33 protein-coding genes and 2 pseudogenes are annotated in these 44,687 nt (G+C 63.2%); 18 read left to right on the plus strand and 17 right to left on the minus strand.

The annotated features are described in order from the left end of the window. Positions 1 to 728 precede the first annotated feature (728 nt). The 3 genes from MUW49_RS10745 (at position 729) to MUW49_RS10755 (ending at position 4,687) form a co-directional block, all read left to right on the plus strand. Positions 729 to 2,270, plus strand: a complete 1,542-nt coding sequence (locus MUW49_RS10745; protein WP_010675110.1) for a transporter associated domain-containing protein — start codon at positions 729 to 731, stop codon at positions 2,268 to 2,270. 176 nt (positions 2,271 to 2,446) lie between these two features. Beyond that, complete coding sequence (locus tag MUW49_RS10750) at positions 2,447 to 3,556, plus strand: alkene reductase (protein WP_010675112.1); 1,110 nt, start codon at positions 2,447 to 2,449, stop codon at positions 3,554 to 3,556. A 144-nt stretch (positions 3,557 to 3,700) separates the two neighbouring features. Continuing rightward, a complete protein-coding gene (locus tag MUW49_RS10755; RefSeq protein ID WP_010675113.1) occupies positions 3,701 to 4,687 on the plus strand; it encodes a zinc-binding dehydrogenase in 987 nt (328 codons plus the stop codon). A gap of 74 nt (positions 4,688 to 4,761) precedes the next feature. Here the strand turns inward: MUW49_RS10755 and MUW49_RS10760 are convergent, their stop codons facing one another. Then, entirely contained in the window at positions 4,762 to 5,781 is a 1,020-nt protein-coding gene (locus tag MUW49_RS10760; RefSeq protein WP_010675114.1) for an adenosine deaminase, read from the minus strand. 201 nt (positions 5,782 to 5,982) lie between these two features. On the opposite strand from MUW49_RS10760, the gene MUW49_RS10765 reads away from it, so the two are divergent. The 5 genes from MUW49_RS10765 to MUW49_RS10785 all read left to right on the plus strand — a co-directional run bounded on the left by MUW49_RS10765 (position 5,983) and on the right by MUW49_RS10785 (position 10,532). Then, on the plus strand, positions 5,983 to 6,732 hold the full coding sequence (locus tag MUW49_RS10765; protein WP_010675115.1) for an HAD-IIA family hydrolase: 750 nt from the start codon (positions 5,983 to 5,985) through the stop codon (positions 6,730 to 6,732). Positions 6,733 to 6,873: 141 nt separating this feature from the next. Continuing rightward, positions 6,874 to 7,242, plus strand: coding sequence for a cupin domain-containing protein (locus tag MUW49_RS10770; RefSeq protein ID WP_010675116.1), 369 nt, complete (start codon positions 6,874 to 6,876; stop codon positions 7,240 to 7,242). A 205-nt stretch (positions 7,243 to 7,447) separates the two neighbouring features. Continuing rightward, positions 7,448 to 9,112 carry an asparagine synthase B gene (asnB, locus tag MUW49_RS10775; RefSeq protein WP_010675117.1) on the plus strand — a complete coding sequence of 555 codons (1,665 nt, stop codon included), beginning with the start codon at positions 7,448 to 7,450 and terminating at the stop codon, positions 9,110 to 9,112. A 167-nt stretch (positions 9,113 to 9,279) separates the two neighbouring features. Further along, a complete protein-coding gene (locus tag MUW49_RS10780; protein ID WP_010675118.1) occupies positions 9,280 to 9,780 on the plus strand; it encodes a thioredoxin family protein in 501 nt (166 codons plus the stop codon). A gap of 128 nt (positions 9,781 to 9,908) precedes the next feature. Then, on the plus strand, positions 9,909 to 10,532 hold the full coding sequence (locus tag MUW49_RS10785; RefSeq protein WP_010675119.1) for a glutathione S-transferase: 624 nt from the start codon (positions 9,909 to 9,911) through the stop codon (positions 10,530 to 10,532). 72 nt (positions 10,533 to 10,604) lie between these two features. On the opposite strand, the gene maiA is transcribed toward MUW49_RS10785, so the two are convergent. The 6 genes from maiA to MUW49_RS10815 form a co-directional block, all read right to left on the minus strand. Continuing rightward, positions 10,605 to 11,243 (minus strand): maleylacetoacetate isomerase, encoded by a 639-nt coding sequence (maiA, locus tag MUW49_RS10790; protein WP_181824809.1) that lies wholly within the window; start codon positions 11,241 to 11,243, stop codon positions 10,605 to 10,607. Between the two features lie 69 nt (positions 11,244 to 11,312). Further along, positions 11,313 to 12,311 (minus strand): fumarylacetoacetate hydrolase family protein, encoded by a 999-nt coding sequence (locus tag MUW49_RS10795; protein ID WP_114522757.1) that lies wholly within the window; start codon positions 12,309 to 12,311, stop codon positions 11,313 to 11,315. A 10-nt stretch (positions 12,312 to 12,321) separates the two neighbouring features. Next, a complete protein-coding gene (locus MUW49_RS10800) occupies positions 12,322 to 13,470 on the minus strand; it encodes a homogentisate 1,2-dioxygenase (RefSeq protein WP_114522756.1) in 1,149 nt (382 codons plus the stop codon). Continuing rightward, the gene (gene hppD, locus MUW49_RS10805) at positions 13,463 to 14,617 is read right to left on the minus strand and encodes a 4-hydroxyphenylpyruvate dioxygenase (protein WP_041213056.1); all 1,155 of its coding nucleotides are present in this window, start codon (positions 14,615 to 14,617) and stop codon (positions 13,463 to 13,465) included. Before hppD ends, MUW49_RS10800 begins: the two co-directional genes overlap by 8 nt. 239 nt (positions 14,618 to 14,856) lie before the next feature. Further along, positions 14,857 to 15,510: an HAD family hydrolase gene (locus tag MUW49_RS10810; protein ID WP_010675124.1), complete on the minus strand. Its 654-nt coding sequence runs from the start codon at positions 15,508 to 15,510 to the stop codon at positions 14,857 to 14,859. Beyond that, the gene (locus tag MUW49_RS10815; protein WP_029314720.1) at positions 15,507 to 16,151 is read right to left on the minus strand and encodes a TIGR01621 family pseudouridine synthase; all 645 of its coding nucleotides are present in this window, start codon (positions 16,149 to 16,151) and stop codon (positions 15,507 to 15,509) included. Before MUW49_RS10815 ends, MUW49_RS10810 begins: the two co-directional genes overlap by 4 nt. Before the next feature lie 88 nt (positions 16,152 to 16,239). Between MUW49_RS10815 and MUW49_RS10820 the strand changes: the two genes are divergently transcribed. After that, a complete protein-coding gene (locus MUW49_RS10820) occupies positions 16,240 to 17,832 on the plus strand; it encodes a GGDEF domain-containing protein (protein ID WP_244812737.1) in 1,593 nt (530 codons plus the stop codon). A 268-nt stretch (positions 17,833 to 18,100) separates the two neighbouring features. Here MUW49_RS10820 and MUW49_RS10825 read toward each other — a convergent pair. Next, a pseudogene (locus MUW49_RS10825) lies at positions 18,101 to 19,488 on the minus strand (methyl-accepting chemotaxis protein); the annotation flags it as partial. A gap of 382 nt (positions 19,489 to 19,870) precedes the next feature. Between MUW49_RS10825 and prpB the strand changes: the two are divergent. From prpB to prpF, 4 genes are all read left to right on the plus strand, one after another. Next, complete coding sequence (gene prpB / locus MUW49_RS10830; protein WP_244812738.1) at positions 19,871 to 20,770, plus strand: methylisocitrate lyase; 900 nt, start codon at positions 19,871 to 19,873, stop codon at positions 20,768 to 20,770. A gap of 64 nt (positions 20,771 to 20,834) precedes the next feature. Then, the gene (gene prpC / locus MUW49_RS10835) at positions 20,835 to 21,992 is read left to right on the plus strand and encodes a 2-methylcitrate synthase (protein ID WP_244812740.1); all 1,158 of its coding nucleotides are present in this window, start codon (positions 20,835 to 20,837) and stop codon (positions 21,990 to 21,992) included. Then, complete coding sequence (gene acnD / locus MUW49_RS10840; protein WP_244812741.1) at positions 21,992 to 24,610, plus strand: Fe/S-dependent 2-methylisocitrate dehydratase AcnD; 2,619 nt, start codon at positions 21,992 to 21,994, stop codon at positions 24,608 to 24,610. Before prpC ends, acnD begins: the two co-directional genes overlap by 1 nt. Positions 24,611 to 24,762: 152 nt before the next feature. Beyond that, on the plus strand, positions 24,763 to 25,962 hold the full coding sequence (gene prpF, locus MUW49_RS10845; protein WP_244812743.1) for a 2-methylaconitate cis-trans isomerase PrpF: 1,200 nt from the start codon (positions 24,763 to 24,765) through the stop codon (positions 25,960 to 25,962). A gap of 501 nt (positions 25,963 to 26,463) precedes the next feature. Here the strand turns inward: prpF and MUW49_RS10850 are convergent. Together MUW49_RS10850 and MUW49_RS10855 are read right to left on the minus strand one after the other, a co-directional pair. Beyond that, positions 26,464 to 27,510, minus strand: coding sequence for an alpha/beta hydrolase-fold protein (locus tag MUW49_RS10850; protein WP_113977531.1), 1,047 nt, complete (start codon positions 27,508 to 27,510; stop codon positions 26,464 to 26,466). Between the two features lie 96 nt (positions 27,511 to 27,606). Further along, a complete protein-coding gene (locus MUW49_RS10855) occupies positions 27,607 to 29,763 on the minus strand; it encodes a TonB-dependent siderophore receptor (RefSeq protein WP_244812745.1) in 2,157 nt (718 codons plus the stop codon). Positions 29,764 to 29,893: 130 nt separating this feature from the next. Here MUW49_RS10855 and MUW49_RS10860 point away from each other — a divergent pair, with 130 nt between their 5' ends. The 4 genes from MUW49_RS10860 to MUW49_RS10875 all read left to right on the plus strand — a co-directional run bounded on the left by MUW49_RS10860 (position 29,894) and on the right by MUW49_RS10875 (position 34,525). Next, positions 29,894 to 30,832 carry an AraC family transcriptional regulator gene (locus MUW49_RS10860; protein ID WP_244812747.1) on the plus strand — a complete coding sequence of 313 codons (939 nt, stop codon included), beginning with the start codon at positions 29,894 to 29,896 and terminating at the stop codon, positions 30,830 to 30,832. 163 nt (positions 30,833 to 30,995) lie between these two features. Continuing rightward, positions 30,996 to 31,652, plus strand: a complete 657-nt coding sequence (locus MUW49_RS10865) for a Bax inhibitor-1/YccA family protein (protein ID WP_010675134.1) — start codon at positions 30,996 to 30,998, stop codon at positions 31,650 to 31,652. A 264-nt stretch (positions 31,653 to 31,916) separates the two neighbouring features. Continuing rightward, complete coding sequence (gene yccS / locus MUW49_RS10870; RefSeq protein ID WP_244812748.1) at positions 31,917 to 34,058, plus strand: YccS family putative transporter; 2,142 nt, start codon at positions 31,917 to 31,919, stop codon at positions 34,056 to 34,058. A gap of 122 nt (positions 34,059 to 34,180) precedes the next feature. Beyond that, positions 34,181 to 34,525, plus strand: a complete 345-nt coding sequence (locus MUW49_RS10875; RefSeq protein WP_052814563.1) for a TusE/DsrC/DsvC family sulfur relay protein — start codon at positions 34,181 to 34,183, stop codon at positions 34,523 to 34,525. Positions 34,526 to 34,630: 105 nt separating this feature from the next. Here the strand turns inward: MUW49_RS10875 and dedD are convergent, their stop codons facing one another. The 7 genes from dedD to MUW49_RS10910 all read right to left on the minus strand — a co-directional run bounded on the left by dedD (position 34,631) and on the right by MUW49_RS10910 (position 43,542). Next, positions 34,631 to 35,437, minus strand: a complete 807-nt coding sequence (dedD, locus tag MUW49_RS10880) for a cell division protein DedD (RefSeq protein WP_161469633.1) — start codon at positions 35,435 to 35,437, stop codon at positions 34,631 to 34,633. Between the two features lie 179 nt (positions 35,438 to 35,616). Continuing rightward, positions 35,617 to 36,876, minus strand: coding sequence for a bifunctional tetrahydrofolate synthase/dihydrofolate synthase (folC, locus tag MUW49_RS10885; RefSeq protein ID WP_161469632.1), 1,260 nt, complete (start codon positions 36,874 to 36,876; stop codon positions 35,617 to 35,619). 2 nt (positions 36,877 to 36,878) lie between these two features. Further along, the gene (accD, locus tag MUW49_RS10890; RefSeq protein ID WP_010675139.1) at positions 36,879 to 37,742 is read right to left on the minus strand and encodes an acetyl-CoA carboxylase, carboxyltransferase subunit beta; all 864 of its coding nucleotides are present in this window, start codon (positions 37,740 to 37,742) and stop codon (positions 36,879 to 36,881) included. 119 nt (positions 37,743 to 37,861) lie between these two features. Beyond that, entirely contained in the window at positions 37,862 to 38,671 is an 810-nt protein-coding gene (gene truA, locus MUW49_RS10895; protein WP_244812750.1) for a tRNA pseudouridine(38-40) synthase TruA, read from the minus strand. Positions 38,672 to 38,837: 166 nt separating this feature from the next. Next, positions 38,838 to 40,964, minus strand: a complete 2,127-nt coding sequence (locus tag MUW49_RS10900; protein ID WP_244812752.1) for a FimV/HubP family polar landmark protein — start codon at positions 40,962 to 40,964, stop codon at positions 38,838 to 38,840. Positions 40,965 to 41,257: 293 nt separating this feature from the next. Then, positions 41,258 to 42,274 carry an aspartate-semialdehyde dehydrogenase gene (locus MUW49_RS10905; RefSeq protein ID WP_041214974.1) on the minus strand — a complete coding sequence of 339 codons (1,017 nt, stop codon included), beginning with the start codon at positions 42,272 to 42,274 and terminating at the stop codon, positions 41,258 to 41,260. A gap of 146 nt (positions 42,275 to 42,420) precedes the next feature. Next, positions 42,421 to 43,542 carry a 4-phosphoerythronate dehydrogenase gene (locus MUW49_RS10910; protein WP_244812754.1) on the minus strand — a complete coding sequence of 374 codons (1,122 nt, stop codon included), beginning with the start codon at positions 43,540 to 43,542 and terminating at the stop codon, positions 42,421 to 42,423. A gap of 250 nt (positions 43,543 to 43,792) precedes the next feature. On the opposite strand from MUW49_RS10910, the pseudogene MUW49_RS10915 reads away from it, so the two are divergent. Further along, positions 43,793 to 44,514 (plus strand): annotated as a pseudogene (locus MUW49_RS10915) (phosphatase PAP2 family protein). Positions 44,515 to 44,687: the final 173 nt, after the last annotated feature.

Below are 44,687 nucleotides of genomic sequence, written 5' to 3' on the forward strand. Positions count from 1 at the left end.
GGGTCTTCAAGTTCGGAGAAGAATTGGGTAAATGCCGCTTGATGGTTCATGACGAAACTCCCGTAAAAGAGAGTATAAGATCACACCCTGTTCGGTCGGTCAAATCCTCATGCCCTGCTTAAAAAACGTTCGCGATCTTGCCCTGGCCTGGGCCTCCTTGCTTTTTATACGCTGAATATATGATTAATGTGAATTAGTTGGTGGCGAACAAGTTAAATTTAGAATAATAACTCCATATCAAACACCATAACCCCCTCTATTCCTTCTTTCTCCCATGACACAGCCGCAATATTTCCCCCTGAAACAAATTATTACAAAAATAATGGATATATATGAGCCTGATGAATCCGGTTGTTGGTATCAGATCGTTTATTTTCCTTGTTCAGCACCTATATTTGTGATCGTGTCAATGTGTCGCTCTTTTATCTCCAGTCAAACTTGGCTGCGCATCAATGCCCCTTTCCCTTGCCTCCCCCGTCGGCAATCCCTTCGTCGCGTCCCCCCTGACAGCCCCCTTGCCAAATGGCGGCGAGTCGTTATCATCAGGGCTCACTTTTGACCCGAGGTTTTATTGCCCATCATGGACAATCCCCGAAGTAGCCCTTCGTCTTTTCCCATCAAAGCCTATCTGTACCTGCTCAACCAACGCCTCTGAAGCGATCGTCTCCGTCACCACGGCCACGCCGTGACCACGATTCACTGCATCTGTCTTCATTGAGGTCAATCACATGGAATTCTTGCTGGACCCGTCAATCTGGGTCGGTCTGCTTACCCTGATCATCCTGGAAATCGTTCTCGGGATAGACAACCTGGTCTTCATCGCCATCCTGGTGAAAAAACTGCCCCCCGCCCAGCGGGACAAGGCGCGCATCATCGGTCTCTCCCTGGCCCTGCTGATGCGCCTGGGACTGCTCACCATCATGTCATGGCTGGTCACCCTCACGGCTCCTCTGCTGCACATCTGGGATCACCCCTTCTCCGGTCGGGATCTCATCCTGATGGGAGGCGGCCTCTTCCTGCTGTTCAAGGCCACCTCCGAGCTGCATGAGCGACTCGAGGCCAAGCCCGAGGAGCAAGGCGGCACCGGCGTCTATGCCGGGTTCGGGGTGGTGATCGCCCAGATCCTGGTGCTGGATGCGGTCTTCTCCCTGGACTCCATCATCACCGCCGTCGGCATGGTGGATCACCTCGGCGTCATGATGGCGGCCGTGACCATCGCCATGGTAGTGATGGTGCTCGCCTCCAAGCCCCTGACCCGCTTCGTCAACGCCCACCCCACTGTGGTGGTGCTCTGCCTGAGCTTCCTCTTGATGATCGGCTTCAGCCTGGTGGCGGAGGGCTTCGGCTTCCACATTCCGAAGGGCTACCTCTACGCGGCCATCGGCTTCTCGGTGCTCATCGAGTTCTTCAACCAGCTCGCCCAGCGCAGTGCCCTGCTCCATGAGGCTCGCCAGCCCCTGCGCGAGCGCACCACCGCCGCCATCTTCAAGCTGATGGGGGGGAACAAGCGCTCAGCCCACCCGCAGGAGGACGAAGAAGAGGTGCAGGCTCAGCCCCTGCCCCCCGGTTTCGGTGAAGAGGAGCGTTACATGGTGAGCGGCGTGCTGTCGCTGGCCGAGCGTTCCATTCGCACCATCATGACCCCGCGCTCCGAGATGGAGTGGATCGACGTGAGCGACAGCGAGGACGAGATCCGCGCCCTGCTGCAACGGGCCCCCCACAGCCTGTTCCCGGTCTGTGACGGGAAGCTGGACGAGATCATCGGGGTGGTCAAGGCACGGGATCTGCTGTTTGCCCTCAACGAGGGGCAGTCCCTGGCAGCACTTGCCAGACAGAACGAGCCCGTCATCGTGCCCCAGACCATCAACGTGATCCGGCTGCTGGCGGAGCTGCGCCAGGCCAGGGGCAGCCTCATCCTAGTGGCGGACGAGTTTGGCGTCATCCAGGGACTGGTCACCAACCACGATCTGCTGGAGGCCATCGTCGGCGAACTGCCGGACGAGGACGAGACCCCCGATGTGGTGCGCGAGGGCGAGCACTGGCTCATCCACGGCACCACCAACATCCATCAGGTGGAGCAGGCCCTGAACTGCGACGGTCTGGTGAGCGAGAGCGACGAGTACGTGACCCTGGCGGGCATGTTGCTCTCCCACTTCGGCAGCCTGCCAGACGTCGGTCAGCAGTTGCACCTCGGCCAGTTCCGCTTCGAGGTCATGGCCGTGAGCGAGCGGCGCATCGAGCGAGTACGGGTTACCCCACTCTCCCCTTGATCATCGGCGGCAATCACAGCAAGAGAGGGCCCTTGGCCCTCTTTTTTCTGGCGCGAACCAGGCCCCTCCCGGGCCATTGCTGCGATAACGGCAATTCTCTTCTGCAATACCCCCTCTTTTTCACAATAACAATCCCCTCTAGAGTCACCTCACTCCCAAAGATTGAGGAATCCATCATGCACCACGATCCCCTGTTCTGCCCCCTTCGCCTCGGCCAGCTGCACCTTGCCAACCGCATCGTCATGCCCCCCATGACCCGCTCCCGCGCCAGCCAGCCCGGGGACGTGGCCAACGCCATGATGGCGACCTACTACGCCCAGCGTGCCGGGGCCGGCCTCATCATCAGCGAAGGCACCCAGATAGATCCCCTGGGCAAGGGCTACGCCTGGACGCCGGGCATCCACAGCGCCGAGCAGGTGGCAGGCTGGAAGCAGGTAACCAATGCCGTCCACGCCGAGGGGGGCATCATGTTCGCCCAGCTCTGGCACGTGGGCCGGGTCACCCATCCTGACAACATCGGCGGCGCCCAGCCCCTCTCCTCCTCCGCCATCCAGGCCAAGGGAGTGAAGGTATTCGTCGACAACGGCAGCGATGCCCCGGGGTTTGTGGAGACCGTCACCCCGCGCGCCATGACCCAGGCCGACATCGACGCCGTGGTGGGGCAGTTTCGCCAGGCTGCCCGCAACGCCATGGAGGCGGGCTTTGACGGCATCGAGTTGCACGCCGCCAACGGCTACCTCATCAACCAGTTCCTCGACTCCGAGTCCAATACCCGCACCGACGGCTATGGCGGTTCGCTCGAAAACCGGCTGCGCTTCCTGAAAGAGGTGACCGAGGCGGTCTGTGACGAGATCGGTCCCGACCGGGTCGGGGTACGCCTTGCGCCACTCACCACCCTCAACGGCACCGTGGATGCCAACCCCCAGGAGACCTATCTGGCCGCCGCGCGCTTGCTGGGCCAGCTCGGCGTGGTCTATCTGCACGTCGCCGAAGCGGACTGGGACGACGCCCCCCTGATGGCGGAGAGCTTCAAGCAGGGGCTGCGCGACGCCTTCCCCAACACCCTCATCTACGCCGGCAAATACGATGGGGAGCGCGCCCGCGCCGCCATCGAGGCGGGCTGGGCCGACATGATTGGCTTCGGTCGCCCCTTCGTGGCCAACCCCGACTTGCCGAACCGCCTGCGCCACGGCCATCCGTTCGCCCCCCATGATCCCGCCACCCTGTTTGGCGGCGGCGAGAAAGGGCTGACGGACTACCCCGTCTATGGGGCAGAGCGGGCATAAGGCGGCTGGCGCCGAACCTCTTCCCGGGCGGGCCCTCCAACAGGGGGCTCGCCTTGTTGTCTTGCCAGTGCAACAGCAGTTCAAGGCATTGTTACGCCATGTGAGTCAATCAAGGCACCCACCCCTCTCATCCAAGGAGTCACCATGACCCATACCCAGGCCTGGTGCTGGCACGCCCCCGGCGAACCGGACCAGCTCACCCTCACCCGGCAAGCGCTCCCCACCCCCGGGCCCGACGAGGTCCTCATAGCCAACCGGATCATCGCCTTCAATCCGGTGGACTGGAAACTCATCGAACAGGGTCATCCCCACTGGCAGCCAGGCCATGTGCCTGGCGTCGATGGCATGGGCACCCTGGTGGCACTGGGGGCCAATGTCACCCACCTGCGCCCCGGCACCCGGGTCGCCTATCACACCGACCTGCGCCACGGCGGCAGCTTTGCCCGCCACACCCTGGTGCCGGCTCGCGCCCTGATGCCGGTGCCCGATGCCCTGAGCGACGAGGCGGCCGCCGCGCTCCCCTGCCCCGGCCTCACCGCCTGGCAGGCACTGGCCAAGCTGCCTCACCTGCACGGGGAGGCCCTGCTCATCACTGGGGCTGGCAGCAGTGTCGGCCGCTTCGCGGTGCAACTTGCCCTCCAGAAGGGGGCCCGCGTCTTTGCCAGCGCCAGCCCGCGCCATCACCAGTGGCTCAAACAGCTAGGCGTGCAGGGGGTGGCGGACTATCGGGATCCCGACTGGCTGGCCCAGTTGCAGGCCGCCAACGGCGGTGAACCCTTCGAGGGGATCATCGATCTGGTCTCCAGCCAGCAGGCAGAAGCCTTGCTGCCTGCCCTTGGCTATTACGGCCACATGGTGACTGTGCTCGGGCGCATCGCGCGCAACCCGCTGCCCGCCTTTAGCCATTGCCACTCATTGCACGAGATTGCCCTCGGCGCCCAGCACGCCTTTGGCTCGGACAAACAGTGGAGCCGTCTGGTGGCGGCCGGTGTCGCCATGATGGCGCAGATGGCGAGCGGCGAGCTGACCCTGCCGCCGCTGGTGGTGGGCGACTTCGACGCCCTGCCCTCCCTTCTCACTCGCGTCAAGCAGGAGGGACAAGGGGAAAAGTATCTGGTGAGAGTGGATTGATACCCGCCCAACGATGGCACAAAGAGGCCCGCCATGGCGGGCCTCCTCCATTCAAGGTGTGCAAGGCGGCCTGCTCAGTGCAGGCTCACCCCGTGCAGGGCGGCATGGAGGCGAATGTCCCGGGTCAGACGCACCTTGTCCGCGAGGCTCAGCCAGCTCGCCTCCACGGCATTGAGACTGAGGCGGCACAGCTGCTCCTGGCTGGCGCCAAGCCCGTCGGCCAGGGCCTGGAAGTTGGCCCCCAGGTATCCCCCGAAATAGGCGGGATCGTCGGAGTTCACGGTGACGCAGAGCCCCTGCTCCAGCAGCCTCAGCACATTGTGCTGGGCCATCTGGTCAAACACCCTGAGCCGCACGTTGGAGAGGGGGCAGACGGTGAGGGGCAGCCGGGTGTCGGCAAGATAGCTCAGCAGCGCGGGATCCTCGACGCAGCGCACCCCGTGATCGATGCGTTGCACTCCGAGCTCCCGGATCGCCTGCCAGATGTAGTCAGCCGGCCCCTCCTCCCCCGCGTGGGCCACCACCGGCAGCCCCAGCTCGCGGCAGCGAGCGAAGACCCGGGCGAACTTGCTGGGCGGGTTGCCCTGCTCCCCCGAATCGAGGCCGACCCCGTGCAGGCGCGCCAGGTGCGGCGTGGCCTCTGCCAGGGTGGCGAATGCCGCCTCTTCACTCAGGTGGCGCAGGAAGCTCATGATGAGCCGCCAGCTGATGCCAAAGGCTGCTTCCCCAGCCTGCAACGCCCGCTCGATGCCCCCCAACACGGTGGCAAAGGGCACGCCGCGGGCGGTGTGGGTCTGGGGGTCGAAGAAGATCTCCACGTGCACCACGTGATCGGCAACGCAGCGCTCGAGATAGGCCCAGGTGAGGTCGAAGAAATCCTGTTCGTGGATGAGCACGCTGGCGCCGAGGTAGTAGAGATCGAGGAAGGATTGCAGGCCGTCGAACTCATAGGCGGCGCGCAGGCTGTCGACATCGGGCCAGGGCAGCGCCACCCCGTTGCGCTGACCGAGGGCGAACATCAGCTCGGGTTCGAGGGTCCCCTCGATATGCAGGTGCAGTTCCAGCTTGGGCAAGTCGGCAATAAAGTGCTCCATGATGACGGCTCCATCGTCAGACTCCGTGCGGGCACCACCGGGGCGGCGCCCTCCCTTCGCCTTCATTGTGCACCCATCTGGCCCACCGAGGGAGACTTGTCATCAAAGGGCCTTATAATGGCGGCACAAAAACCATAACCGATTGAAGAGACAAACAGAGGGATGCCCTGTCCCCGCTCTTGCGCCCTACAAGGAGATTTCATGAAGAAAAACGTCATCTGTGACATTGACGGCGTCATCCTGCACAACAACGATCTCATTCCCGGCGCCGACCGCTTCGTCCACCGCCTGCTGGAGCAGGGCAGCAAGCTCCTGTTCCTCACCAACTACCCGGCCCAGACCCAGAAAGATCTGCAAAACCGCTTCCGCTCCGCCGGAATAGAGGTGCCCGAGGAGTGCTTCTACACCTCCGCCATGGGCACCGCCGACTTTCTCAAGCGCCAGGATGGTAAGAAGGCCTATGTGATTGGCGAAGGGGCCCTGACCCACGAGCTCTACAAGGCCGGCTTCACCATCACCGATATCGACCCGGACTTCGTGGTGGTGGGGGAGACCCGCAACTACAACTGGACCATGATGCAGCAGGGCGCCAAGTTCGTGGATCAGGGGGCCCGCTTCATCGCCACCAACCCCGACACCCACGGCCCCCTGATGTACCCGGCCTGCGGCGCCCTGTGCGCCCCCATCGAGCGGATGACCGGCAAGAAGCCCTTCTATGTCGGCAAGCCGAGCGCCTGGATCATTCGCGCGGCCCTCAACCGGATGGAGGCCCACTCCGACGACACCATCATCATCGGCGACAACCTGCGCACCGACATCCTGGCAGGCTTCCAGGCCGGTCTCGAGACGGTGCTGGTGCTCTCCGGGGTGAGCAAGGTGGCGGACATCGACCGCATGCCGTTTCGACCGAACCACATCTTTGACTCCGTGGTGGACATCGACATCGTCTGATCCCGGGTGCCGCCCTTCCGGTAGCCTTCAGCCTGCACGGGCCCCCTTGGCAAAGGGGGCCCGTTTCGTTTAACGTAAGCGCAAAATCGTTAAACAAACTAAACGGGAGCAGGATGCTCCTTCGCCACTCAAGGACGCACCATGAAGAGCCTGAACGACTGGATCCTGCTGGACAAACACACTGTCTCCCCCACCCCGCTGATGCCGGCCCCCGAGCGCATCAGGGCCGGGACGCCGAGCCAGACGGCATGGAACCACTACTCCGACCCGAGCCAGCAGTTTCACGTGGGCTTCTGGGCTTGCGAGCCGGGCTGCTGGGCCGTTCACTATACCGAACACGAATACTGCCAGATGCTGGAAGGGGAGGCGGTGATCCACGACGAGCAGGGCGGCCGGCTGCACCTCAAACCGGGGGTTCAGTTCGTCATTCCCGCCGGTTTTGTCGGGCAGTGGGAGACCCTCACCCCTTGTCGCAAGCTCTATGTGATCTTCGAACCCGACGCGAGTTGACGCGCACGTCAACCCTGACCCTCTCTCTTCAGGCGGCCGGACGGCCGCCATCCCCTGCGCAACTTGACGCTTACGGCATGATTTTCTGCGGTTTTCCCGCTTGCAAAAGGGTTTTCCGCTAGGCATTGTGATTGGCGAGGAATGTAAATGGAATTTCGAGCCCAAACGTGGGGGGCTCATATAAAAATCAAGAGGATTACCGCCAATGTGTTCTATTTTCGGCATTCTGGACATCAAGACCGACGCCACTGCCCTGCGCAAATCGGCCCTGGAGATGTCCAAGCGACTGCGTCACCGCGGGCCTGACTGGTCCGGCGTCTACAGCTCCGACAAGGCCATCCTGGTGCACGAGCGCCTGGCCATCGTCGATCCGGGCAACGGCGCACAGCCTCTCTACAATCCCGAGCGCACGCACGTATTGGCCGTCAACGGCGAGATCTACAACCACAAGGAGCTGGAGAAGAACCTCAAGGTCGACTTCCAGTTCCAGACCCACTCCGACTGTGAAGTGCTGCTGGCCCTCTACAAGGAGAAGGGCCCGGCGTTCCTGGACGATCTGAACGGCATCTTCGCCTTCATCCTCTATGACGCCGAGCAGGATGCCTACCTGATTGGTCGCGACCACATGGGGATCATCCCCCTCTATACCGGCCGCGACGAACACGGCAACTTCTATGTCGCCTCCGAGATGAAGGCCCTGGTGCCGGTCTGCAAGAGCGTCGAGACCTTCCCGCCGGGACACTACCTGTGGAGCAAGGATGGCGAGCTTAAACAGTGGTATAAACGGGACTGGATGGAGTACGCGCCGGTCGAGCACAACGTCAGCGACAAGGCCGAGCTCAAAGCGGCCCTGGAAGCGGCGGTCAAGCGCCAGCTGATGTGCGACGTGCCCTACGGCGTGCTGCTCTCCGGTGGTCTGGATTCGTCCGTCATCTCCGCCATCACCAAGCTCTATGCCGCCCGCCGGGTGGAAGACGATGGCAAGAGCGAAGCCTGGTGGCCCCAGCTGCACTCCTTCGCCGTCGGCCTGGAAGGGTCGCCGGATCTCGCTGCCGCCCGCAAGGTGGCCGATCACCTCGGCACCATCCACCACCAGATCCACTTCACCGTGCAGGAAGGGCTGGATGCCCTGCGGGACGTCATCTATCACCTCGAGACCTATGACGTCACCACCATCCGCGCCTCCACGCCCATGTATCTGATGGCCCGCTACATCAAGGCGATGGGGATCAAGATGGTGCTCTCCGGCGAAGGCTCCGACGAGCTGTTCGGCGGCTACCTCTACTTCCACAAGGCCCCCAACGCCCGCGAGTTCCACGAAGAGAACGTGCGCAAGCTCGCCTCCCTGCACCTCTATGACTGCCTGCGGGCCAACAAGTCCATGGCCGCCTGGGGCGTGGAAGGCCGCGTGCCCTTCCTCGACAAGGAGTTCATGGACGTGGCGATGCGCCTCAATCCCGCCGACAAGATGTGCGGCAAGGGCAAGATCGAGAAGCACATCCTGCGGGAAGCCTTCGAGGATCTGCTCCCCCACGAAGTGGCGTGGCGCCAGAAGGAGCAGTTCTCCGACGGCGTAGGCTACTCCTGGATTGACAGCCTGAAAGCCATGGTCGAGGAAGAGGTGACGGATCAGATGTTCGAGGCGGCCGCCTTCCGCTTCCCCGTCAACACCCCGCTCACCAAGGAGGCGTACTACTACCGCGCCATCTTCGACGAGCACTTCCCGCTGGAGTCCGCCGCCCGCACCGTGCCCTACGGCAAGTCGGTCGCCTGCTCCACCCCGACCGCGCTCGAATGGGATGCCAAGTTCAAGGAGATGGCCGATCCCTCCGGTCGCGCCGTGATGGACGTCCACCAGCAGGGTTACTGATCGCCCCTGACCTGAATACAAAGCCCCTCTCGAGGGGCTTTGTTGTTTTCTGCCATTCCATTGCCGCTTTTTGCCTTCCCCTTCCCTGTTTGCGGCTTGGCGCAGGAAACGCCTCGTGTCACATTGTCTGCGCCTGGAAGCAAAGATAACGACACAAGGAAGAGACCATGAAACGACTGTTACTGCCCCTGATACTGGGCACCCTCCTTTTCAATGGCGCCGCCTGCGCGGGCGACCACCTCTGGAGTCAGAGCCTGCCCGATTACAGCCAGGGTTATGACGAGACGCGGGATCCGGCCCGCGATCTCGCCGCCGCTACCGCCAAGGCCAGTGCCGAGGGCAAGAAAGTCCTGTTGCTGGTGGGGGGCGAATGGTGCAGTTGGTGCCAGGAGATGAACCGCTTTCTGGACCGGGAACCCGATCTCGCCGGCCAGCTCAACCGCACCTTCGTGGTGGTCAAGGTGAACGTCAGCGAGCAGAACAAGAATGAATCCTTCCTGAAAGACTATCCCGAGTATCTGGGGGTCCCCCACTTCTACGTGCTGGATGCCAAAGGCAGGCTGCTCGAGTCCTTCAACACCGGGCTGCTGGAGAAGGGGAAGAGTTACGACGGGGAGAAACTCGGCAAATTTATCGCCTATTTCCAGCCCAGGACCACCCACGGCTGACTCGCCAGTCAATCAAACAGGGCCCCGCACGGTCAGTGACAGTACAGGGCCTTGATGGAAGCGCAAACAGGGAAGTGGCATGTCTGCGACAAACAGGCCATCCATCACCCCGGACAAGGACGAAAAAGATGTTGCGAATACTGGGCAAGGCGTCGTCAATCAATGTGCGCAAGGTACTGTGGACCTGTGCTGAGCTGACCCTCCCGTTCGAGCTGGAGGAGTGGGGATCCGGCTTCAAACCCACGGACACCCCGGCGTTTCTGGCGCTCAACCCCAATGCCATGGTGCCCGTCATTCAGGATGAGGATTTTACGCTGTGGGAGTCGAACACCATCATCCGCTACCTGGCGACGCGCCATGGTGCCAATGCACTCTATCCCGCCGAGGCGAGAGCCAGGGCTCGGGTCGATCAATGGATTGACTGGCAGGCATCGGACTTGAACAGCGCCTGGCGCTACGCCTTCCTGTCGCTGGTGAGGCGCTCCCCCCAGCATCAAGACCATCAGGCCCTTCACGCAGCTTGCCTGCAGTGGTCTCACTGCATGGAGATCCTGGAGAGACAGCTTCAAACAACCGGAGGATATGTGGCCGGTCCGCACTTCTCGCTGGCAGACATTCCCATCGGGCTGTCAGTCAACCGCTGGCTGGAGACGCCCTATGATCGCCCGTCGCTACCCGCCGTGGACGACTACTACCAGCGACTGAAAGAGCGGCCGGGGTTTCGACGCTACGGGGCCAATGGCACGCCCTGAGGCGAGCAAGATAACCCGGATAAGGAAAGAGACGGCAGACCGGGCCAACGCGCTGGCCCGGTCTGCACAGCTTCAGGGCTGGGCATCCGGCTGATTGGCGGGGGCGGCCTTGATAAAGGCCTGCAACTGCTCGCAGTTGGCGACGATGCGCGCAATGGTGGGGTAGTCATCCAGGGTCATGTCGAAGCGGCGGGCGTTGTAGACCTGGGGCACCAGCATGCAGTCCGCCAGGGTGACCTCGTTGCCCACGCAATAGATGCCGGCGGTGGTCATGAGAAGCTGCTCCAGCGCGGTGAAGGTCTCGTCTATCCAGTGGCGATACCAGGCATCCCGCGCCATCTTGCTCTGCCCCAGCTCCTGCTCCAGGTAGTGCAGCACGCGCAGGTTGTTGAGGGGGTGGGTGTCACAGGCGATCATGTTGACTATCTGGCGCACCCGGGCGCGCTCGATGGGGACGGAGGGCATCAGGGGGTAGGCGGGATAGGTCTCGTCGAGGTACTCCATGATGGCCACCGACTGACCCAGATGCACGTCATCGTCCACGAGAAACGGCACCAGCCCCTGGGGATTGACCCGGCGGTAGGCCTTCTCCTTCTGCTCACCCTGCCGCAAGTTGACCGGGTGCTGCTCATAATCGAGCCCCTTGAGTTGCAGTACCAAACGCACGCGAAAGCTGGCCGATGAGCGCCAATATCCAAACAACTGCAGCATAGTGTGTCCCTGTGGTGGCAGGTGTCTGCCACCTGCCGTGTCGCCCGCCCCTCCAGGGGTCGGGCTCTCCTAGCTCGCCCGCTCGGCCGTTGCTTGCGTGACCCGCTGCAAAATGGTGCCAAACAGACTCATCCCGTTGCGATCCTGCATCGCGATGGACACTGTATCACCAAAGCGCAGAAAGGGTGTAGTGGCTTGACCTGACTCGATAATTTCCAGCATCCGCCGCTCGGCAAGGCAGGAGGATCCCCGGCTTCTGTCGTAGTTGGAGACGGTGCCCGAGCCGATGATGCAACCCGCCCCGAGCGGCCTTGTCTTGGCGGCATGGGCAATCAGCTCATCAAAGTTGAAGGTCATGTCCACCCCGGCGTCGGGCTGCCCGAACAGGGCGCCGTTGAGGTGGGTCACCAGGGGCAGGTGGACCTTGCCATCGCGCCAGTCATCCCCCAGCTCGTCCGGGGTGATGGCCACCGGCGAGAAGCTGCTGGAGGGCTTGGACTGGAAGAAGCCGAAGCCCTTGGCAAGCTCCCCGGGAATGAGGTTGCGCAGGCTCACGTCGTTGACCAGCATCAAGAGCTTGATGTGGCTCGCCGCCCCCTGCGAACGGGTACCCATGGGCACGTCGTCGGTGATGACGGCGACTTCCGACTCGAAGTCGATCCCCCACTCCTCGGAGCCCATCACGATGGGGCCACGGGGCGGCAGGAAGCTGTCAGAGCCTCCCTGATACATCAGGGGATCGTGCCAGAAGCTCTCAGGCATCTCGGCGCCGCGCGCCTTGCGCACCAGCTCCACGTGGTTGACGTAGGCACTGCCGTCAATCCACTGGTAGGCGCGGGGCAGCGGGGAGAGACACGCCTCCTCATCGAAGGGGAAGGCGTCGGGGCAGGCGTCCTCGTTGAGTCGCTGATAAACCTTCGCCAATTGCGGCGCCACTTCGCCCCACTGGTCGAGGGCCGACTGCAGGGTCGGGGCAATGGTCGTCACATGGACGGCGCGCGCCAGATCGCGGCTCACCACCACCAGGGCGCCGTCGCGCTTGCCATTGTTCAGGGTTGCCAATTTCATATCGAATTCCTTATTTGCCGAGCGTCTCTGGACGCTGCCAGCTGGTGACATAACCGGGGTGTTCGACCCCTTCGCAGATCGGGCCGACGGCCAGGGCATCACGGGTGTCGAGCATCACCGCCACCTCGTCGGTGAAGGTCTTGGCATGGGCCAGCCCCGCCGCAAAGGCCTTGGGATGGGGACCATGGGTGAAGCCGGCAGGGTGGAAGGTGACCATGCCCCGCTTGATGTTGTCCCGGCTGAAGAAGTCCCCGGCGTGGTAGAAGAGCACTTCGTCGAAGTCGTCATTGCTGTGGTAGAAAGGCACCCGCAGGGCACCTGGGTCGCTCTCGATGGGACGCGGCACGAAGGTGCAGATGACAAAACGGCTCGCCACGAAGGTGGAGTGGGCCGAGGGAGGCAGGTGGTAGCGGTGGCTCATCAGCGGGCGGATATCCCGCCAGTTGAGGCGCACCACGCACAAGTCCCCGTGCCACCCTTGTGCATCCAGCGGGTTGAACGGCCAGGTGACGACCGAGACCTGATCGTGGCGCTTGATCTGCAGCGACCAGGGGTTTTCATCCTGCTGGGCCAGGAAGCGCTCGTTGATGGCGGGCACGTCCAGGGCCGCCGGATCGAAGATGGCGTGATTGCCCACCAGTCCCTTGTCCGGCAGCTGATAACTGTCTTCCGTCGCCTCGATCATCAGGATGAAGAGGGGCGCGGTGGGCTCGATGCGCCACATGGTGCCACGGGGGATCACCACATAGTCGCCATCTCTCAAGATGAGGTGCCCGTAGTCGCAGTAGAACTCGCCGCTCCCCTCGTGAATGAACAGGAGCTCGTCGCCATCGGCGTTGCGCACCAGAAACGGCATGGGCTCATGCAGGCGCCAGATGCGGTAGCGGCAGTGGGGGTTGCTGAGAATATCCGGCATCACCCAGGGGGAGAGGGAGCTCACCTCCTCCTGCAGATCGTTCAAGTCAAACGCCCGTGGCCGAAGCGGCCCCTCCCAGTGGCTCCAGTCGGTGGGAGCATGCTTGTGGTGCATGTGGGTGGCCGGACCGAAGAAGCCCGAGCGCCCCAGCTCGCGCTCATAGATGGCCTGCTCCGGCAGATCGGCATGGGCCTGGCGGGAGTGGGTTCCCTCCCGATGGGGGAAGCTTATCCAGTTACGCATCACTCGGTTCTCCGTTTTTCTGGCCCTGCGCGGCACTGTTCACCTCCCCTTGCGTGGATCCGTCCAGCACGCCACGGCGGATCTGATCCAGTTCGATGGATTCGAACAGTGCCTGGAAGTTGCCCTCACCAAAGCCCTCGTTGCCTTTGCGCTGGATGATCTCGAAGAACACGGGACCGATGACGGTGTCGGTGAAGATCTGCAGCAGGATGCCGTCCTTCGTCGGCGAGCCGTCGATGAGGATGCGCAGCTCTTTCAGCGCCGCCAGATCCTCCTGATGACCCGCGACCCGGCTGTCCACCTTCTCGTAGTAGGTGTCCGGCGTCGGCATGAAGCCGGTTCCCCGCCCTCTGAGCGTGCGGATGGTGTGATAGATGTCGGCAGAGGCGAGCGCGATGTGCTGGATCCCCTCCCCCTTGTACTGGCGCAGGTACTCCTCTATCTGGGACTTGTCGTCCGCCGACTCGTTGATGGGGATGCGAATTTTGCCGCAGGGGGCCGTCATGGCGCGCGAGTGCAATCCGGTCAGCTTGCCCTCGATGTCGAAATAGCGGATTTCCCGGAAGTTGCCGATCCGCTCGTAGAAATTCGACCAGAGGTTCATGTTGCCGCGATGGACGTTGTGGGTCAGGTGGTCGATCTCATAGAGCCCCGCGTCCACCTCGGCCATGCGGGCCTGCCAGTCGGGGTAGAAGATAAAGTCCACGTCATAGATGGAGCCCCGATCGCCATAGCGATCGACAAAGGAGAGGGTGCTCTCGCCGATGCCGTAGATGGCGGGGATGTTGAGCTCCATGGGGCCGATTTTGCCCACAAACGGCTTGGCCCCCTGGCCAATGGCGTACTGCTGGGCACGGCCGGCATCGCTCACCCGAAACGCCATGCCGCACACGCTCGGACCATGGGCCCGGGCAAACTCCTCCGCCTGGGAGTGGGGCTCGGCATTGACCACGAAGTTGATGTCCCCCTGGCGATAGAGCCAGCACTGCTTGTGCCTGTGCTTGGCCACTTCGGCAAAGCCCAGTGAGACGAACAGCGCCTTGAGAGCCGCAATGCCCTTGAGATCCGGCGCCGTGTACTCGACGAACTCAAACCCGTCGGTGCCAAGGGGGTTGATGGTGTGAGTACGGGAAGAAGGGGTGGTCATAATGCGCTCCTTGCGATGAACTGATAACGAAACGGTTCACGCCGCAAGGGCTCGACAGGCAGCCCGCACGGCATTGTTAACAACTTGTTTCATTAGAGTGGCGGGCGCAGGGAATGAGAAGGGGCGGCGTTCAGATAGTTTGGCGGGAATCCGCGCCAAAGAATGTAAATGAAATGTGACATCACAGCCCCAGCCTTGCACTGCGCTCGTTAGCGTCCCGCAAGGCTGTCAGCTTTGCCTTACAACGACCAATAACAGGGTTCGATATGGGGCAGTACCGCCCTCATCTTCCACAATCGAGTCCTTGTGGGGTTGATGAGCCAGGCCTGCTCCCCCAACGCCAGCAGGGGCAGATCGTGCAGGCTGTCACTCAGGGTGAGTGCGGCCTCCAGGGTCAGGAGCTCAGGCAGCAGCTTGTGCCTGCCATGGCAATAGAAGCGCGGCACCAGGCCGCCGAAACGGTAACCCATCCGCGAGCCGATGATGCGGTGAGGGAGCCTTGGCAGTTGACGATGGAGCTGGGCACGGACCAGGGCGCGGGGACTGGCGGAGATGACCCAGCAGCGGTGCCCCTCCCCCGTCAGGAGGGCTCGCGCCTCCCGATACAGACCGGGCCGGGTCAGGCTGTACTGCCGTACCAGGGCGCGCCAGGCCAGGGGGGATAGCCCGAGGGTGATGGCCCACCAGATGAGTGCAATGCCGCGACTGCGCTGACCTGGCAGCAGATAGATCACGGCACCGAACGCCATCAGTGGCCACAGCAGCAGCGGCCAGATACGGCGGCGCAAGATGAAACGCAGCAACCCCGCATGGCTGTCATCCGGCGCTAGGGTGTCATCGAAGTCGGCCAGGATCCAGCCGTGGGCTGGGACTCTCGCGGTTGCTGCGCTCATTCGGTGATCTCTGCGATGGCGGCATGCAACTCGGGCAGGAGGAACAGCGCTCCTTCATCGGGCGGACAAACGAGATCGAAGCTCTCACCTGCCAGGGTGAAGGCGAGGCGCCAGGCGTGCAGATAACCGCGATCCGCCGCCGTGCCGCCGTAACGCTCATCTCCGAGGATGGGGGCTCCCACGCTCTTCAAGGCCACCCGGATCTGGTGGGTCTTGCCGGTCCGGGGCTTGATACGATAAAGGCGCAGCCCCTCGCGCACCGAAACGGAGTCGAACCAGCTAATGGCCGGGTTATCCTGGGTGCGGCTCAGCATCCAGCTGCCGCCTCGCCCTTTCTCCATGTCACCCTTCACCCAGCCCTGCTTCTTCTTCGGCTTGCGATCGGAGAGTGCCAGATACTGCTTGCTCACTTCCCGCGCCGCAAAAGCCATGCTGAGGGCGCGATTCGCTTCGGCGGTGCGGGCCAGCAGCACCAGCCCAGAGGTCATCTTGTCCAGTCGATGGACCGGATAGAGGTCAAGACCGGTATCCATTCTGACCCGATTGACGAGACCCGGCTCGCCGGCATCATCGTGCATGCCAATGCCCGGACGCTTGTTGATCACCATGAAATCTTTGTGCTGCAATTGTATCCGGTACATGTATAACCCTTTAGAATGTTATTTGTTAACAACTTGAATGCAGGCCTGCAGGCCATCTTCATGGACCCTCAGCACAAGAATCGCACGAATGAAAAAATGCCTGTTTTGGCTGTTGTTGCTTGGCATCACTTGCTTCTCGCCCCTCCAGGCCAGTGAACGGACACGTGATCTGCCGGAGAAGGTGGTATTGCAGTTGCGCTGGCTGCATCAGCCCCAGTTTGTGGGCTATCACATGGCCAAGGCCAAGGGGTATTACGCCGACGCTGGTCTGGATGTCGAGATAAGGCCAGGTGGCAAGGGAATAAGTCCGGTTCAGGAGGTGCTGGCCGGACGCGCCGACTTTGGCGTCGGCAACACCGAGGTGCTGACCCACTACGCCCAGGGCAAGCCGCTGCTGGCACTGGCCAGCGTCTACCAGCACTCTCCCTCCATCTTCCTGGCACGCCGCGACAGCAGCATTCTCACCGTTGCGGACATGCGTGGCAAACGGATCATGATGTTTCCGGGTCATCAGGATGCCGAACTGCTGGCCACCCTCTACTATCAGGGGCTTCACGAGCGCCAGCTCATCCCGGTACCCACTTCGGTCAACATCGACGATCTGATCGCCGGCCGGATAGACATCTTCAACGCCTATCTGAGCAATGAGCCCTTCTATCTGGAAGAGCGCGGCATCTCGGTGTCCGTCATCAACCCTCGCAACTACGGCATCGATTTCTACAGCGACATTCTCTTCACCACCCAGGCACAGGAGCGGCTCAATCCGGAGCGGGTGGCACGTTTTCGTGCAGCCAGCCTCCAGGGATGGCGCTATGCCCTCACCCACCCCGAGGAAGCCATCGCCCTGCTGCGCACGGAGTATGGCGTCAACCGCAGCCAGGCCCACATGGAATACGAGTTGCAGATGAGCAAGGAGATGATCCAGCCGCTCTATGTGGAGATCGGGTATATGAATCCGGATCGCTTCGCTCACATCATGCAGCAGCTGGTGGAGATAGGCCTCCTTGCCAAACCGGTCTCCCTGACCCGTTTCCTCTATCAGGTCCCCTCAGAACAGTGGAGCTTCTGGCGTCCATGGTTCCTGCTGAGCCTGGGGGTTGGTGGTCTCATCCTGCTGCTCTCCCTCTATCTTCTGATGAGCAACAAGCGGCTCAACCAGGAAGTGGCCCTGCGCAAACAGCGAGAGCAGGAGATACTGCAACTGGCCCGCCTCGATCCCCTTACCGGGCTGCCCAATCGCCTGAGCCTGATGGAGCAGTTGAAACACCAGGTGCAAAGCGACAATCCGGGCTGCCTGCTGTTTTGCGATCTCAATGACTTCAAGCGCATCAACGACAACTTCGGCCACAGCCAGGGGGATGCCATCCTCTGCCAGCTGGCCCGACGGATCCACGACGCCATCGGCCACCAGTGCTATTTTGCCCGCTTGGCGGGGGACGAGTTCATCCTGCTGCTGCCGGGCTACGATATCCGTCAGGCAGAGGAGGTCACCGCCGTGATCCGCCAGGCCATGCAGGCCCCCTTCGTGGTCAATGACCAGCCGATGCAGGTGGGCATCAGCATCGGCGTCAGCCACTACCAGCATGACTGGAGCCCGGAGCAGTGGCTCATTCAGGCCGACAGGGCCATGTATTGTGACAAGGGCGGCCGCGTCATCACGCTGGCGGAGCAGTCCGGCTGACTGGTTCATCTCCCGGCACACAGAGCCGATACCCCCATGAAACCAATAAACAGGAAGGCCACCCCAGGGGTGGCCTTCCTGCATTGCATGAGTCTGACCGCTCTTACCCGAAGGTCTGCCCCAGGGATATGAGCTGGCGAGCCTTGGTGAGCAGGATGTCGCTCGAAGCGTCCATGTCCTGCATCTTGTTGCTGTTGGTGTGGGAGTGCTGGGAGATGGCGTTGACGTTGCGGCTGATGTCCTCCACCACCGCCTGCTGCTCCTCTGCCGCCGTCGAGATCTGGGCCGAGAGGTCCACCACCCGTTCTATTTCCGCCAGCACCTGATGCAGGCTCTCTGATCCCTGGCGGGTCAGGGTCACGCAGGATTGGGTCTGTTGCAGGTTCTGCTGCATCATTCCCTTCCAGCCGTTCAGGGTACGCTGGATCTGGCCTATGCTGCTCTGGATCTGCTCGGTCGCCTTGTGGGTGCGCGTGAGAGGGTTCGCACCTCGTCCGCCACCACCGCAAAGCCTCGCCCCTGCTCCCCTGCCCGCGCCGCCTCGATGGCGGCGTTGAGCGCCAGCAGATTGGTCTGATCCGCAATGCCCTGGATCTCGCTCATCAGCACACCGATGCGGTCCGACTCCTCCGCCAGTGCCACGGCGGCCGTGAAGGCATGCTCTGCCTGGGTGGCCAGCTCCATCACCCTGTGCTGGGTATCTTCCAACTGCTGATCGGTGTGTTGGCAGTGCGCCTTGGCCTGGGCTATCTGGTTGTCCGTCTCCAGGATATTGCGGGCAATCTCGTGGGCTGTCGCCGCCATCTCGGTGATGGCCGTCGCCACCTGCTGGGTCTGGATATCCTGTTCGGCGATGTCGGCGCTCGCCTCGCTGGAGGCTGTTTTCAGATGCACCGCGAGATCCTGCAGGGAGAGGGTCGCATCGTCCACTCGTCCAAGGACGGTGCGGATCCTGGCCTGCAACAGCTTGATGTGGAAGTCTGCAATGGCACTGGCATCCTCCCCCGAATAGATGAGCCGGGTCAGGCTGTCATATTCGTCCGCGAGCTGTCGCAGATAACGGGGGGTAGTGATGAGGGTGTCACGATAGATCAGGGCCAGCCACAAGAGAGGCAACAGGGTGAACAACGGCCCCCAGGGCCCCATCAGATAGGCCCCCCCTGCCAGCATCAGCAAGACACCGATGATGGCCAGCCCGTGGCGCATCGGGCGCAGGCTCAATCCGCCCTTTCGCTCCCCCCGCTCCACGCTCTTCAATCTGGCATAGGTGCGCCCGGCCACGGCTTTCATCTCCGGCGCGGCGCGACTGCGGACCGACTGGTAGCCATTGATCCGCCCCTGCTCGAAGATAGGGGTGACATAGGCATCCACCCAATAGTAACGCCCATCCTTGCAGCGGTTTTTCACCATGCCGCGCCAGGGTTTGCCCTGCTTGAGCTTGCCCCAGAGGTCAGCAAAGGCAGCCTTGGGCATGTCCGGGTGGCGAACCATGTTGTGGTGCTGGCCGATGAGCTCAGCCCGGCTGTACCCCGCTACCCGGCAGAAGTGATCATTGGCGTAGGTGATCACACCCTGCAGGTCCGTAGTGGAGACCAGCTGTTCATTGGCAGGAAAAGCCACCTCTTCGTCGATGAGATGAACCTGGCTTTTCTTCATGGCGCACACCCCTTGTTTGATCACCCACTGAGCGTAGCCAAACGCCTACGGGCAAGCAACGCAGAGACCCAGTCGGGGAGGATGGCTGAGACACAATTTGCATCCTGTTTGACGCCGCGCAAGATTATGACCCCAAAAGACCAGGTTTGGCCAAAAAACACTCGGCATTTTCCCAGGTTCACCTCTCTCCCACACGATGCATCACACCAAAAAATGGTTCCAACGAGTCTGTGTTACTGGCGTTGCCAGGGGTCCGTCAGGGGAGAGCACACTTGATACGACCTTGGACCTAAGCATAATTGACGTTAACGTAAACGTAGTGTGAGATGATGCCGTTCACCCTACACATCCAGCAGACACGCACCCCATGAAAGGAGTCACCATGTCCAACCTCTCCCCCTCTGCCGGCAAGCGTTTTCGCACGGCCCTGGCCAACGAAAAGCCCCTGCAGATAGTCGGCACCATCAATGCCTACATGGCGCTGATGGCCGAGCGCAGCGGCTTCCAGGCCCTCTATCTCTCCGGCGCCGGGGTGGCGAACGCCTCCTATGGCCTGCCGGATCTCGGCATGACTTCCATGAATGACGTGCTCATCGATGCCGAACGCATCACTGCCGCCACCCAGGTGCCACTCTTGGTGGACATCGACACCGGCTGGGCGGGCGCCTTCAACATCGCCCGCACCATCCGCGCCTTCGAGCGCGGCGGTGTGGCCGCCGTCCACATGGAAGATCAGGTGGCCCAGAAGCGTTGCGGCCACAGGCCCAACAAGGCCGTGGTCACGGTCTCGGAGATGGTGGACAGGATCAAGGCCGCGGTGGATGCCCGCCAGGACGAGCACTTCGTCATCATGGCCCGCACCGACGCCCTGGCGGTGGAAGGACTGGGCTCGGCCCTGGAGCGGGCCGCCTCCTATGTGGAGGCCGGTGCCGACATGATCTTCGCCGAGGCGGTCACCGAGCTCGAGCAGTACGACCGTTTCAGGCAGGCGGCCGGGGTGCCGATCCTCGCCAACATGACCGAGTTCGGCAAGACCGAGCTGTTTGACAAGGAGGCGCTCGCCTTGCATGGCGTCGACATGGTGCTCTACCCCCTGAGCGCCGCCCGCGCCGCCAACCAGGCCGCCCTCAACGTCTATCAGACGCTTCGCCGCGACGGCCACCAGCGCGCCGTGGTCGACACCATGCAGACCCGGGAGTCCCTCTACGATTTTCTCGGTTACCACCACTACGAGCAGACCCTGGACAGGCTGTTCACCCAGGACTTGTCGACCAAGGAATAAGACGGCGACCGGCCGCCTTATGCTGGCGGCTGGCGCATCAACGGACTGAATGAGGAAACATGTGATGAGCGCCCTGCCCGAAACCACCGGCTTCAAGCCGAAGAAATCCGTCGCCCTTTCCGGCACCGCCGCCGGCAATACCGCCCTGTGCACCGTGGGCCTCAGCGGCAACGATCTGCACTACCGTGGCTACGACATCCTGGACGTAGCCACCAGCTGCGAGTTTGAAGAGATAGCCCACCTGCTGGTGCACGGCCACCTGCCCAATGTGGCGGAGCTCGCCGCCTACAAGGCCAAGCTCAAGGCCCTGCGCGGCCTGCCCACCGGGGTCAGGACCGCTCTGGAGCAGTTGCCTCCCTCCGCCCACCCCATGGACGTGATGCGCACCGCCGTCTCCGTGCTGGGGTGCCTGTCGCCGGAGAAGGACGATCACAACCACCCGGGCGCCCGGGACATCGCCGACAAGCTGATGGCCTGTCTCGGCTCCGTGTTGCTCTACTGGTACCACTTCAGTCACAACGGTAAACGCATCCATGTGGAGACCGACGACGACTCCATCGGCGGCCACTTCCTGCACCTGCTGCACGGGCACAAGCCACGCGACTCCTGGGTGCGCGCCATGCACACCTCTCTCATCCTCTACGCCGAGCACGAGTTCAACGCCTCCACCTTCACCGGCCGCGTCATCGCCGGTACCGGCTCGGACATGTACTCCTGCATCACGGGAGCCATCGGTGCCCTGCGCGGGCCCAAGCACGGGGGCGCCAACGAGGTGGCCTTCGAGATCCAGAAGCGCTACGAGAATCCGGACGAGGCGGAGGCCGACATTCGCACCCGGGTCGAGAAAAAAGAGGTGGTCATCGGCTTCGGCCACCCGGTCTACACCGTCTCAGATCCCCGCAACAAGGTGATCAAGGAGGTGGCGCGCGAGCTCAGCCAGGAGCAGCACAACACCAAGATGTTCGATATCGCCGAGCGGCTGGAATCCACCATGTGGGAAGTCAAGAAGATGTTCCCGAACCTCGACTGGTTCAGCGCCGTCAGCTACCACATGATGGGGGTGCCCACCGCCATGTTCACCCCGCTGTTCGTCATCGCCCGCACCTCAGGCTGGTCGGCCCACGTCATCGAGCAACGCATCGACGGCAAGATCATCCGCCCGAGCGCCAACTACGTCGGCCCGGAGGATCTCCAGTTCGTACCGCTCAAGGAGCGCAAGTGATGATCAACACGCAATATCGCAAGCCCCTGCCCGGCACACAGCTCGACTACTTCGACGCCCGGGAGGCGGTAAACGCCATCACCCCCGGCGCCTGGGACAGGCTCTCCTACACCGCCCGCGTCCACGCCGAGAACCTGGTTCGCAAGTGCGATCCGGCCATCCTCACCGAATGCCTCGGCCAGATTGTCTTCGGCAAGCGTGAGCGCGACTTCCCCTGGTTCCCGGCGCGGGTGGTGTGCCACGACATCCTGGGCCAGACCGCCCTGGTGGACCTGGCGGGCCTTCGCGACGCCATCGCCGAGCAGGGAGGAGATCCCGCCCAGGTCAACCCTGTGGTGCCGGTGCAGCTCATCGTCGATCACTCGCTCGCCGTCGAGTGTGGCGGCTTTGACCCCCAGGCGTTCGAGAAGAACCGCGCCATCGAGGATCGCCGCAACGAGGATCGCTTCCACTTCATCGACTGGACCAAGCAGGCGTTCAAGAACATCGAGGTGATCCCGCCTGGCAACGGCATCATGCACCAGATCAACCTGGAGAAGATGTCCCCCGTCATCCACGCCGATCGCGGTCTGGCCTACCCGGATACCTGCGTCGGCACCGACAGCCACACCCCCCACGTGGATGCCCTCGGCGTCATCGCGGTGGGGGTGGGTGGGCTGGAAGCCGAGAACGTGATGCTGGGGCGCGCCTCCTGGATGCGGCTGCCTTCGATCGTCGGCGTGGAGCTCTCCGGCAAGCCGCAACCCGGCATCACCGCCACGGACCTGGTGCTGTCGCTCACCGAATTCCTGCGCCAGCAGAAGGTAGTCGGCGCCTACCTGGAGTTTCGTGGGGAGGGGGCCGCCGCCCTCACCCTCGGCGATCGGGCCACCATCTCCAACATGGCGCCGGAGTATGGCGCTACCGCGGCCATGTTCTTCATCGACCAGCAGACCCTCGACTACCTCAAGCTCACCGGCCGTGACGACGAGCAGGTCAGGCTGGTGGAAACCTACGCCAGGGAGGCCGGCCTCTGGGCCGATGCCCTGGCGAGCGCCCAGTACGAGCGGGTGCTGCACTTTGACTTGTCCACCGTGGTGCGCACCCTGGCTGGCCCCTCCAATCCCCACCGTCGCCTGCCGATCTCCGCCCTGGCAGAGCGCGGTATCGCGGTGGATCTGGACAAGGCTCGCGCCCAGGAGGCGGACGGCCTCTTGCCCGATGGCGCCGTCATCATCGCCGCCATCACCAGTTGCACCAACACCAGCAACCCGCGCAACGTGATTGCCGCAGGCCTGTTGGCCCGCAACGCCAACCGGCTCGGCCTGAAGCGCAAGCCCTGGGTCAAAACCTCCCTAGCCCCCGGCTCCAAGACGGTCGCGCTTTACCTGAAAGAGGCGGGGCTGATGGATGAGCTGGCACAGCTCGGCTTCGGCGTCGTGGCGTTTGCCTGCACCACCTGTAACGGCATGTCCGGTGCCCTGGATCCCGCCATCCAGCAGGAGATCATCGAGCGGGACCTCTACGCCACGGCGGTGCTCTCGGGCAACCGCAACTTCGACGGCCGCATCCATCCCTATGCCAAGCAGGCGTTTCTCGCCTCGCCCCCCCTGGTGGTGGCCTACGCCATCGCCGGCACCATCCGCTTCGACATCGAGAAAGATGTGCTGGGGGTAGTGGACGGTCAGGAGATTCGCCTCAAGGATATCTGGCCATCTGATGAAGAGATCGACGCCGTGGTCAAGGCGTCGGTCAAGCCGTCCCAGTTCCGCCAGGTCTATATCCCCATGTTCACCCAGGAAGAGGATCAGGGCCCCAAGGTGACGCCCCTGTACGACTGGCGTGCGCAAAGCACCTATATCCGTCGCCCGCCTTACTGGGAGGGGGCACTGGCGGGCGAGCGCACCCTGCGCGGCATGCGGCCCCTGGCGCTGTTGCCGGACAACATCACCACAGACCACCTCTCCCCTTCCAACGCCATCCTGCCCGGCAGCGCGGCGGGGGAATACCTGGCGAAGATGGGCCTGCCGGAGGAGGACTTCAACTCCTACGCCACCCACCGCGGCGATCACCTGACCGCCCAGCGCGCCACCTTCGCCAACCCCCAGCTGGTCAACGAGATGGCGGTGGTGAACGGCGTGGTGCAGAAGGGGTCCCTCGCCCGGGTCGAGCCGGACGGCCGGGTGATGCGAATGTGGGAAGCCATCGAGACCTACATGGCGCGCAAGCAGCCCCTCATCATCGTGGCCGGTGCCGACTACGGTCAGGGCTCGTCCCGGGACTGGGCAGCCAAGGGGGTGCGCCTTGCCGGGGTGGAGGTGATCGCGGCGGAAGGCTTCGAGCGCATTCACCGCACCAACCTCATCGGCATGGGGGTGCTGCCGCTCGAGTTCAAACCGGGCACCACCCGCCTCACGCTGGGCCTCGATGGCACCGAGACCTATGACGTGGTGGGAGCACGCCAGCCGCGCACCGATCTCACTCTGGTGATCCGCCGTCGCAGCGGCGAAGTGATCCAGGTGCCAATGACCTGCCGCCTCGACACCGCCGAGGAGGTCTCGGTCTATGAGGCGGGTGGCGTGCTGCAACGCTTCGCCCAGGACTTCCTGGCGTCAACCGCGCAAAAGGCCGCAAGCTAAATCGCAACCCCGCCCCTTTGAAAAAGGGGAAGGCATAAGGCACCCTCTCCCTTTGGGAGAGGGTTGGGGTGAGGGGACATCCCCCTCATCCGCCCTTCGGGCACCTTCTCCCAGAGGGAGCAGGATCAATGACTATTCTCAGGACACTCTCTATGGCCCACATACCACAAGTCAGAATTCCGGCCACCTACCTTCGTGGCGGCACCAGCAAGGGGGTCTTCTTTCGCTTATCTGACCTGCCCGAGCGCTGCCAGCAGCCGGGCCCGGCACGGGATGCCTTCTTCCTGCGGGTCATCGGCAGCCCCGACCCCTACGGCGCCCACATGGACGGCATGGGGGGGGCCACCTCCTCCACAGCCAAGTGCGTGATCCTCTCCAAAAGCCAGCAACCCGATCACGATGTGGACTACCTCTACGGCCAGGTCGCCATCGACAAGGCATTCGTGGACTGGAGCGGCAACTGCGGCAACCTCTCCACCGGCGCCGGGGCCTTCGCCATCCACGCCGGCCTGGTGGACCCGTCCCGCATCCCGGAGCACGGCACCTGCGAGGTGCGCATCTGGCAGGCCAATATCGGCAAGACCATCCACGCCCACGTGCCGGTGACGAACGGCCAGGTGCAGGAGACAGGCGATTTCGAGCTGGACGGGGTGACCTTCCCCGCCGCCGAGATCGTACTGGAGTTTCTCGACCCGTCCGACGAGGGTGAAGACGGCGGCGCCCTCTTCCCCACCGGCAATCTGGTGGACGATCTGGAGGTACCCGCGTCTGTTGTAAAGAGCGGCGTACTGAAAGCCACCCTGATCAGCGCCGGCATCCCCACGGTGTTCGTCAACGCCGAGGACATCGGTTATGAGGGCACCGAGCTGCGCGAGGCGATCAACACAGATCCGCAAGCGCTCGCCCGTTTCGAGGCGATCCGGGTTGCCGGTGCCCTGCGCATGGGGCTCATCAAGCGCCCCGAAGAGGCGGCCACTCGCCAGCACACCCCGAAAATTGCCTTCGTCGCACCCGCCAAGGATTACCGCACCGCCAGCGGCAAGGAGATTATTGCCGGCGAGATCGATCTGCTGGTGCGGGCCCTCTCCATGGGCAAGCTGCACCACGCCATGATGGGCACCTGCGCCGTGGCCATCGGCACGGCGGCGGCCATTCCCGGCACCCTCGTCAATCTGGCCGCCGGGGGCGGCGAGCGCGAAGCGGTGCGCTTCGGCCACCCCTCCGGCACCCTGAGAGTCGGAGCCCAGGCAGAGCAGGTAGCGGGACAGTGGACGGTCACCAAGGCGGTGATGTCCCGCTCCGCCCGCATCCTGATGGAAGGCTGGGTGCGGGTCCCTGGAGATGCCTTCTAGCCCGCTGCGGCATCACACCGACCAGGCCAGCCAGACGAAAAGAGCCCCAAGGCGACTGCCTCATGGCTCTTTTTTGGATGTTTCAGGCTGTAAAAATCACATCATCATTGCGGTCTTGCCACACACTCCACCTTTCTTGGCACATTGTGCTTCGCGTCCCCGCCGATGAGCCGCTTGACCTGCCCTGGTGGGCAGCGACCGTCATCCACATAGGCGGTCTCCCCAAGGGGCAGCCTGCCTGGGGGCGGATCCTGACTCAGATAGGTGACGGGAATGGGCGCAGGCGCAAACCCACTGCACCCCGACATCAGGAGTGCGCCGCACCACAGAGCCAGCATGCCTCCCCTCTTTCCTGCAACCGCCATCGCTCACTCCCTGCCTCTGTCGGGGCACCGACCCGGCGCCCCTCGTTTCGGCAGTCTACCCAGGGATGGCGCCGGACCGACACCCGTCTCCGGCGCCGTTGTGACGATTCCAGACACAGGCAAAAATATCGGCTTTTCACGGCTTCGACCCGTAGTAGTGGGTCAGCAGGGCATCGGCCTCGTCCACGGAGATCGCCATCTGCGGCCAGCGCGCGGCCTTCTCCCTGATGTCCCGCAGGCTCCCCAGCTCCGGGCGCAGTGCGCTGCCGAGGTGGCGGTTCAGGGCATCAAAGCGGGCGATCACCCCCTGTCGGCTGAAGTGCCCGGGCGCCAGATCCATCCGGTAGCCCTGAAACAGCCACTGGAGTCCCTGATAGACGGCGGGGTGGTAGACGCTGTGATGATCCTCCTCCTCGAAGTAGCGGCTGGTGACGTGCAGGTTTGCGCCGGGTGCCCCCACTACCTGCCGCGCAAACTGCTGCAGGCGATCCCGGTGAAACGCCGAGCGCCCGAATCCCGGGGTGAAGGGGTTGTTGGCCACCGCCATAAATAGCGAGGAGGCGTGCTTGAGCGGCCCGGTCAACTCCGACGCGATGCGCTCGTAATTGCGGGGGTAATCGAACCAGAGGCTGGCGTCGATGGCGATCACTCCCTGGAACTGGCCGCTATCTTGCGCCTGTGCATCGAGCGCCAGCAGGCCGCCGAGGGAGTGGCCCACCAGCAGGGCCGGCGCCTGGGTCCGAAACCTCTCCTCGATGAGGGGGCGCAGCTCCTCACTCAGATAGCGCAGGAACCGGGGCCCGCCCCCCGTCACGGCATAGCCGGGCCCCGCCGGTGCCCCATTGGGCAAGGTCATGGTGTGGCTCGGGGTGTAATCCCGCATCCGGTCGGTGTTGTGCACCGCGACGATGATGAGGGGGGGAATCGCCGGATTGAGCCCGGCCCGCAGGGCCCGGGTGATGCCGACAACCTCCAGCAGACTCTTCTCCCCGTCGAGCAGATAGAGCACGGGGAACCGAGCCCCGGGCTCGCGCTCATATTCCTGGGGCAGAGAGACGCTGTATTGCCGCGTCTCCCCCAGCAGGGCCGAATGGTGGGTGAAGCGCTGGGCGTAGTGGAGCATGTCTGCCTGGGCAGAAGAGAGTGTGATCATGGTGAGCAGCAGGATGATGAGTCTTGTCATGGGATGAACCAGGATTGCGTCGCCAGCCTTGGGGATCCCCCGTAGGGCGGCGCACAGAGACGACAACAGGGCCCGAGGCCCTGCTGTCGTCGGTCGTTACAGCTTGTAGGTGAAGCCTGCCATCAGGTTCGCCGGCTCGCCGTACATATTGAAGGTGCTGGTGGAGCCGACCCGGTAGAAGTACTCCCGGTCGAGCAGGTTGTAGAGGTTCAGGGTCGCCTGCATCCTGTCGTTGATCTCGTAACGCACCGCCGCATCGAACAGGGCATAGCCCCCCTGATGGGTCTCGACCCCCTTCTGGTTGAAGCCGTAGTCGCTCACCGCCGTCATCCCGGCCCCGAGGTGCAGCCCCTGCACCCAGTCGGCCAGGTGGTAGTCGGTCCAGAGTGAGAGGGCGTGACGGGGGATGGTGTCGAATTTCGGGTTGTGATCCCCGGCCTTCTCCTCGATGTCGGTGAAGGTATAGCCGGTCATCACCATCCAGTTCTGGCTGAGATAGCCGCTCGCCTCCAGCTCCACCCCTTGCGTCTCCACCTTGCCGGTGGCCCAGTAGGTGTTGGTGATGGCAATGCCCTGATCGTCGTAGGCCTGGGCCGCGATGTTGTCGTCCTTCATCAGGAAGAGGGTCGCCCGGGTGTTGAGCAGGCCGTCACGCAGCGAGGACTTGATGCCGGTTTCCCACTGGCTGCCCTCCCGGGGCTTGAGCAGGTTGCCGCTCTCGTCCTGGCTGGTCTGGGGCTTGAACACCTTGGAGTAGCTGGCATACCAGGCGTGTTCGTCGCTCAGGTCATAGACGGCCCCCGCGTAGGGGGTGAGCTTGCCGTTGAACGTACCGGACTCGCCGCTCTGGACTCCGGAACTCAGGGTCGTGCTGACGGCATCCAGATCGTACCAGGAGACGCGGCCCCCGGTGATCACCGAGAGCGGCTCCAACAGACGCCAGGTCACCTTGCCGTACAGACCGAGCTCCGACTGCTCCTCATGATCATTCTTGGTGTAGCTGTAGTCCGGCTTGGCGACCCGGGTCGGGTCGAAATCGAACACATTGATCTTGCCGAGGTTGCGGTTGGTGTAGGTCTGGATGTCCGACTCGTAGCGCTTGTAGTCGGAGCCCAGCACAAACTCGCTCTTGTGCCCCAACAGATCGAACATCTGGCTGTAGTTGGCATCGAAGGCCATGTTCTTCTGCTGGTTCCCCTGGCCGTTGAACATCAGCCCGGTGTTGCCCGCCGCGTCCATGGGGCCGTTGGTGAAGGTCTGCTCCAGCCGCATGTCGTGATCCATGTAGCGGGCCGAGACCTGACCCACCCCGCCGTTGGCGAAGGCGTGCTGCAGCGAGGCCCCTACATCCGTGGTGTCGGCGTCGAAGAAGTCTTCAGCCGACCCCAGGTAGGTGCTGCGGCCGATGTCGAGCAGGGAGCCGTCCTTGTACGCCGGCAGGCCGTTGGTGGGCAGGATGTCCTTGGTCTGGTGCAGGGCGTAGACGGAGAGGCGGGTGCGATCCGAGAGATCGAACTCCAGGGTGCCGTAGTAGGTACCGTTGTCGTTGTTGTTGTAGTCCACCTGGTTCTTGATGTCGGCGTTGGCCACCACGACGCGACCGCGCAGGGAACCCTCGTCGTTGAGTGCGCCCCCCATGTCCGCCTCCAGGTAATGCCTGTCCCAGCTGCCATAGCGCGCCGTGACCGAGCCCTTGAAGGCGTCGGTCGGACGCTTGAGCACCATGTTGATCACGCCCCCCAGCTCGCTGATGCTGTTGAAGAGGCCGGAGGGGCCCCGCATGATCTCCACCCGATCCACCGCCGCCAGCGACGGCAGGGTGCCGTACTTGCTCTGCATGGGCGATGGCAGGCCGTTGAGGTTCACCTCGTCGTATTCATAGCCGCGGGAGAAGATGGAGGAGCGGCCGCTGTCGTTGACCAGGGTGCGCAGACCCGGCGTGAACTTGGCCAGATCGTCCACCGCCACGAAGTTGCGCTCCTCGATGTAGTCGTTGGTCAACACGGTGATCGACTGGGGGATGTCTTTGAGGGCCGCCGGCGTCTTGGTGCCGACGGTGGCCGAGTCGACCCCATAGCCTCCCGTCTCCTCCGACGGCGACATCCCGTAGAGTGGATTGCCATAGACGACCAGGGTTTCGTCCGGCTTGATGTCCGGTGTGTGTGCCCCTGCCGGGGCGGCAAAGGTGACGGCCAGAGCGGCAGAGATGGCCAGAGCCAGCGGGCTTCGCGCTTTATCCTTCAAGACAACCATAGTAACAGTGACCCCAAGATAGAGATGATAATCATTTTCATTTAATTTTCCGGGGGCTAATATATCACTCCATCTTCCGCCGCAGTTTTGCGGTGTGGTCATTTCACTCTTCGACATGGTCAAATTGCACATGACTGACACAGTGGCAAGGGACACCAGCGCACGCCAGCGAGGCCGTTTCACCGGCAGGGTGGAGAACCTGGTGATCCAGGAGGGTCTTCGCTTTCACAACAAGGACATCGTTCACAAGGCAGACTTCGCCACCGAGCGGGAGTTGCCGCCGCAGTTGATCATCGCCATTCCTCTCGAGAGCCGTGCCCTGATGACCTATGGCGCCACTCACAGGCTCAAGGGGTGCCGCTTCCATGAGTCCGACCCCATAGTGGCAACCGCCATCCTCTATACCGAGCCCGACATCGTGCAGGGGGCGGCCAAAGCCCAGGTGCGCAGCCGCAGCATCGTCCTCTCCCTGGACCACACCTGGCTCGCCCACAACCTGGCACAGGCGCATCGCAAGGCTTTCGCACAGACCTTCAGCCGCCATCTGAGCCGCGTCGACTGGACCCTGCCCGCGGCGCTTGGACAGATTGCGGAAGCGCTCAATCTCACCAGCAGCCAGAACGCCTCCGAGATGCTGATGCGCAAGGCCTTTGCCCTCAGTGTCTGGGAGAGCCTGATGACCCACCTCCAGCAGGCCGCCTCCCCCTGTTGCCAGCGCCAGAACGAGCACCCGACGCGCCTCAAGATGCTGCTCAGGGATGAAAAAGTGGACGAGATGACCCTGACCGAGATCGCGGCCACCCTCGGCATGAGCGTCTCCACCTTGCAGCGAGCCGCAAAAAAAGAGCTGGGCATGAGCCTGCAGCGCTACCTTCGCCAGCGAAAGCTGCAAGAAGCGCGGGCCAGGCTGGAGGCGCGCAGCCTCTCTCTGCAAGGGGCCGCCGCCCACGCCGGCTATGACCATGTGGCCAATTTCATCACGGCGTTTAGAAAGCAGTTCGGCTTCTCGCCGACGCGGATCGCCAAACAGGGTAAAGAGCAGGAGCAGGCGCCCTCTGCAACGCCTTGAGCCTCCTTGTTCATGCGCAATACATCTTTGCTCTGGGATAGTAGGCACCACGCAGGTGGGGTGGCGCTTGAAATCAGCGCTCGTCATCCACACATTCAGTGCATACAATGCGTTAACGAAGCACACTTGGTCGCTTCACCCCGGAAATCAAGAGGACATCAAGATGGATACCCGTTCTATCTACACTGGCACCCAGGGTGCCGTGCGCGACACCAACAAGGTGCTGCGCAACACCTACATGCTGCTCTCCCTCACTCTTGGCTTCTCAGCCGTGGTAGCCGGGGTAGCGACCGTCATGAACATGCCGCCCCTGCACTGGGCCGTGTTCCTCATCGGTGTCTACGGCCTGATGTTCCTGACCGAGAAGAACCGTGACAACGGCATGGGGCTGGTGTTCACCTTCGCCCTGACCGGCCTGCTGGGCTATAGCCTCGGCCCCATCATCAACATGTACATGAACAACGGCGGCGGCGAGATCGTGATGACGGCGCTGGGCGGTACTGCGCTCACCTTCTTCGGCCTGTCTGCCTATGCCCTGACCACCAAGCGGGACCTCTCCTTCCTCGGCGGCATGCTGTTCGTCGGGTTCTGGGTACTGCTGGTTGCCATGGTCGCCAACATCTTCCTGCAGATGAGCGCCCTGAGCCTGGCCCTGTCCGCCATGTTCATGCTCTTCTCCTCCGGCGCCATCCTGCTGACCACCCAGCAGATCGTGCGCGGCGGCGAGACCAACTACATCTCTGCCACCGTCACCCTGTATGTCTCCATTTACAACATCTTCCTGAGCCTGCTGAGCCTGCTTGGCGGCAACCGCAACTGATGGATGCTTAAGATGCACAAGACCCCGCTTCGGTGGGGTTTTTATTGGCGCCCATTTCTGTCAGGATAAGTTGCAAATCAAGGATATGAAGCGAAGTGGCCCTGATCCAAATCAGGGCCGTTTCGTTGCCGACGGGTTATGCTGTCGCTTTCGTTTCGCTCAAGGGTTGCCTTCATCCCATGCCCATGGACTTCTCAGGTTTATTGCGCCGTCTGCTGACCGACAGCCACATCGATTTCACCTCGTTCAAGGGGGGTGCCTAGCATGCCGATGGATTTCTCCGGCCTGCTGCGCCGGCTGCTGACAGACAGCCACATCTATTTCGCCCTCAAGGTCCTGCTCGCCATCGCGGGGCTGCTCGCCTTCGCGCTGGCTACCGGTGACATCCAGCTCACCGTGCTGCTCTCCCTCGGGGTGGTGGCCGGCGCCATCGCCGAGACCGACGACAGCCTCTGGGGCCGGGTCAAGAACCTCGCCATGACCCTGCTCTGCTTCCTGTTCGCCTCATTGTGCGTGCAGTATCTCTTCCCCACCCCCTGGCTCTTTGCCATCGGGCTCGCGGGCTCCACCTTTATCTTCGTCATGGTGGGTGCCCTCGGCCAGCGCTACGCCACCATCAGCTTCGGCTCCCTGCTGATTGCCATCTACACCATGCTGGGGGCCGCCAAGGCGCCGGCTCTCTTCTATCAGCCGCTTGCCCTGTGCGCCGGGGCCCTCTGGTACGGCCTGGTGTCCCTGGTCTGGCTCTGGCTGCTGCCCTACAAGACACTGCACGAGCAACTGGCCCAGAGCTACTTCGCCCTCGCCCGCTACTTGCAGGAGAAATCCCGCTTCTTCCCGGCCGACGAACACGGCGCCCAGGCCATCCGCCACAATCTGGCCCAGCTCAACATCAACCTGGTCAATGCCCTGAACCAGGCCAAGACGGCGCTCAATGCCCGTCTTCATGCCCCCGGCCGCCACGGGGTGGCCCCCGAGCTCGCGGGCCTGCTGCGCCTCTACCTGCTTGCCCTGGAGATCCAGGAGCGGGCCACCTCCAGCCACTACCCCTACAGCAAGCTGGAAGCAGAGCTCAAGCAGGGCATCGTCCTCGACGGCTTCCAGGAGGTGCTGTCACAGCTTGCCGACGCCTGTCAGCAGCTCGGCTACGCCATCCTGGTGCACAAGCCCTACACCCACCACAAACGCATTCACTGGACCCTGGAGGCCCTCGGCGATCAGCTGGAGTTCACCCACCTCAAACAGCACTACCCCAAGACCCTGCTGACACCGATGAAGTTCCTGCGTCGCAACCTGGCCAGCATCAACCAGTTGCTGCAAAGCGCCGAAGAGCTGCAAAACCCCGCCGCGCCGCCCACCAGCCTGCCTCCCCTGGCACGGCCGGTCGCCCTGCCCCTGCTGGCATTGCTCAGGCAGCACCTGACCCCGAACTCCATGGTGTTTCGCCATGCCTTGCGGCTCTCCCTCGGGCTGGTCGTGGGCTATGGCATCCTGCAGGCGTTTCACCTGGACAAGGGGTACTGGATCCTGCTCACCGTATTGTTCGTCTGCCAGCCGAGCTACAGCGCCACCCGCCGTCGTCTGGTGCAGCGGATGCTCGGCACCTTTGCCGGTATCCTCATCGGCGTGCCCGTGCTCTGGTTCTTCCCTGAGCTGCACCTGCAACTGGGGATCATGGGGCTTGCCGCCTTCCTGTTTTTCACCCAGGTGCGCAGCAACTACAGCGCCGCCGTCTGCTTCATCACCCTCTACGTGCTGATGGCGTTCAACCTGCTGGATGGCATCGGCTTCGCCATCCTGGGACCCCGCCTGCTCGATACGCTGCTCGGCTGCCTGCTCTCCTACGCCCTGGTGGCCTGGCTCTGGCCCGACTGGCAATACAAGCGGTTGCCGACCCTTATCGCCAACTCCCTGTCCGCCAATGCGAAGTACCTCTCGGCGGTACTCGCCAGCCTGCATCGCCAACGGGATGAATCCCTGGACTACCGGGTGGCCCGCAAGTGTGCCCACCTCGCCGACAGCGAGCTGGCCATGGCCTGGCAGAGCATGCTGGTGGAGCCGAGCAAGCGCCGCCGCTTCCTGGATCTCTGCTTCACTCTCACCTGGCGCAACCATGCCCTGCTCTCCTATATCTCGGCGCTCGGGGCCCATCGCGACAAACTCGAGCCCATCGAGGGGCTGGAGGAGATAAGCCGCCACATCAGCCAGACCCTGGAGCAGGCCGCCGGTCACCTGGCGGGGGAGATGCCGACGCCGCTCGCGGGAGCCTGTCCGGCCATCGCTCCGGAGAGCAGCGAGGAGCAGCTGATGCTGAGCCAGCAGCTCTCCCTCATCAGCCAGTTGGCAGACGAGCTGTTGGTGCTGGCCAACGACGGCCAGTTGCTGACAGGTCAGGGTCGAACCTAGCCGGACATAGCCGCCGGGCCGATCCCGCCCGAGGCAGGCGCCAAGCGCCGCCCCGGTTGCCGGACGGGACGCAAGGCGCTACCATGCCCGCCCCATTGAGATAGCCTTTTCGAGGAAGCGTCATGTCCGAGCCACACCATTTGCAGTTCAACGGCCAACTCATCGAGACCGATGCCCAGGGCTATCTGCGCCACAGCGAGCAATGGAGCGAGGCGCTGGCCCTGATGCTGGCCGAGAAAGAGGGGATTGTGCTGGAGGATCCCCACTGGGAAGTAGTGCGTTTCGTACGGGCCTTCTATCTGGAGTTCAACACCTCCCCCGCCATCCGCGCCCTGGTCAAGGCGATGGAAAAGCAGTACGGCCCGGAGAAGGGCAACAGCCGCTACCTCTACAAGTTGTTCCCGGAAGGCCCCGCCAAGCAGGCCACCAAGATCGCAGGCCTCCCCAAGCCGGTGAAGTGCATCTAGTCCTCCTCGGCAGCCCGATAGCCACACTGCCTCCCCCGTGTTGGACACAAAAAAAGACCGCGCCCATGTTGCCATGAGGCGCGGTCTTTTCATTTCATCGTCCTGTCAGGGGTTGTAGGCCACCACGGAGCCGCTCAGGCCCGTCATCTGGCTGATCCGGCTCTGCATGCCCTGCAACTTAGCCTTGGAGACATCCGGCCCGATGAAGACCCGGTTGATCTGCCCCTGCACCGGGGTTCTCGGCGACGTCTGGGCCGAGTAGCCCGCCGCCCTCAGCTTGCTCACCAGGGCATTGACGCTGTCTGCATTCTTGAAGGCGCCGAGCTGCAGTATCCAGCTCCCCTGAGCCGGGGCTGCTGCCGCCGGTGCCGTAGTCGGCTGGGCCATCTTGCTCGCGATGAGATCATCCATGGTCTTGATCTGGCCCGCCTGCGGCTTGGCCTCCACCGGTTTTTGCACCTCTACCGGCTTGGTTGGCACCGGCTTGGGTTTGGGCTGCTCCACCGGTTTCTTGGCGATCACTTCCGGCTTGGGCTCGGGTTTGGGCTGGGGCTTGGATTGCGCCACGGCCTGTACCGGCTGCTGCTGGGTGATGGGAGCCTGACTGGCTCCCGCTGGATTGGCTCCCCCCTGATTGGCCAGGGTCACGGTATCGCCAATCTCCTCTACCTGCCACTGGGTCGCGGCAGAGGCCTGCTGCTGACTCGCCAGATGCTCGGCCGGCAGGGTGCTCGCCGCCGAGACCTGAAGCGCAGGTTTGGCGGGCTCTAGCTCCGGACGCAGGGGGATCTTGGCGAAGGCCTCGTCCTTCTGCTCCAGCTTGTTGCCGTCCATCAGGTCCGGCAGAAAGATGACCACCAGGGCGACCAGGATGACGGTCCCCACCAATCTGTTTTGAAACTTCGAAGCCAAGTTAATTTCCACCCATGTTACTTAGGATCCATTGCAATCTTGCACACTTCGCAAAGAACGCCTCCCCTCACGCCGGCTGGCGAAGCCGGGTCCCTCGCCACCCACTTGGCCTGAAAGGGGATTATCCAGTGCAAAACCCGGCCCGTCGTCACGTTGACAGAGCCAGGGGAGCGAACGACTCAGACCGCGCCCAGAGCCAGCACGTCGGCGACAGTGTAAAACGAGCCGAACACAATGACCATATCGTCAGGACTCGATGCGGCCAAGGCGGCGCCGTAGGCATCCCCCACGCTGGCAAAGGTGAGCGCCGCGCCCCGGCCGCTGCCAAGGGCCGTCGCCAACTGGTCGGCCGTGGCCGCGCGCGGGCCGTGGAGGCTTGCCAGGAACCACTCGTCAATCAGACCGTCAAGCTCGGCCAGCGACCCCGCCATGTCCTTGTCCTTGAGCATGCCAACCACGGCGCGGCGCTTGCCCTTGCCGGGGCGCCGACGCAGCTGGCTGGCGAGATAGGCCGCAGAGTGGGGATTGTGGGCCACGTCGACGATGACCAGCGGCGAGGTTTGCAACTGCTGCATCCGGCCAGCCAGGCGGGCATTGGCCAGGCCGTCGCGGATGGCGGACTCCGACAATGGCAAACCGAGGGACTCCAGGGCCGCCAGTACGGTGACCGCATTCATCAGCGGCAGGGCCGGTTTGGGCAATCCCGACCAGTGGTGCAGGCCGTGATAATCCCAGTCACCTTCATGCTCGTCACCACGAAAATCGATGCCGACCTGACGCAGGCAGGCGCCGAGGCGCGCCGCTTCGCTTGCAATGGTCGACGGCGGATTGGGCTCCCCACTGATGGCGGGTTTACCTTTGCGATAGACGCCAGCCTTCTCCACCGCCACCGCCTCCCGGGTATCCCCGAGCCAGTCGCAGTGATCCAGGGCAATGGAGGTGATCAGGGCGACGTCCGATTCCACCACATTGGTGGCATCAAGCCGCCCCCCCAGCCCCACTTCCAGCAAGAGCACATCGGGCGCGGCGCGGCGAAACAGCCACAGACCCGCCAGGGTGGCGAACTCGAAGAAGGTGAGGGCGATGTCGCCCCGGGCGGCTTCCACCTCGGCAAAGGCCGCGCAGTGATCGCCATCGGCCAGCTCCTGGCCATTGACGCGCACCCGCTCGGTAAAGCGCAGCAGATGGGGGGAGGAGTAGACACCGACCCGGTAGCCGGCGGCCATCAGGATGCTGGCCGCCATGGCGCAGGAGGAGCCCTTGCCGTTGGTGCCCGCCACCGTGATCACCTTGAACGGCAGTTCGGTGAGGCCCATGCGGCGGGCAACCGTGCCGACCCGCTCCAGCCCCATGTCGATGTTGGCCGGGTGGATCTGCTCCAAATAAGAAAGCCAGTCGACCAGCGACCGGCTTTGGGATTGTTGCATGTGTGAACTCATCTTCAGTCTTCGATGACCTGAGTGTTCATCAGCTTGGCCAGCAGACCGGCCAGACGGTTGCGCATTTCGCGCCTGTCGATGATGAGATCGATGGCACCCTTCTCCAGCAGGAACTCGGAGCGCTGGAAGCCTTCCGGCAGTTTCTCGCGCACGGTCTGCTCGATGACGCGAGGGCCGGCAAAGCCGATCAGCGCCTTGGGTTCGCCTACGTTGATGTCACCCAGCATGGCCAGACTCGCGGAGACGCCACCCATGGTGGGGTCGGTCAGCACAGAGATGAAGGGCAGGCCCGCCTTGGTGAGGCGATCTAGGGCCGCACTGGTCTTCGCCATCTGCATCAGGGAGAACAGGGCTTCCTGCATCCGCGCACCACCGGAGGTGGAGAAGCAGACCAGGCCGCGGCCTTCCTTGATGCTCTCCTCGACGGCGCGCACGAAGCGGGCACCGACCACGGAGGACATGGAGCCCCCGATGAAGGAGAACTCGAATGAACAGGCGACGACCGGTACCCCCTTAAGGGTCCCCTTCATCACCACCAGCGCATCCTTCTCGCCCGTCTCTTTCTGGGCGGCAGACAAACGATCCTTGTAGCGCTTGGAATCCTTGAATTTCAGGATGTCTTGCGGCTCCAGCTCGGCCGCGACTTCGCTGCGTCCCTCGGCGTCGAGGAAGCTCTCGAGACGGGCACGTGCGCTGATGCGCATATGATGGTCACACTTGGGGCACACTTCGAGATTGCGCTCCAGCTCTGCCCGGTAGAGCACCTGTTCGCAAGCAGTACACTTGGTCCACACCCCTTCCGGAATGTTGTGACGACGCGGTGTGGTGATCTTGCTCTTGGGAAGGATCTTCTCAAGCCAGCTCATGGAATTCCTTAATGCATTTGTGCCTGACAAAACACATCGAGCCTTGATTGTTCAATGACTTAACGGCTCGATGGCAATAAACGACGGATCATTAAACCACAAATTTTCGGGCCCAGTTACTAAAAACTGGTCGTACCCGGTGCCGAGTCCGGCAGCCACAGCGGACCAAGAGGCGGCCGGGGCAACCCGAATTCGACCGGGTAATCCACATCCACCAGATAGAGGCCGCCCGCCTTGGCGGTCGGGCCCGCCAGGTTGCGATCCTTCGCCGCCAGCACCTCGGCAATCCACTCCACCGGTTGAAGCCCTTGCCCCACCAGCAGCAGGGAGCCGGTGATATTGCGCACCATGTGATGCAGGAAAGCGTTGGCCTTGATGTCGAGCACGATGTAGGGGCCGGAACGGCTGACACACAGGTGGGTCACATTGCGCCAGGGGGTGTTGGACTGACAGGCGACAGCCCGGAAGGTGCTGAAGTCGTGCTCCCCCAGCAGGCTCTGGCCCGCCTGGTGCATCAGCGTCGCGTCTATGGTTTCGTGGTAGTGACTGACGCCACTGCCGAGGATCGCCGGTCGGTAGTTGTGGTTGTAGATGACGTAACGGTAGCGACGGGCGGTGGCGCTGAAGCGGGCATGGAAATGCTCGCCCACCTCCCTGACCCAGCGCACGGCGATGTCAGGGGGCAGGTTGGAGTTGAGCCCCAGGGTCCAGGCGCCTTCTGCGCGGTTCGACTCGGTATCGAAGTGGATCACCTGGCCGGTGGCATGCACCCCCGCATCGGTGCGACCGGCACACTGGATGGAGACGGGGTGGTTGGCGATGCGGCTGAGGGCTTTTTCCAGCTCCTCCTGAACGCTGATCACTTCGCGCTGGCGCTGCCAGCCGAAGTACCGGCTGCCGTCATATTCAATACCAAGGGCAATTCGCATGGGTAACGGTGTCTTCTGATGAAAGGATGCAGTGAAAGAAACGGGGCGGATTATACGCGCTCGGGCTCAAAAGTCCCAGACCGGGCGAGGCCGCGGTGCGGGGCCCCCAAAGAGAGAGGGCAGCCCGCGGGCTGCCCTCTCTGGTGCATGGATGACAAGGGCCTGCCTAGCCCAGACGCTTGAGCAGCTTCTGCGCCTCGCTGCGCTGGTGCTCGCTGCCCTGGGCCACCGCCTCTTCCAGCAGCTCGCGGGCGCTCTCCTTGTCGTCGATCTCGAGGTAGGCCCGGGCCAGATCCAGCTTGGCCCCCACCCCGCCGTCATCGGCATCCACATCAAAGCCGTTGGACTCCGGCAGCACCTCGGGGAAACCGTCCAGCCCCACATCCAGGGAGAAGCCCTGATAGGGTTCCTGCTCCGTGCTGCTGGCATCGGCATCGGCCAGCAGCTTGTCGATTTCAACGAAGTCGCTGTCTTGCACCTGCTCGCGGGGTTTCACCTCCCCCTGATGGGACTCCACCTCGGCGAAGGCATCCTCGAAGTCCGCCAGGGCCAGCTCGCTGGGATCCCACTCGGACGCCGTCGGCTTGGTGGGCTCCAGCCCGAGCTCGGCCAACATGTCGTCCACATCGCCCTTGCCAAACCCCGTCTCGTCGATGTGCGGCGCCTTGGCGGCAAGCTCATCGTCGGTCGGCTCGCCAAACCCGGTCTCTAGATCGCTCAGATCGAAGTTGGCCAGTGTCTCGTCACGCTGGCTGCGGCTCTCCTCCTGTGCCTGGGCCAGATCCGCTTCCAGATCCGCGTCCAGCTCGGCAAACAGGGCGGCCTGCAGCTCCTCCTCGGTCATGATCTCGTCATGACCACGAGCAGAGGAGGTGGGCTCGTCGGAGAGATCGAGTTCCGGCACCACGGGCAGATCGAAGTCCCCCTCGTGGGCCAGATCCAGCTCGGGCACCAGATCCGGATCCCGGTTCGCCATCGTCACCGCAGGCTCCACATCAAAAGCGGAGAGCGCCGTCTCGTCATCCCGGAAGATGACATCGGCGGCAGCACTGGCGCCATCTTGCTTCCTGCTCACTTCCGGCTCGTTGAGATCCGGCATGCCATGGAGGGGCTCGTCATCCGCGATGCCCACCGTCATCAGCTGATCAAACTCGCTGTTCTCGTCTCCCATGACCATGGAGGTCGACTCGGAGAGGCTCTTCTCCTGCTCTTCCAGCTCGCGGCGGGCACGAGCACGCAGCCAGAGCGTGACCAGGGCAAGCACCAGGAGTACCGGCAGCAGGATGATCATGGCGAGATTGAGCGGCGAAGAGAGCAGCTCCATCAACCAGCCCTGTTTGGGCACCGGCGCCACCACGGGAGGCGTCGGATTGGCCTTGAGTTCCGCCACCTCTTTTTGCAGGGCGGTCTGATCCTGCAACTGGGCCTTGAGGGTCTCCACCTCTTCGGTCAGGGCTTGCAGGCGCAGCTTGAGCCTGTGGTTCATCTCGGTGACCTGGCCGAGCTGGGCGTTGGCATCTTCCAGGGCCAGCGCCATCTCGGTGGAAGGTTTACCCACCGCAGTGGCGGGCAGGGGCGCCGGCGCCGTGCTGGCGGCGCTGCTCGCAGCAGCGCTCACCACCACGGGGGTGGAGACAGCCGCCTTGGCGGTCTCCTTCACCTCGGGGGCTGGAGCCGTTGCCTTGGGTGCCGCCGGGATCGGCGCCGCCTTGGGCGGTGTATTCTTGGCCACCACAGCCGGCTTGGCCGGAGCAGGCTTGCTCACCACCGGCTGGGCGACGTGGGATTGCTTGTTGGCCAGGTATTTGGGGCTCAGCCCCTTCCAGCTCGCGTTGTCGCTGTTGAAGCGACGGCGTGCTTCGGCATCCGTGATGCGCCCCGCCTCTGCGGCGGTGGGCAGCAGGATGTGGGAACCCACCAGAATATGGTTGATGTTGCCGTCTGCGAAGCTTCGGGGGTTCTTGTCATAGATGGCCACCATGGTCTGGTAGACGCTTACCCGGTTGGACGGGCGATGCTTGCTCGCCAGACTCCAGAGGGTATCGGTGGGACGCACGGGACCATAACTGCCAGCCGATGCAGCAGGTACCTGACGCACGATGGGCTGGGCTCTGGGCAGGGTGACGGGCGCCACGGGCTGGGCCCGGGGCTCTGGTTGCACCGCGGGGGGCGGTGAGCCATCCGGTCCCTTGAGTTCGACAAAGAAGGGTTCTCGCGCCCCCTCTTCGCCCTGAACCGTGCCCAGAAGCCCCAATGCGAGTAGCGTTGCCAGCGTTATGCGGGAATGTCCCATATTCGTTCCTTCGTATGACGGCCCTATCACATTGAAAAATCTGGATAGTTACCCCAAAACAATCGGCTCAATATAAATCAGGCGCCGGTCTCAAGCCAGCGATCCGACATATTTCGCGCCCGGCGGCAACCAGAAAGCAGCCCCAGACGCGAACCAGAGTGTAGAAAAAAACCTAGTCCACTGATATCACACGGTATTCCAAAAACCGGAGAGTGGGTTCCCGGTCACATCCCGGGGCCAGGGCGCCCACATCAAGGCGGGGTTCCCTCCCCGCCCGGGGCCGACATCCGGCCTCAGAGGTAGTCGCGTACCAGCAGTTCGGCAATCTGCACGCTGTTGGTTGCCGCGCCCTTACGAACGTTATCGGCCACGATCCACATATTGATACCACTCGGATGAGAAATATCCTGGCGTACCCGCCCGACCATCACATCATCCTGACCGGTGGCATCGCGCACCGGGGTCGGGTAGTCCCCTTCATCATCAAACAGAGTGACGCCCGGGGCATTGCGCAACAGCTCCTTGACCTGCTCGGCGTCCAGCGGCTGGTGCAGCTCCACATGGACCGCCTCGGCGTGACCGTAGAAGACCGGTACCCGCACGCAGGTAGGGTTCACGGCGATGCTGGCATCCCCCAGGATCTTCTGGGTCTCCCACACCATCTTCATCTCTTCCCGGGTGTAGCCGTTGTCGGTGAAGGCATCGATCTGCGGGATCAGGTTGAAGGCGATCTGCTGCGGATAGAGGGTCGGCTCCACCGGACGGCCGTTGAGCAGGTGGGCGGTCTGGCCCGCCAGCTCGCTCACCCCTTCCTTGCCGGAGCCGGATACGGACTGGTAGGTCGCCACGTTGATGCGACTGATGCCCACCTCGTCGTGCAGGGGCTTGAGGGCCACCAGCATCTGGATGGTGGAGCAGTTGGGGTTGGCGATGATGTTGCGGTTGCGAAAATCGGCCAGCGCGTCCGGGTTCACTTCCGGAATGACCAGGGGAATGTCCTCGTCGTAGCGGAAGCAGGAGGTGTTGTCGATGACGATGCAGCCATGCTCGGCGGCGATGGGCGCCCATTTGGCCGAGACCTCGGCACCGGCGGAGAAGAGTGCAATCTCCACCTGGCTCCAGTCAAAGGCCTCCACGTCAAGGATATCGACGTTCTTGCCGCCAAAACGCACCGTGTCCCCAGCGCTGCGACTGGAGGCGAGCGGATAGAGGGTCGCTACCGGGAAGGCGCGCTCCTCCAGGATCTCGATCATGGCCTGACCCACGGCGCCGCTGGCACCCAATACCGCTACGTTGAATTGCTGACTCACTGATCTGTTCTCCTGTGATGCGGCCCGTCGGGGCCGGGCATGAAGGCCCCGGCTGGCACGCGTATCGGTTTGATGACAGGCCGCCATGATGCCGGGCCGGGGGGAGGCGCCGCCTGGGCAAGCCCCTCCCCTTGTTGAAATCGGGTTTATTGCTCCGAGACGGCAAAGCCCAGTCGGGCCAGTCTGTCGTCGGCGAAGGGCCCTTTCAGTTGCAGGGCGCCCAATTCGCGCCGCTCGGGGTAGCGCTTGCGCTGCTCATCGAAGCTGCCGGGCAGCCCGATCCGGTTGCGAAAACGGGCGTCGTCCCGGCGCACGTCATAAACAAGGTGGACAAGCTGCTTGATGAGCGCCTGATCCGCCGGCTGCCCCGGCGTCAACTCGCGCACCTCTGGGGCAGGCAGCAGGGATTGCAGATCCTGGCGCGGGGTGCGCCCCAGTTGCCGGCACAGCGCCTCATAGAGCATCCAGGTGCCACGGGCCTTGCCTTCCAGGCTGTAACCGGCGATGTGCGGGGTGGCCAGCTCGGTATGGGGCACCAGTTCCTTGAGGGGCTCCGGCTCTCCTTCCCACACGTCCATCACCAGTCGCAGGGGATGGGGCCCCTGCTGGCGGACAAGCAGGGCATGGTTGTCCCACACCTCGCCGCGGGAGGCGTTGATGAGGATCTGCCCGGCCGGACGCTCGGCGATCTCCTCGGCTCCCAGCAGGTGGAAGGTGGCCTCATCCCCTTCACGAAGATAGGGGACATGGAAGCTGACGATGTCGGCATCCAGGGCGGTGCGGTAATCCACGAAGTCGCCAGCGGCGCCGCTACGGGCCAGGGGCGGGTCGCAGCGCAGCACCTTCATCCCGAGCGCCTCGGCCTTGCCGGCCACGCTCTCGCCGGTGTTGCCGGCACCGATGACGGCGAGGCTCATCTCGCTCAAGGTCAGCTCATGGCGTTCCGCCAGAACCAGCAGGGCGGAGAGCACGTAGTCCCCCACCGACACCTTGTTGCAGCCGGGGGCGCTGAAGAAGGGGATGCCCCGCGCCGCCAGCAGCCCCTGATCGATGTGATCCGTGCCGATGGTGGCCGTACCGACAAACCCCAGCCTGGGGCAACTCGCCAGGAGCGCTTCGTTGACCCGGGTCACGGAGCGCACCAGCAGCACATCCGCCTCTTGCAGATCCGCGGCCTTTATTTCTCGTCCCGGCAGGGGAACCACTTCACCAAATTCCGCAAACAGCTCCACCGCATGGGGCATATTTTCATCAACGACGATCTTCATCGGCACGCATCTCGTCCACAAGGGCCACAGGCGCGCCATTCTAGCCCAAACGCGACGGATTTTCAGAGGCTTGTTGGCAGACCGCTCTGCGGCCATCTTTCCGCCTCCCGGCCTCAGGTGCGGGCACGATGCCCGGCAGCATCATATGTAACAGCCTGTTGCCCTCGCCCCCTTCGCCTTGACCAGAGCAACCTGACTGGCACAATGACGCCTCTTTTTAGCCGCTCGCGCCACCGAACCGGACCCCTTGATGCCGACTCACTCCTCTTCGTTGCCACGCCGCAAGGTGCTTCATTTCAATGCCCTCCTGCTCCTCCCCCTGCTGCTGCTCGTCTGCCTGCCCTGGCAGCCGTTCATGACCCAGGCCCTGCAATCGGGCTGGCTATGGTGGCCCTACGCCCTCACCCGCATGGTGGACTTGCCGGGGCTGGTCATCACCATCGCCGCCCTGCTGCTGCTCACAAGACACAAGCTGACGCTGGACAGTCGTGCCCTGCTGGCGCTGGCTGGCGCCCTCTTTGCCGTACTGGCGAGCGACTGGGTCATCAAGAGCCTCATCAAGCTGCTGACCGAGGAGCCCAGGCCCTACCTCATCTGGCTGGAGAGCCAGGAGCTGATCCCCGCCATCCGCCAGTTCTATGGGGAAGCCAGGCCCTTCGCAGTGAACAGGTCCACGCCGCGACCCAGTTGCTGGCGCTGCCCGCCTGGCTCGGCCAGCACTGGCAGGCAGAGGTCAACTACGCCTTTCCCTCCGGTCACAGCATCGCCGCCATGAGCCTCGCCCAGTTCTTCGGCCTGATCTGGCTGGCCCGGGCTCCCGCCGGGGCCTGGCTGCTGCCACTCTGGGCCATCGGGATTGGCCTCTCGCGCACCCTTATCGGCATGCACTGGCCCCTGGATGTACTGGCAAGCGCCCTGCTTGGCAGCCTCACCGCCCTACTGGCCGCCCGCTGGTGGTTGCGCCACTACTGACCTCCAATAAAAAACGGGCACCTGGGTGTAATGCCAGTCAGTTAAGCCTGACTGGCATTGTTTTTACTAGGTTTTCTCGTCGCATACTTCTGTGGTTTGGCTTTGATGCACCTTGGGTAACTTCGTTCTCGGCGGGCGGGTAACTTGAACTGCTCTGCCTGTTTGTCCAACTC

The sequence above is a fragment of the Aeromonas sp. LsrichE-8G genome, from assembly GCF_022869435.1.
Classification (GTDB): domain Bacteria; phylum Pseudomonadota; class Gammaproteobacteria; order Enterobacterales; family Aeromonadaceae; genus Aeromonas; species Aeromonas caviae.

Excerpts from the sequence above, each read along its gene's own strand:
- yccS (WP_244812748.1), top strand. The coding sequence starts at position 31,917 with ATGCCGATGGATTTCTCCGGCCTGCTGCGCCGGCTGCTGACAGACAGC.
- MUW49_RS10745 (WP_010675110.1), top strand. The coding sequence starts at position 729 with ATGGAATTCTTGCTGGACCCGTCAATCTGGGTCGGTCTGCTTACCCTG.
- MUW49_RS10900 (WP_244812752.1), bottom strand. The coding sequence starts at position 40,964 with ATGGGACATTCCCGCATAACGCTGGCAACGCTACTCGCATTGGGGCTT.
- hppD (WP_041213056.1), bottom strand. The coding sequence starts at position 14,617 with ATGACCACCCCTTCTTCCCGTACTCACACCATCAACCCCCTTGGCACC.
- prpC (WP_244812740.1), top strand. The coding sequence starts at position 20,835 with ATGAGCGCCCTGCCCGAAACCACCGGCTTCAAGCCGAAGAAATCCGTC.
- MUW49_RS10860 (WP_244812747.1), top strand. The coding sequence starts at position 29,894 with ATGACTGACACAGTGGCAAGGGACACCAGCGCACGCCAGCGAGGCCGT.
- acnD (WP_244812741.1), top strand. The coding sequence starts at position 21,992 with ATGATCAACACGCAATATCGCAAGCCCCTGCCCGGCACACAGCTCGAC.
- MUW49_RS10755 (WP_010675113.1), top strand. The coding sequence starts at position 3,701 with ATGACCCATACCCAGGCCTGGTGCTGGCACGCCCCCGGCGAACCGGAC.
- MUW49_RS10770 (WP_010675116.1), top strand. The coding sequence starts at position 6,874 with ATGAAGAGCCTGAACGACTGGATCCTGCTGGACAAACACACTGTCTCC.
- MUW49_RS10780 (WP_010675118.1), top strand. The coding sequence starts at position 9,280 with ATGAAACGACTGTTACTGCCCCTGATACTGGGCACCCTCCTTTTCAAT.
- accD (WP_010675139.1), bottom strand. The coding sequence starts at position 37,742 with ATGAGCTGGCTTGAGAAGATCCTTCCCAAGAGCAAGATCACCACACCG.
- maiA (WP_181824809.1), bottom strand. The coding sequence starts at position 11,243 with ATGCTGCAGTTGTTTGGATATTGGCGCTCATCGGCCAGCTTTCGCGTG.
- MUW49_RS10760 (WP_010675114.1), bottom strand. The coding sequence starts at position 5,781 with ATGGAGCACTTTATTGCCGACTTGCCCAAGCTGGAACTGCACCTGCAT.
- MUW49_RS10785 (WP_010675119.1), top strand. The coding sequence starts at position 9,909 with ATGTTGCGAATACTGGGCAAGGCGTCGTCAATCAATGTGCGCAAGGTA.
- MUW49_RS10810 (WP_010675124.1), bottom strand. The coding sequence starts at position 15,510 with ATGAGCGCAGCAACCGCGAGAGTCCCAGCCCACGGCTGGATCCTGGCC.
- MUW49_RS10815 (WP_029314720.1), bottom strand. The coding sequence starts at position 16,151 with ATGTACCGGATACAATTGCAGCACAAAGATTTCATGGTGATCAACAAG.
- MUW49_RS10910 (WP_244812754.1), bottom strand. The coding sequence starts at position 43,542 with ATGAAGATCGTCGTTGATGAAAATATGCCCCATGCGGTGGAGCTGTTT.
- prpB (WP_244812738.1), top strand. The coding sequence starts at position 19,871 with ATGTCCAACCTCTCCCCCTCTGCCGGCAAGCGTTTTCGCACGGCCCTG.
- asnB (WP_010675117.1), top strand. The coding sequence starts at position 7,448 with ATGTGTTCTATTTTCGGCATTCTGGACATCAAGACCGACGCCACTGCC.
- MUW49_RS10850 (WP_113977531.1), bottom strand. The coding sequence starts at position 27,510 with ATGACAAGACTCATCATCCTGCTGCTCACCATGATCACACTCTCTTCT.
- MUW49_RS10800 (WP_114522756.1), bottom strand. The coding sequence starts at position 13,470 with ATGCGTAACTGGATAAGCTTCCCCCATCGGGAGGGAACCCACTCCCGC.
- prpF (WP_244812743.1), top strand. The coding sequence starts at position 24,763 with ATGGCCCACATACCACAAGTCAGAATTCCGGCCACCTACCTTCGTGGC.
- MUW49_RS10865 (WP_010675134.1), top strand. The coding sequence starts at position 30,996 with ATGGATACCCGTTCTATCTACACTGGCACCCAGGGTGCCGTGCGCGAC.
- MUW49_RS10855 (WP_244812745.1), bottom strand. The coding sequence starts at position 29,763 with ATGGTTGTCTTGAAGGATAAAGCGCGAAGCCCGCTGGCTCTGGCCATC.
- MUW49_RS10795 (WP_114522757.1), bottom strand. The coding sequence starts at position 12,311 with ATGAAATTGGCAACCCTGAACAATGGCAAGCGCGACGGCGCCCTGGTG.
- MUW49_RS10875 (WP_052814563.1), top strand. The coding sequence starts at position 34,181 with ATGTCCGAGCCACACCATTTGCAGTTCAACGGCCAACTCATCGAGACC.
- MUW49_RS10750 (WP_010675112.1), top strand. The coding sequence starts at position 2,447 with ATGCACCACGATCCCCTGTTCTGCCCCCTTCGCCTCGGCCAGCTGCAC.
- MUW49_RS10765 (WP_010675115.1), top strand. The coding sequence starts at position 5,983 with ATGAAGAAAAACGTCATCTGTGACATTGACGGCGTCATCCTGCACAAC.
- truA (WP_244812750.1), bottom strand. The coding sequence starts at position 38,671 with ATGCGAATTGCCCTTGGTATTGAATATGACGGCAGCCGGTACTTCGGC.
- folC (WP_161469632.1), bottom strand. The coding sequence starts at position 36,876 with ATGAGTTCACACATGCAACAATCCCAAAGCCGGTCGCTGGTCGACTGG.
- MUW49_RS10820 (WP_244812737.1), top strand. The coding sequence starts at position 16,240 with ATGAAAAAATGCCTGTTTTGGCTGTTGTTGCTTGGCATCACTTGCTTC.